54 protein-coding genes and 1 rRNA gene (1 of these 55 running past the window's edge) are annotated in these 56,069 nt (G+C 71.3%); 32 read left to right on the forward strand and 23 right to left on the reverse strand.

Annotated elements, in window-relative coordinates; genetic code table 11:
- Together rrf and VG296_RS23275 are read left to right on the forward strand one after the other, a co-directional pair.
- A 5S ribosomal RNA gene (gene rrf, locus VG296_RS23270) occupies nt 1–93 on the forward strand; the annotation flags it as partial.
- A gap of 70 nt (nt 94–163) precedes the next feature.
- Complete coding sequence (locus VG296_RS23275) at nt 164–817, forward strand: nucleotidyltransferase domain-containing protein (RefSeq protein ID WP_325569057.1); 654 nt, start codon at nt 164–166, stop codon at nt 815–817.
- Nucleotides 818–953: 136 nt separating this feature from the next.
- Here the strand turns inward: VG296_RS23275 and VG296_RS23280 are convergent, their stop codons facing one another.
- A complete protein-coding gene (locus tag VG296_RS23280) occupies nt 954–1,505 on the reverse strand; it encodes a transcriptional regulator (RefSeq protein WP_325569059.1) in 552 nt (183 codons plus the stop codon).
- Nucleotides 1,506–1,873: 368 nt separating this feature from the next.
- On the opposite strand from VG296_RS23280, the gene pyrR reads away from it, so the two are divergent.
- The 14 genes from pyrR to VG296_RS23350 all read left to right on the forward strand — a co-directional run bounded on the left by pyrR (nt 1,874) and on the right by VG296_RS23350 (nt 18,865).
- A complete protein-coding gene (gene pyrR / locus VG296_RS23285; protein ID WP_325569061.1) occupies nt 1,874–2,479 on the forward strand; it encodes a bifunctional pyr operon transcriptional regulator/uracil phosphoribosyltransferase PyrR in 606 nt (201 codons plus the stop codon).
- Nucleotides 2,476–3,432, forward strand: coding sequence for an aspartate carbamoyltransferase catalytic subunit (locus VG296_RS23290; RefSeq protein ID WP_325569063.1), 957 nt, complete (start codon nt 2,476–2,478; stop codon nt 3,430–3,432). The genes pyrR and VG296_RS23290 overlap by 4 nt, the downstream gene beginning before the upstream one ends.
- The gene (locus VG296_RS23295) at nt 3,429–4,715 is read left to right on the forward strand and encodes a dihydroorotase (RefSeq protein ID WP_325569065.1); all 1,287 of its coding nucleotides are present in this window, start codon (nt 3,429–3,431) and stop codon (nt 4,713–4,715) included. The genes VG296_RS23290 and VG296_RS23295 overlap by 4 nt, the downstream gene beginning before the upstream one ends.
- Nucleotides 4,712–5,287, forward strand: a complete 576-nt coding sequence (locus VG296_RS23300; RefSeq protein ID WP_325569067.1) for a hypothetical protein — start codon at nt 4,712–4,714, stop codon at nt 5,285–5,287. The genes VG296_RS23295 and VG296_RS23300 overlap by 4 nt, the downstream gene beginning before the upstream one ends.
- Nucleotides 5,284–6,447, forward strand: coding sequence for a glutamine-hydrolyzing carbamoyl-phosphate synthase small subunit (gene carA, locus VG296_RS23305; RefSeq protein WP_325569069.1), 1,164 nt, complete (start codon nt 5,284–5,286; stop codon nt 6,445–6,447). Before VG296_RS23300 ends, carA begins: the two co-directional genes overlap by 4 nt.
- Nucleotides 6,447–9,749, forward strand: a complete 3,303-nt coding sequence (carB, locus tag VG296_RS23310; protein WP_325569071.1) for a carbamoyl-phosphate synthase large subunit — start codon at nt 6,447–6,449, stop codon at nt 9,747–9,749. The genes carA and carB overlap by 1 nt, the downstream gene beginning before the upstream one ends.
- Before the next feature lie 94 nt (nt 9,750–9,843).
- On the forward strand, nt 9,844–10,920 hold the full coding sequence (locus tag VG296_RS23315) for a quinone-dependent dihydroorotate dehydrogenase (protein ID WP_325569073.1): 1,077 nt from the start codon (nt 9,844–9,846) through the stop codon (nt 10,918–10,920).
- A complete protein-coding gene (pyrF, locus tag VG296_RS23320) occupies nt 10,917–11,792 on the forward strand; it encodes an orotidine-5'-phosphate decarboxylase (RefSeq protein ID WP_325569075.1) in 876 nt (291 codons plus the stop codon). Before VG296_RS23315 ends, pyrF begins: the two co-directional genes overlap by 4 nt.
- Nucleotides 11,793–12,341: 549 nt before the next feature.
- Entirely contained in the window at nt 12,342–12,662 is a 321-nt protein-coding gene (gene mihF, locus VG296_RS23325; protein WP_034269753.1) for an integration host factor, actinobacterial type, read from the forward strand.
- Nucleotides 12,663–12,849: 187 nt separating this feature from the next.
- Nucleotides 12,850–13,449 carry a guanylate kinase gene (gene gmk / locus VG296_RS23330; protein ID WP_325569078.1) on the forward strand — a complete coding sequence of 200 codons (600 nt, stop codon included), beginning with the start codon at nt 12,850–12,852 and terminating at the stop codon, nt 13,447–13,449.
- A 61-nt stretch (nt 13,450–13,510) separates the two neighbouring features.
- Nucleotides 13,511–13,792: a DNA-directed RNA polymerase subunit omega gene (gene rpoZ, locus VG296_RS23335; protein WP_325569080.1), complete on the forward strand. Its 282-nt coding sequence runs from the start codon at nt 13,511–13,513 to the stop codon at nt 13,790–13,792.
- 26 nt (nt 13,793–13,818) lie between these two features.
- Nucleotides 13,819–15,075, forward strand: coding sequence for a bifunctional phosphopantothenoylcysteine decarboxylase/phosphopantothenate--cysteine ligase CoaBC (coaBC, locus tag VG296_RS23340; RefSeq protein WP_325569082.1), 1,257 nt, complete (start codon nt 13,819–13,821; stop codon nt 15,073–15,075).
- Between the two features lie 128 nt (nt 15,076–15,203).
- Nucleotides 15,204–16,409: a methionine adenosyltransferase gene (gene metK, locus VG296_RS23345; protein WP_349259672.1), complete on the forward strand. Its 1,206-nt coding sequence runs from the start codon at nt 15,204–15,206 to the stop codon at nt 16,407–16,409.
- Nucleotides 16,410–16,834: 425 nt separating this feature from the next.
- Complete coding sequence (locus VG296_RS23350) at nt 16,835–18,865, forward strand: primosomal protein N' (protein WP_325569084.1); 2,031 nt, start codon at nt 16,835–16,837, stop codon at nt 18,863–18,865.
- Nucleotides 18,866–18,877: 12 nt separating this feature from the next.
- Here VG296_RS23350 and VG296_RS23355 read toward each other — a convergent pair whose 3' ends face one another.
- On the reverse strand, nt 18,878–19,231 hold the full coding sequence (locus VG296_RS23355) for a VOC family protein (protein ID WP_325569086.1): 354 nt from the start codon (nt 19,229–19,231) through the stop codon (nt 18,878–18,880).
- Nucleotides 19,232–19,376: 145 nt separating this feature from the next.
- Between VG296_RS23355 and def the strand changes: the two genes are divergently transcribed.
- The 4 genes from def to rpe are packed head-to-tail and all read left to right on the forward strand — an operon-like array spanning nt 19,377 to nt 22,935.
- Nucleotides 19,377–19,919: a peptide deformylase gene (gene def, locus VG296_RS23360; RefSeq protein WP_325569088.1), complete on the forward strand. Its 543-nt coding sequence runs from the start codon at nt 19,377–19,379 to the stop codon at nt 19,917–19,919.
- A complete protein-coding gene (fmt, locus tag VG296_RS23365; protein ID WP_325569090.1) occupies nt 19,919–20,854 on the forward strand; it encodes a methionyl-tRNA formyltransferase in 936 nt (311 codons plus the stop codon). Before def ends, fmt begins: the two co-directional genes overlap by 1 nt.
- A gap of 9 nt (nt 20,855–20,863) precedes the next feature.
- On the forward strand, nt 20,864–22,240 hold the full coding sequence (locus tag VG296_RS23370; RefSeq protein ID WP_325569092.1) for an RsmB/NOP family class I SAM-dependent RNA methyltransferase: 1,377 nt from the start codon (nt 20,864–20,866) through the stop codon (nt 22,238–22,240).
- A 5-nt stretch (nt 22,241–22,245) separates the two neighbouring features.
- The gene (gene rpe / locus VG296_RS23375; RefSeq protein ID WP_325569096.1) at nt 22,246–22,935 is read left to right on the forward strand and encodes a ribulose-phosphate 3-epimerase; all 690 of its coding nucleotides are present in this window, start codon (nt 22,246–22,248) and stop codon (nt 22,933–22,935) included.
- Between the two features lie 175 nt (nt 22,936–23,110).
- Here the strand turns inward: rpe and VG296_RS23380 are convergent, their stop codons facing one another.
- Nucleotides 23,111–23,320, reverse strand: a complete 210-nt coding sequence (locus VG296_RS23380) for a DUF397 domain-containing protein (RefSeq protein WP_325569098.1) — start codon at nt 23,318–23,320, stop codon at nt 23,111–23,113.
- 144 nt (nt 23,321–23,464) lie between these two features.
- Nucleotides 23,465–24,337 (reverse strand): helix-turn-helix transcriptional regulator, encoded by an 873-nt coding sequence (locus VG296_RS23385; RefSeq protein WP_325569100.1) that lies wholly within the window; start codon nt 24,335–24,337, stop codon nt 23,465–23,467.
- Nucleotides 24,338–24,471: 134 nt separating this feature from the next.
- Here VG296_RS23385 and VG296_RS23390 point away from each other — a divergent pair, with 134 nt between their 5' ends.
- Complete coding sequence (locus VG296_RS23390; RefSeq protein WP_325569102.1) at nt 24,472–25,314, forward strand: SAM-dependent methyltransferase; 843 nt, start codon at nt 24,472–24,474, stop codon at nt 25,312–25,314.
- Nucleotides 25,315–25,361: 47 nt separating this feature from the next.
- Here the strand turns inward: VG296_RS23390 and VG296_RS23395 are convergent, their stop codons facing one another.
- The 9 genes from VG296_RS23395 to VG296_RS23435 all read right to left on the reverse strand — a co-directional run bounded on the left by VG296_RS23395 (nt 25,362) and on the right by VG296_RS23435 (nt 35,498).
- Nucleotides 25,362–28,241 carry a helix-turn-helix transcriptional regulator gene (locus tag VG296_RS23395; protein WP_325569104.1) on the reverse strand — a complete coding sequence of 960 codons (2,880 nt, stop codon included), beginning with the start codon at nt 28,239–28,241 and terminating at the stop codon, nt 25,362–25,364.
- An 83-nt stretch (nt 28,242–28,324) separates the two neighbouring features.
- Nucleotides 28,325–28,522: a hypothetical protein gene (locus tag VG296_RS23400; RefSeq protein ID WP_325569106.1), complete on the reverse strand. Its 198-nt coding sequence runs from the start codon at nt 28,520–28,522 to the stop codon at nt 28,325–28,327.
- 191 nt (nt 28,523–28,713) lie between these two features.
- Nucleotides 28,714–29,277, reverse strand: a complete 564-nt coding sequence (locus VG296_RS23405; RefSeq protein ID WP_325569108.1) for a hypothetical protein — start codon at nt 29,275–29,277, stop codon at nt 28,714–28,716.
- Nucleotides 29,274–30,596 carry a DUF58 domain-containing protein gene (locus VG296_RS23410; protein ID WP_325569110.1) on the reverse strand — a complete coding sequence of 441 codons (1,323 nt, stop codon included), beginning with the start codon at nt 30,594–30,596 and terminating at the stop codon, nt 29,274–29,276. The genes VG296_RS23405 and VG296_RS23410 overlap by 4 nt, the downstream gene beginning before the upstream one ends.
- On the reverse strand, nt 30,593–31,621 hold the full coding sequence (locus tag VG296_RS23415; RefSeq protein WP_325569112.1) for a MoxR family ATPase: 1,029 nt from the start codon (nt 31,619–31,621) through the stop codon (nt 30,593–30,595). The genes VG296_RS23410 and VG296_RS23415 overlap by 4 nt, the downstream gene beginning before the upstream one ends.
- Before the next feature lie 41 nt (nt 31,622–31,662).
- Entirely contained in the window at nt 31,663–32,220 is a 558-nt protein-coding gene (locus VG296_RS23420) for a hypothetical protein (protein WP_325569114.1), read from the reverse strand.
- Entirely contained in the window at nt 32,217–33,191 is a 975-nt protein-coding gene (locus tag VG296_RS23425; protein ID WP_325569116.1) for a DUF4129 domain-containing protein, read from the reverse strand. Before VG296_RS23425 ends, VG296_RS23420 begins: the two co-directional genes overlap by 4 nt.
- 107 nt (nt 33,192–33,298) lie before the next feature.
- The gene (locus tag VG296_RS23430) at nt 33,299–34,312 is read right to left on the reverse strand and encodes a hypothetical protein (protein ID WP_325569118.1); all 1,014 of its coding nucleotides are present in this window, start codon (nt 34,310–34,312) and stop codon (nt 33,299–33,301) included.
- A 418-nt stretch (nt 34,313–34,730) separates the two neighbouring features.
- Nucleotides 34,731–35,498: a VOC family protein gene (locus VG296_RS23435; RefSeq protein ID WP_325569120.1), complete on the reverse strand. Its 768-nt coding sequence runs from the start codon at nt 35,496–35,498 to the stop codon at nt 34,731–34,733.
- Nucleotides 35,499–35,677: 179 nt separating this feature from the next.
- Between VG296_RS23435 and VG296_RS23440 the strand changes: the two genes are divergently transcribed.
- Entirely contained in the window at nt 35,678–36,490 is an 813-nt protein-coding gene (locus VG296_RS23440; RefSeq protein WP_325569122.1) for a hypothetical protein, read from the forward strand.
- 23 nt (nt 36,491–36,513) lie between these two features.
- Here VG296_RS23440 and VG296_RS23445 read toward each other — a convergent pair whose 3' ends face one another.
- A complete protein-coding gene (locus VG296_RS23445; protein ID WP_325569124.1) occupies nt 36,514–37,566 on the reverse strand; it encodes a S66 peptidase family protein in 1,053 nt (350 codons plus the stop codon).
- 90 nt (nt 37,567–37,656) lie between these two features.
- Complete coding sequence (locus VG296_RS23450) at nt 37,657–38,037, reverse strand: metalloregulator ArsR/SmtB family transcription factor (RefSeq protein WP_325569126.1); 381 nt, start codon at nt 38,035–38,037, stop codon at nt 37,657–37,659.
- 97 nt (nt 38,038–38,134) lie between these two features.
- Between VG296_RS23450 and VG296_RS23455 the strand changes: the two genes are divergently transcribed.
- Nucleotides 38,135–38,980, forward strand: coding sequence for a hypothetical protein (locus tag VG296_RS23455; RefSeq protein ID WP_325569128.1), 846 nt, complete (start codon nt 38,135–38,137; stop codon nt 38,978–38,980).
- Here VG296_RS23455 and VG296_RS23460 read toward each other — a convergent pair.
- Together VG296_RS23460 and VG296_RS23465 are read right to left on the reverse strand one after the other, a co-directional pair.
- On the reverse strand, nt 38,977–39,480 hold the full coding sequence (locus tag VG296_RS23460) for a GNAT family N-acetyltransferase (protein ID WP_325569130.1): 504 nt from the start codon (nt 39,478–39,480) through the stop codon (nt 38,977–38,979). The genes VG296_RS23455 and VG296_RS23460 overlap by 4 nt on opposite strands.
- Before the next feature lie 24 nt (nt 39,481–39,504).
- A complete protein-coding gene (locus tag VG296_RS23465; protein WP_325569132.1) occupies nt 39,505–39,822 on the reverse strand; it encodes a hypothetical protein in 318 nt (105 codons plus the stop codon).
- 16 nt (nt 39,823–39,838) lie between these two features.
- Here VG296_RS23465 and VG296_RS23470 point away from each other — a divergent pair, with 16 nt between their 5' ends.
- Together VG296_RS23470 and coaA are read left to right on the forward strand one after the other, a co-directional pair.
- A complete protein-coding gene (locus tag VG296_RS23470; protein WP_325569134.1) occupies nt 39,839–40,609 on the forward strand; it encodes a DUF4349 domain-containing protein in 771 nt (256 codons plus the stop codon).
- A gap of 4 nt (nt 40,610–40,613) precedes the next feature.
- Nucleotides 40,614–41,597, forward strand: coding sequence for a type I pantothenate kinase (coaA, locus tag VG296_RS23475; RefSeq protein ID WP_325569136.1), 984 nt, complete (start codon nt 40,614–40,616; stop codon nt 41,595–41,597).
- Between the two features lie 52 nt (nt 41,598–41,649).
- Here coaA and VG296_RS23480 read toward each other — a convergent pair whose 3' ends face one another.
- From VG296_RS23480 to VG296_RS23495, 4 genes are all read right to left on the reverse strand, one after another.
- A complete protein-coding gene (locus VG296_RS23480) occupies nt 41,650–42,636 on the reverse strand; it encodes a hypothetical protein (protein WP_325569138.1) in 987 nt (328 codons plus the stop codon).
- A gap of 98 nt (nt 42,637–42,734) precedes the next feature.
- Nucleotides 42,735–43,556 carry an MOSC domain-containing protein gene (locus VG296_RS23485; protein WP_325569140.1) on the reverse strand — a complete coding sequence of 274 codons (822 nt, stop codon included), beginning with the start codon at nt 43,554–43,556 and terminating at the stop codon, nt 42,735–42,737.
- A gap of 7 nt (nt 43,557–43,563) precedes the next feature.
- Nucleotides 43,564–45,735: a RecQ family ATP-dependent DNA helicase gene (locus VG296_RS23490; protein ID WP_325569144.1), complete on the reverse strand. Its 2,172-nt coding sequence runs from the start codon at nt 45,733–45,735 to the stop codon at nt 43,564–43,566.
- An 83-nt stretch (nt 45,736–45,818) separates the two neighbouring features.
- Entirely contained in the window at nt 45,819–46,361 is a 543-nt protein-coding gene (locus VG296_RS23495) for a YbaK/EbsC family protein (protein WP_325569145.1), read from the reverse strand.
- Between the two features lie 169 nt (nt 46,362–46,530).
- Here VG296_RS23495 and VG296_RS23500 point away from each other — a divergent pair, with 169 nt between their 5' ends.
- Nucleotides 46,531–48,141 (forward strand): sigma-70 family RNA polymerase sigma factor, encoded by a 1,611-nt coding sequence (locus VG296_RS23500; RefSeq protein ID WP_325569147.1) that lies wholly within the window; start codon nt 46,531–46,533, stop codon nt 48,139–48,141.
- Between the two features lie 19 nt (nt 48,142–48,160).
- Here the strand turns inward: VG296_RS23500 and VG296_RS23505 are convergent, their stop codons facing one another.
- Both VG296_RS23505 and VG296_RS23510 read right to left on the reverse strand, forming a co-directional pair.
- Nucleotides 48,161–48,943 (reverse strand): hypothetical protein, encoded by a 783-nt coding sequence (locus tag VG296_RS23505; protein ID WP_325569149.1) that lies wholly within the window; start codon nt 48,941–48,943, stop codon nt 48,161–48,163.
- Nucleotides 48,940–49,953 carry a helix-turn-helix transcriptional regulator gene (locus VG296_RS23510; RefSeq protein ID WP_325569151.1) on the reverse strand — a complete coding sequence of 338 codons (1,014 nt, stop codon included), beginning with the start codon at nt 49,951–49,953 and terminating at the stop codon, nt 48,940–48,942. The genes VG296_RS23505 and VG296_RS23510 overlap by 4 nt, the downstream gene beginning before the upstream one ends.
- A 392-nt stretch (nt 49,954–50,345) precedes the next feature.
- Here VG296_RS23510 and VG296_RS23515 point away from each other — a divergent pair, with 392 nt between their 5' ends.
- The 6 genes from VG296_RS23515 to VG296_RS23540 all read left to right on the forward strand — a co-directional run.
- Entirely contained in the window at nt 50,346–51,146 is an 801-nt protein-coding gene (locus VG296_RS23515; RefSeq protein ID WP_325569153.1) for a G1 family glutamic endopeptidase, read from the forward strand.
- A 177-nt stretch (nt 51,147–51,323) separates the two neighbouring features.
- Complete coding sequence (locus VG296_RS23520) at nt 51,324–52,538, forward strand: glycosyltransferase (protein ID WP_325569155.1); 1,215 nt, start codon at nt 51,324–51,326, stop codon at nt 52,536–52,538.
- 14 nt (nt 52,539–52,552) lie between these two features.
- Complete coding sequence (locus tag VG296_RS23525; RefSeq protein WP_325569157.1) at nt 52,553–53,068, forward strand: isochorismatase family protein; 516 nt, start codon at nt 52,553–52,555, stop codon at nt 53,066–53,068.
- A 180-nt stretch (nt 53,069–53,248) separates the two neighbouring features.
- Nucleotides 53,249–54,172 carry an NADP-dependent oxidoreductase gene (locus VG296_RS23530; RefSeq protein ID WP_325569159.1) on the forward strand — a complete coding sequence of 308 codons (924 nt, stop codon included), beginning with the start codon at nt 53,249–53,251 and terminating at the stop codon, nt 54,170–54,172.
- 45 nt (nt 54,173–54,217) lie between these two features.
- The gene (locus VG296_RS23535) at nt 54,218–55,168 is read left to right on the forward strand and encodes an AraC family transcriptional regulator (RefSeq protein WP_325569161.1); all 951 of its coding nucleotides are present in this window, start codon (nt 54,218–54,220) and stop codon (nt 55,166–55,168) included.
- 117 nt (nt 55,169–55,285) lie between these two features.
- A protein-coding gene (locus VG296_RS23540) for a carbohydrate binding domain-containing protein (protein WP_325569163.1) crosses the window boundary here: on the forward strand, nt 55,286–56,069 show its 5' portion. The gene runs 758 nt beyond the window's last position; 784 of the gene's 1,542 nt are visible here — the first part of the coding sequence; it begins with the start codon at nt 55,286–55,288; its stop codon lies beyond the right edge, outside the window.

Here is a 56,069-nt window from a genome sequence, read left to right on the forward strand (position 1 = left end):
ACGCCCGGTCCCATCCCGAACCCGGAAGCTAAGCCCGCCAGCGCCGATGGTACTGCCAGGGGGACCTGGTGGGAGAGTAGGACACCGCCGCACAACACTCCCAACACATGAGGCCCGAAACCACCACGGTTCCGGGCCTCACGCGTTCCGGTAGGCTCGCGCGATGAGCGAGCGACTGCCAGATGGGGGCGTGCAGGTGTCGCCCGCCGACATCGAAGCCCTCGAAGCACGATGGGCGTCCAGTTGGAATCCGAGCGAGGTCGCGGAACGACTGGCCGGAGTCGACGCGCCGTGGTGCGTGGCCGCCGGGTGGGCGCTGGATCTGTTCCGTGGCAGTCAGATCCGGGCGCACGGCGACATCGAGATCGCGGTGCCGGCGGCGCGGTTCACGGAGGTGCGTGAGCGCTTCACGGAGTACGTCTTCGACGCCGTGGGCGATCACCGCATCTGGGAGAACGCCACGTCGGAAGCGCTTGCCGCGACTCATCAAACATGGCTTCGCGATCCGTGTACTGACAACTATCTGCTCGACGTGTTCCGCGAGCCGCACGACGGTGACGTGTGGATCTGCCGTCGCGACGAGAGAATCCGTCTCCCATACCGAGACGTCATCCGACACTCCGCGGACGGGATCCCGTACCTGTCGCCCGAGTTCGTGCTGCTGTTCAAGGCCAAGGCCTGCCGGAGCAAGGACCAGGCCGATTTCGACGCCACCGTGCCGCTTATGACACGGCGTCAGCGCGGGACGCTGGCCTCGTTGCTCGAGAGGGTGCATCCGGGGCATCCGTGGCTCGCGGCGCTCTCACAGCCGTTCTAAGGGATCTGCCCGAGAACGCGAAATCCCCTCACGGCCCAACAGACGGCCGGAGGGGATTCGCTGTATACGGGGTTCGGCGGGCTGACGGCTGCCGGGAAGAGGTGCCGAGCGCTGCCGCGGTGGGGCGCCGGACCGCTCAGTCCTCGTCCTCCTCGAGGAGCTCTTCCTCGTCCAGCTCGTCGTCCGCGAAGTCGGCGTCGAAGTTGACGGCGCGGCGGGCGTCGGCGTCGAGGACGCCCCACTCGATGAGCAGGTCGACGAGCACCGAGGGCTGCAGGTCGAAGATGACCGAGAGCGTCCGCAGGTCGTCCTGGCGGATGGAGAGCACCCGGCCGTTGTAGTCGCCGCGCTGGCTCTGGATGGCGGCGACGTAGCGCATCAGCGGGGCGGCCTTGTCCTCGCCCAGGTTCTGCAACACCTCGAGGTTCAGCATCAGCTTCGGCGGCAGCTCGGCCGCGGCGTTCGGGCTGCCGCCGGGCAGCAGCTCGTGCACCGGCACGCCGTAGAAGTGCGCGAGCTCCGCCAGGCGCTGCACCGTCACGGCACGGTCGCCGCGCTCGTAGGACCCGACGACGACGGCCTTCCAGCGGCCCTGGGACTTCTGCTCGACGCCGTGCAGCGACAGACCCTGCTGCGTCCGGATCGCGCGGAGCCGGGCGCCCAGCGCCTTGGCGTACTCGGTAGACATAGGATCTCCCCATCGAAGGCTCTGTGTTTCACGGTCGACCATCCCGGCGACCTTGACGGATGTTACGCAGAGTAACCTACCTTCGTCAAGGCAGCAGGTCATGCGATGACCGGCGTTTCTACATCTGGCAGCCTATGTCACGACTGATGCCCAGTCGCACCCGGACCCCCAGGTGAGGGCCGGTAACTCCATGCTGCAGCAGGTCGGCCCGTTTACTGACGCAGCGCACCCCTTTTATCCGTTTCGGGCCAGCTCTTGACGCAGAATTGACCCTCACGCACGGTTGATCAGGCCGTCCTGATAGGGTGAGGGCGTCCGACGTCCTTTAAGTCCTGTCCCGTGAGGCAGGGAAGGAGGTCTGCTTCGGCATGACCGATGGCCACGAAGTAGCAGCTACGACCACCGCGCCCACCAGCGCGGCCGAACAGGCGATGCGCGCCGTACTCGACGCTTCCGCCGTTCACCGGGCACTGACCCGGATAGCGCATGAAATCCTCGAACGCACCCAGGGCGCGGACGACGCCGTGCTCCTCGGCATCCCCACCCGCGGCGCCCATCTGGCCACCCGGCTCGGCCGGCAGATCGCCGCGGTCGAGGGCCTCGAACTCCCGGTCGGCACGCTCGATGTGACCATGTACCGGGACGACCTGCGGCTGAAGCCGGCGCGGGCGCTCGGGCGGACCGAGATCCCCGGCGGCGGCGTCGACGGGAAGCTGGTCGTCCTGGTGGACGACGTGCTGTTCTCGGGGCGCACGATCCGGGCCGCGCTCGACGCGCTCGGAGACATCGGACGGCCGCGCGCGGTACAGCTCGCGGTGCTCGTCGACCGCGGGCACCGGGAACTGCCGATCCGCGCGGACTACGTCGGCAAGAACCTCCCGACCGCGCAGCGCGAGACCGTGCAGGTCCGGCTGGCGGAGACGGACGGGCAAGACGCGGTGCTACTGGGAGTGAAGGGGGCGCAAGCGCGATGAAGAGGCATCTGCTGTCCACGGCGGACCTGTCGGCGCAGGACGCGACGCTGATCCTGGACACGGCGGCCGAGCTGGCGCGGATCGCCGACCGGCCGATCAAGAAGCTGCCGACGCTGCGCGGCCGGACCGTGGTGAACCTCTTCTTCGAGGACTCGACGCGGACCCGGATCTCCTTCGAGACGGCGGCGAAGCGGCTCAGTGCGGACGTCATCAACTTCTCCGCCAAGGGTTCGAGCGTGTCGAAGGGGGAGTCGCTGAAGGACACGGCGCTCACCCTCGAGGCGATGGGCGCCGATGCCGTGGTCGTGCGGCACTGGGCCTCCGGCGGCGCGTACCGGCTGGCGCACGCGGGATGGATCCGCAGCGCCGTCGTCAACGCGGGCGACGGGACGCACGAGCACCCGACGCAGGCCCTGCTCGACGCGTACACGCTGCGCAGCAGGCTCGGCAGCCTGGAGGGGCGCCGGATCGGAATCGTCGGCGACGTGCTGCACAGCCGCGTGGCCCGGTCGAACGTGCACCTGCTGGCCACGCTGGGGGCCGAGGTGACGCTCGTCGCGCCGCCGACGCTGATGCCCTTCGCGGTCGAGACGTGGCCGTGTTCGTACTCGTATGAACTCGACCCGGTGCTGCCGAAGCTCGACGCCGTGATGATGCTGCGCGTGCAGCGGGAGCGGATGGACCAGGCGTTCTTCCCGACCGAGCGCGAGTACTCGCGGCGCTACGGGCTGCACGCCAAGCGGATGGCCGCTCTGCCCGAGCACGCCGTCGTCATGCATCCGGGCCCGATGAACCGCGGCCTGGAAATCTCGGCGGAAGTCGCCGATTCAGCTCGCTCCACCATCACCGAACAGGTCGCGAACGGCGTCTCGGTGCGGATGGCAGTGCTTTACCTGCTGCTCGGCGGCAGCGAACCGGCGATCGGCACCGAGAACGAGGGAGACGCCAAGTGAGCGACACGGGCTGGACGATTCGTGCGGCGCGGATCCTCGGCGGCGAGGTCGGGGATCTGCACGTCAGTGACGGCGTGTTCGTCGACGAGGCGCCGGCCGGCGCGAGGATCGTCGAGGCGGACGGTCTGATCGCGCTGCCCGGGCTCGTGGACCTGCACACGCACCTGCGTGAGCCGGGGCGCGAGGACGCCGAGACGGTGCTCACCGGAACGCGCGCCGCCGCGGCCGGCGGATACACGGCCGTGCACGCGATGGCGAACACGGATCCGGTCGCGGACACGGCCGGAGTCGTCGAGCAGGTCTGGCGGCTCGGGCGCGAGGCAGGGTACTGCGACGTGCAGCCGGTCGGAGCCGTGACCGTCGGCATCGCCGGAGAACGGCTCGCCGAGCTCGGCGCGATGGCCGACAGCGCGGCGCGGGTGCGGGTGTTCTCGGACGACGGGCACTGCGTGTCGGACGCGGCGCTGATGCGGCGGGCGCTCGAGTACGTGAAGGCCTTCGGCGGCGTGGTCGCGCAGCACGCGCAGGAGCCGCGGCTGACCGAGGGCGCGCAGATGAACGAGGGCGAGGTCTCCGGCGTCCTTGGCCTGCGCGGCTGGCCCGCGGTCGCCGAGGAGGCGATCATCGCGCGCGACGTGCTGCTCGCCGCGCACACCGGATCCCGGCTGCACGTCTGCCACCTGTCCACGGCCGGATCCGTCGAACTCGTGCGCTGGGCCAAGTCCAAGGGCTACCCGGTCACCGCCGAGGTGACGCCGCATCACCTGCTGCTCACCGACGAACTCGTCCGCGGCTACGACCCGGTCTACAAGGTCAACCCGCCGCTGCGCACCCAGGCCGATGTCGAGGCCGTGCGCGCGGGGCTGGCCGACGGGACGATCGACGTCGTCGCCACCGACCACGCGCCGCACCCGGTCGAGGCCAAGGACTGCGAGTGGGCGGTCGCCGCGATGGGGATGCTCGGCCTCGAAACGGCCTTGTCGGTGGTGCAGCACACAATGGTGGACACCGGGCTGCTTGACTGGTCCGGGGTCGCCGGCCGGATGTCGGTGCGCGCGGCGGAGATCGGATCGCTCGAGGGGCACGGCCGCCCGCTGGAGCCCGGCGAGCCCGCGAACCTGACGCTGGTCGACCCGGCCGCGAGCCGCACGATCGAGCCCGGTGCGCTGCACTCGCGGTCGCACAACACCCCGTACGCGGGGCTGAAGCTTCCCGGCACCGTCCACGCGACCTTCCTGCGCGGCACGGCGACGGTACTCGACGGAAAGGTGATCGACCGATGACGAAGGAGGCTGTGGGGACCACGATCCTGCTCGCGTCCGGTGAGCACAGCGCCCCGGTGACGCAGTGGGCGGCGCGGATCGGGCTGACGGTGCTGATACTGGCCGTGTTCGGCGGCCTGTGCTGGCTGATGTGGCGCGGTTATCAGCGCCGGGCCGCGCGGCAGGCCGACCTGCCCGCGCCCGCCACCGGGGCGCCGACCGCGGTTGACCAGGGCGAGGGCGTCGAGGGCGTCTACGCCTCGACGACCACGCACGGCGACTGGCTGGACCGGATCGCCGCGCACGGCCTCGGCGTGCGCAGCAACGCGAACGTCACGGTCACCGGCGAAGGCGTGCTCTTCGCCCGTGCGGCGGCGTCGGATCTGTTCATCCCGGCGGCGGACGTCGTCAGTGCCGAGCTCGCGCCCGGCATCGCGGGCAAGGTGACCGGCGGCGAGGGCGTGGTTCTGATCACCTGGCGGCTCGGCGAGTACACCCTGGACACCGGGTTCCACCCGCGTGCCAAGGCCGATCGCGAGCGCCTCGTCGAGGCCGTGAACGGGCTCGGGGAAAAGGAGCGGGCGAACGCATGAGCGCGTACATCGAGAAGGAAGCCGTGCTCGTGCTGGAAGACGGGCGCTCCTTCCGCGGCGAGGCCTACGGCGCGGTCGGCGAGACGTACGGCGAGGCCGTGTTCGCCACCGGAATGACCGGCTATCAGGAAACCCTCACCGACCCCTCGTACTGCGGTCAGGTCGTCGTGATGACCGCACCGCACATCGGCAACACCGGCGTCAACGACGAGGACCCGGAGTCGCGGCGGCCCACGACGCAGTCGGGCAGGATCTGGGTGTCCGGCTACGTGGTGCGCGACCCGGCTCGGCGCGCCTCCAACTGGCGCTCGCAGCGTTCCCTGGATGAGGAGCTGCGTACGCAGGGGGTCGTCGGGATCAGCGGCATCGACACGCGGGCCCTGACCCGCCACCTGCGTGAGCGCGGCGCGATGCGCGTGGGGATCTTCTCCGGCGCCTCAGCTCAGGCCGATCCGACCGCGCTGCTGCAGCGCGTGAAGGCCAGCCCGGAAATGGTCGGCGCCGACTTCACCGGTGAGGTGAGTACGCCGGAGAGCTATGTCATCGAGCCGATCGGCGAGCACCGCTTCACGATCGCCGCGCTGGATCTCGGCATCAAGTCCATGACGCCGCATCGGATGGCGGAGCGCGGAATCCGGACGCACGTGCTGCCGGGGAACGCCGCACTGGAGCAGATCCTCGCCGTGCGGCCGGACGGCGTGTTCCTCTCGAACGGCCCCGGCGACCCGGCCGCCCAGGACGAGGCGGTCGCCGTGGTGCGCGGGCTGCTGGAGCGCAGGATCCCCTTGTTCGGGATCTGCTTCGGCAACCAGATCCTCGGCCGCGCGCTCGGCTTCGGCACCTACAAGCTCAAGTACGGCCACCGCGGCATCAACCAGCCCGTGCAGGATCGCGGCACCGGCAAGGTCGAGATCACCGCGCACAACCACGGGTTCGCCGTGGACGCGCCGACCGACCGCGTCTCCGAGACCCCCTTCGGACGCGTCGAGGTCAGCCACGTGAACCTGAACGACAACGTCGTGGAGGGCCTCGCCTGCCTGGACGCGCCGGCCTTCTCCGTGCAGTACCACCCCGAAGCGGCGGCCGGGCCGCACGACGCGGCGTACCTGTTCGACAGGTTCGTCGATCTGATGGCTGACCAGCGGAAGGGCGGGGCCTGATGCCCAGGCGGGAAGACCTCAAGTCGGTGCTGGTCATCGGCTCCGGGCCGATCGTGATCGGCCAGGCCTGCGAATTCGACTACTCCGGCACCCAGGCCTGCCGTGTGCTCAAGGCCGAGGGGCTGCGGGTGGTGCTGGTCAACTCGAACCCGGCCACCATCATGACGGACCCGGAGTTCGCCGACGCCACGTACGTCGAGCCGATCACCCCCGAGTTCGTCGAGAAGATCATCGCGAAGGAGCGGCCGGACGCGCTGCTGCCCACGCTGGGCGGCCAGACCGCGCTGAACACGGCCGTCTCGCTGGCCAAGTCGGGCGTGCTCGCCAAGTACGACGTCGAACTCATCGGTGCCGACATCGAGGCGATCGAGCGCGGCGAGGACCGGGACAAGTTCAAGCGGATCGTCGCCCAGATCGGCGCCGAGTCCGCCAGCTCGGTGATCTGCCACTCGATGGAGGACTGCCTGGCCGGCGTCGAGGAGCTCGGCGGCTACCCGGTCGTGGTCCGGCCCTCGTTCACCATGGGCGGCGCGGGTTCCGGCTTCGCGCACAACGAGGCGGACCTGCGGCGCATCGCGGGCACCGGCCTGCAGCTCTCGCCGACCACCGAGGTGCTCCTGGAGGAGTCCATCCTCGGCTGGAAGGAGTACGAGCTCGAGCTGATGCGCGACCGCAAGGACAACGTCGTGGTCGTCTGCTCGATCGAGAACTTCGACCCGATGGGCGTGCACACCGGCGACTCGATCACCGTCGCCCCGGCGATGACGCTGACCGACCGCGAGTACCAGAAGCTGCGCGACATCGGCATCGACATCATCCGGGCCGTCGGCGTGGACACCGGCGGCTGCAACATCCAGTTCGCGGTGAACCCGGACGACGGCCGGATCATCGTCATCGAGATGAACCCGCGCGTCTCCCGCTCTTCGGCGCTCGCCTCCAAGGCCACGGGCTTCCCGATCGCGAAGATCGCGGCGCGGCTGGCGGTCGGCTACACGCTGGACGAGATCCCGAACGACATCACCCGCGAGACGCCCGCATCGTTCGAGCCGACGCTGGACTACGTCGTCGTCAAGGTGCCGCGCTTCGCCTTCGAGAAGTTCCCGCACGCCGACGCCACGCTGACCACGACCATGAAGTCGGTCGGCGAGGCGATGGCGATCGGGCGCAACTTCCCCGAGGCGCTGCAGAAGGCGCTGCGCTCGCTGGAGAAGAAGGGCTCCGAGTTCTCCTTCGCGGGCACGCCGGGAGACAAGGCGGAGCTGCTCGCGAAGGCCGCCATCCCGACCGACGGCCGGATCAACACCGTCATGGACGCACTGCGCGCGGGCGCGAGCCTCGAAGAGGCCTTCGACGCCACGAAGATCGACCCCTGGTTCATCGACCAGCTGCAACTGATCCACGAGGTCGCCGAGGAGGTCGCGGCTGCCACGGACCTCTCGCCCGCGCTGCTGCGCCGCGCGAAGCGGTACGGCTTCTCCGACGCGCAGCTCGGCGAGATCCGCAGCATGAACGAGGCCGTCGTCCGCGAGGTCCGGCACGCGCTCGGCATCCGGCCGGTGTACAAGACCGTCGACACCTGCGCCGCCGAGTTCGCCGCCTCGACCCCGTACCACTACTCGTCCTACGACGAGGAGACCGAGGTCGCGCCGCGCGAGAAGCCCGCGGTGCTGATCCTCGGGTCCGGGCCGAACCGGATCGGCCAGGGCGTCGAGTTCGACTACTCCTGCGTGCACGCCTCCTTCGCGCTGCGCGAGGCCGGGTACGAGACCGTGATGGTCAACTGCAACCCGGAGACCGTCTCCACCGACTACGACACCTCGGACCGGCTCTACTTCGAGCCGCTCACGCTCGAGGACGTGCTCGAGGTCTTCCACGCCGAGTCGCAGGCCGGGCCGATCGCCGGCGTTATCGTGCAGCTCGGCGGGCAGACCCCGCTCGGCCTCGCGCAGCGGCTCAAGGACGCGGGCGTGCCGATCGTCGGCACCAGCCCGGAGGCCATCCACCTCGCCGAGGAGCGCGGCGCCTTCGGCCGGGTGCTCGAGGAGGCCGGGCTCAACGCGCCCAAGCACGGCACCGCGTTCTCCTTCCACGAGGCCAAGGCCATCGCCGACGAGATCGGCTACCCGGTCCTGGTCCGCCCCTCCTACGTGCTCGGCGGCCGCGGCATGGAGATCGTCTACGACGAGCCCTCGCTCGCCGGGTACCTGACCCGGCACGCGGGCCTGATCTCCGAGCACCCGGTGCTGGTCGACCGCTTCCTCGACGACGCGATCGAGATCGACGTGGACGCGCTCTACGACGGCGAGGACCTCTACCTCGGCGGCGTGATGGAGCACATCGAGGAGGCCGGGATCCACTCCGGCGACTCGGCCTGCGCGCTGCCGCCGATCACCCTCGGCAGCGCCGACCTCAAGCGGCTGCGCACCTCCACCGAGGCCATCGCGCGCGGCGTCGGCGTGCGGGGCCTGATCAACATCCAGTTCGCGCTCGCCGGGGACATCCTCTACGTCCTCGAGGCCAACCCGCGCGCCTCGCGCACCGTCCCGTTCGTCTCCAAGGCCACGGCCGTTGCGCTGGCGAAGGCCGCCGCGCGGATCTCGCTCGGCGCCACGATCGCCGGGCTGCGCGCCGAGGGCATGCTCCCGGCGACCGGCGACGGCGGCACCCTGCCGCTGGACGCGCCGATCGCGGTCAAGGAGGCCGTGATGCCGTGGAGCCGCTTCCGCACCCCGGACGGCCAGGGCGTGGACGTGGTGCTCGGCCCGGAGATGAAGTCCACCGGCGAGGTCATGGGCATCGACGCCGACTTCGGCACCGCCTTCGCCAAGTCGCAGGCCGGGGCGTACGGCGCGCTGCCGACCAAGGGCCGGATCTTCGTCTCGGTGGCCAACCGGGACAAGCGCTCGATGATCTTCCCGGTGAAGGTGCTGGCCGACCTCGGCTTCGAGATCCTGGCCACCCAGGGCACCGCGGAAGTGCTGCGGCGCAACGGAATCCGCGCCGCGACCGTCCGCAAGCAGCACGAGGGCGTCGGGCCGACCGGGGAGCCCACGGTCGTCCAGCGCATCATGAACGGCGACGTGGACCTGATCATCAACACGCCGTACGGCGTCGGGCCGCGGCTGGACGGCTACGAGATCCGCACCGCCGCGGTCTCCACCGGCAAGCCCTGCATCACGACCGTGCAGGGCCTCGCGGCGGCGGTCCAGGGCATCGAGGCCCTGCTGCGCGGGGACATAGGCGTCGGATCGCTGCAGGAGCACGCCGAGCGGCTGCGCTCCCGCCGCGACGGAGCCGGCTGATGGCCCGTCCGGTCTATCGGGCCCTGTTCCGCCTCGTGCGCTGTCAGGGCATGGACCCGGAGTCGGCCGACGACCTGGGCTGCGGGGAGGGCTGATGTTCTATCGGCTGCTGTTCCGCACCGTGTTCCAGGGCATGGACCCGGAACGCGCGCACCACGTCGGCTTCGGCGCGATCCGCGCCGCGGCCGGGGTGCCCGGCGGGCCCGCCGCACTGCGCTCCGTCCTCGGGGTCGAGGATCCCGGGCCGCGGGTCAAGGCGCTGGGTCTGGAGTTCCCCGGGCCCTTCGGGCTCGCCGCGGGCTTCGACAAGAACGCGCTCGGCATCGACGCGCTGGCCGCGCTCGGCTTCGGCTTCGTCGAGATCGGCACCGTGACCGCGCGGCCGCAGCCGGGCAATCCGGCGCCGCGGATGTTCCGGCTGGTGCGCGACCGCTGCCTGATCAACCGGATGGGCTTCAACAACGACGGGGCCGACGTCGTGGCCGCCCGGCTCGCCCGCCGCGCCGCGCGTCTGAAGACAAACCCGCCGGGTTTCCCACCGGTGATCCTCGGCGTCAACATCGGCAAGACGAAGGTCGTGCCGGAGGACGAGGCCGTCGCCGACTACGTGTACTCGGCCGCGAAACTGGCCCCGTACGCGGACTACCTCACCGTCAACGTCTCCTCGCCCAACACGCCGGGACTGCGCGATCTGCAGGCCGCCGAGGTGCTCAGGCCACTGCTTCTCGCCGTGCGCGAGGCGGCCGACGCGGCGGCGGAGCGGCATGTGCCGCTGCTCGTGAAGATCGCGCCGGATCTCGCGAACGAGGACGTGGACGCCGTCGCCGACCTGGCCGTGGAGATCGGCCTCGACGGCATCATCGCCACCAACACGACGATCTCCCGGCACGGGCTGCTCACCCCGGAGGCCGAGGTCGAGTCCTGCGGCGCCGGCGGGCTCTCCGGGCCGGTGCTGCGGCCGCGCGCACTCGACGTCGTGGCACGCCTGCGCGCGCGCGTCGGCCCGGAGATGACGCTCATCGGCGTCGGCGGCATCACGACGGCCGCGGACGCCCGGCAGTTCCTCGACGCCGGGGCGACCCTGCTGCAGGGCTTCACCGGATTCATCTACGAGGGTCCGTTCTGGGCCCGCCGCATCCACCGCGGACTGAAGGGTGAGACTACGCGATGACGGAGACCGAGACTGAGAGCGCGGAGCCCTTCGGCGCGCGGCTGCGCAAGGCGCTCGACACGCGCGGGCCGCTGTGCGTGGGCGTGGATCCGCACCCGGCGCTGCTCGGTGCCTGGAGCCTGCCCGACTCGGTCGCCGGGCTCGAACGCTTCGCGCTGACCGCGGTGGAGGCGCTGGCCGAACGGGTCGCGGTACTCAAGCCGCAGTCCTCGTTCTTCGAGCGCTTCGGCTCGGCCGGGATCGCCGTGCTCGAGCGGACCATCGCCGAGGCGCGCGCGGCCGGCGCGCTGGTGATCGTGGACGCCAAGCGCGGGGACATCGGCTCCACGGTCGAGGCGTACGCCGACGCCTACCTGAGCCCGTCCTCGTCCCTGTTCACGGACGCCGTGACCGTCTCGCCGTACCTGGGCTTCGGCTCGCTGGAGCCGTTCTTCGAGCGGGCCGAGCGGTACGGCTGCGGCGTCTTCGTGCTGGCGTTCACCTCGAACCCGGAGGGCGCGGCGGTCCAGCGCGCGGTGGCCGAGGGCGGCGAGACCGTCGGCGCCTCGATCCTGGCCCAGGCGGCGGCCCGCAACGGCGAGGCCGTCCCGATGGGCCCGATCGGCGCGGTCGTCGGCGCCACGCTCACCGACCCGATCCCCTTCGACCTGGCCACGCTCAACGGCGCGGTGCTCGCGCCCGGGCTCGGCGCCCAGGGCGGCACCCCGGAGGGCCTGCGCGGCCTGTTCGGCGCAACGACGGCCAACGTCCTGCCCTCGATGTCCCGCGAAGTGCTGCGGCACGGCCCGGACGCGGCCGTACTGCGCCGCGCGGCGCGCCGGGCGGTCGAGGAGTTTCGCACCGCGCTCGGCTACCCGGCGGCCGCGTCCTGAGACCCGAATAGTCCCATTCGGCGGTACCCGTTAAATCCGTGAAATTGTGAAAAGAAAAACAAATTCCCGTGCAATTCCCTTTCGGTGTCCGGCGTGCCCGGACGCGGGTGGTCAACGGTTGGACCTTGAGTCAGCCACATGATCGACGGCGCGAATCCGCTTGTCGGGCGGCGGGTTCCGGGACGCCGCCTGTGCCGGTTCCAGGACGCGGCGGAGGTCCGTCGGGGGCGGGTGCGGACGCTTTGTCGGAATAATCTGGTCACGAATAATTCGGACATAGAACCCTAATTCCGGTCGTATTCCCGCTGTTCTCGGCGCGAATAGCGGGATCCGGCGCACACAGCACGCCAGACTCGGGTACGCTCCGGTTTAATCGCAGACCAGCGGGGGTGTCACCTTGCAACCCCAGCTAGAAGCGACTAGGTTCCGGCAACGGACCACCGAGCCGACCGGCCGGGCGAAACGTCACACCCGAGCATTCGGGAGTGTCGTTCCGGCGGGCCGACTCAACCCCCACAATCCATTTCGACGTCATTGAGGTGAATTGGCGTGGCTCTCCCGCCCCTCACTCCCGAACAGCGCCAGGCTGCCCTCGAAAAGGCTGCTGCGGCCCGCCGCGAGCGTGCCGAGGTGAAGAACCGCCTCAAGCACTCCGGCGCCTCCCTGTCCGAGGTCGTTCAGGAAGGCCAGAAGAACCCGGTCATCGGCAAGATGCGGGTCTCGGCTCTCCTCGAGTCCCTGCCCGGCGTGGGCAAGGTCCGCGCCAAGCAGATCATGGAGCGGCTCTCGATCTCCGAGAACCGTCGCGTCGGCGGCCTCGGTGCCAACCAGATCGCCGCGCTCGAGCGCGAGTTCGGCTCGGCGAAGTAGTCACCGGCGGAAGTGAATTCCGCCGGGTAGGGCAAAAGCACGACCGGCGGGGCCTGCATGCGCGCAACCGCGCGCTCAGACCCCGCGGGTCACGGGGCACGGGGCAGTGACTCCAAGTCCCGGCGGTGGCGTGTCGGCCGGTCCGCTGTTCCGACGGCGTACCGGCGATACGCTAGGCTCAGGTCGCGTGACGACCTCGAACGATAGCGCGCGCCCCGAAGCCGGCAACGGCGCGAACCGCCCCCGCCTTGTGGTGCTCTCCGGGCCCTCGGCGGTAGGCAAGAGCACGGTGGTCGCGCACATGCGCGCCCAGCACCCCGAGGTCTGGCTCTCCGTCTCGGCCACCACCCGGCACGCCCGTCCCGGGGAGATCGACGGCAGGCACTACCGCTTCGTCGACCAGGTCGGCTTCGACAAGCTGATCGCGAACGGCGAACTGCTGGAGTGGGCCGAGTTCGCGGGCAACCGCTACGGCACCCCGCGTCGGCCGCTGCTCGACAAGCTCGCCACCGGCGAGCCCACCCTGCTCGAGATCGACGTGCAGGGGGCCCGGCAGGTGCGCAAGGCGATGCCCGACGCGCTGCTCGTCTTCCTCGCCCCGCCGAGCTGGGAGGAACTGGTCCGCCGCCTCGTCGGCCGCGGCACCGAGACCGAAGAGGTGCGCGAGCGCCGGCTCGCCGCCGCCCGCGAGGAGCTCGCCTCCGAGAGCGAGTTCGACGTCACCCTGGTGAACACCTCGGTCGAGGACGTGGCGCGCGAACTGTTAACCTTGATGGGTGTCGGTTGAGCGCGGCGGCCCGCGTCTCCCGGCCCTGAAGCCCCTAGAGCCTAAGAGGTAACGCGTGTCCATGAGTGAGCCGGAAGGCATCATCAACCCGCCGATCGACGAGCTGCTCGAGGCGACGGACTCCAAGTACAGCCTGGTGATCTACGCGGCCAAGCGCGCCCGGCAGATCAACGCCTACTACTCGCAGCTCGGCGAGGGCCTGCTCGAGTACGTCGGCCCGCTGGTCGACACGCACGTGCACGAGAAGCCGCTGTCCATCGCGCTGCGCGAGATCAACGCCGGCCTGCTGACGGCCGAGCCGATCGAGCCGACCACCCCGGTCCCGCCGAACCAGCAGCTGTAAGCACGGACAGCCCAGCCGAGCCGAAGATGGCAGCCGAAGCGCGTTCCGCGTCCGCGCCCCGCGTGGTGCTCGGCGTGGGCGGCGGCATCGCCGCGTACAAGGCCTGCGAGCTGCTGCGCCGGCTCACCGAGTCGGGCCACGACGTGACCGTGGTGCCCACCGCGAGCGCGCTGCGCTTCGTGGGCGCGCCCACCTGGGAGGCGCTGTCCGGGCATCCGGTCACCGCCGAGGTGTGGGAGTCGGTCTCCGAGGTGCCGCACGTGCGGCTCGGCCAACAGGCCGACCTGGTCGTCGTCGCACCGGCCACCGCCGACCTGCTCGCCCGCGCCGCGCACGGCCTGGCCGACGACCTGCTCACGAACACCCTGCTCACCGCGCGCTGCCCGGTGCTGTTCGCGCCCGCGATGCACACCGAGATGTGGCAGCACCCGGCGACCCGGGAGAACGTGGCCACGCTGCGCCGCCGCGGCGCCGTGGTGCTCGACCCGGCCGTGGGCCGGCTCACCGGCGCCGACTCCGGTCCCGGCCGGCTGCCCGAGCCCGGGGAGATCTTCGAGGCCGCTCTGTGCCTCCTCAACCGTAGCCTGCTGCGCCGCGGATCCGCCGCCCCCGACCTCGCGGGGCTGCGCGTGCTGATCACCGCGGGCGGCACCCGCGAACCGCTGGATCCGGTGCGCTACCTGGGCAACCGCTCCTCCGGGCTGCAGGGCTACGCGCTGGCCCGGGCGGCCGTGGCCCGCGGCGCCGAGGTGACCCTGATCGCGGCGAACGTCGCACTGCCCGACCCGGCCGGCGTCAAGCTGCTGCGCGCGGGCACCGCCCTGGAGTTGCGCGACGAGGTGCGCGCCGCCGCCGCGGACGCCGACGTGGTGGTGATGAGCGCCGCTGTGGCCGACTTCCGCCCCGCGGACTACGCCGAAGCGAAGATCAAGAAGACCGACGACTCCTCCGCGCCGGAGCTGACGCTCGTTCAGAACCCGCACATCCTCAGGGAACTCGGCCACGAACGGCTGCGCGCGGGCCAGACCGTCGTCGGATTCGCCGCCGAGACCGGGGACGCCGAGCACTCCGCGCTTGAGCTCGGCCGCCGCAAGCTGGCCGACTACGGGGTCGATCTGCTGGTGGTCAACGAGGTCGGCGTGGACAAGGTCTTCGGCCGCCCGGAGACCGAAGCGGTGATCCTGGACGCGGCGGGCAGCGAGGCCCCGGTGCCGCCCGGGCCGAAATCCGCGCTGGCCGAAGAGGTCTGGGACCGGGTCGCGGCCTGGCGTGCCCGCGGCTGACAAAGCCTTGCGGCGCCGGGCCGAACCGACGCCGGCTCACAGGGCGATACCGCTAGGCACGGCCGGGGTGACGGCGGTTAGACTGGCACCCGTCGAGTCAGCAGCCGCTGCATGAAGGAGTAGTCCCCGTGGTCCGTCCCTACACAGATCGCCGCCTGTTCACCTCGGAGTCCGTGACCGAGGGGCACCCGGACAAGATCGCTGACCAGATCAGCGACACGATCCTGGACGCGCTGCTCACCCAGGACCCGTCGTCCCGGGTGGCCGTCGAGACGCTGATCACCACCGGCCAGGTGCACGTGGCCGGCGAGGTCACCACCTCCGGCTGGGCGGACATCCCGGGGCTGGTGCGCGAGCGGATCCTGGAGATCGGCTACGACTCCTCGAAGAAGGGCTTCGACGGCGCCTCCTGCGGCGTGTCGATCTCCATCGGCGCGCAGTCCCCGGACATCGCGCAGGGTGTGGACGCCGCCTACGAGACCCGGGTCGAGGGCGAGCTGGACGAGCTGGACCGGCAGGGCGCCGGCGACCAGGGCCTGATGTTCGGCTACGCCTGCTCCGACACCCCGGAGCTGATGCCGCTGCCGATCGCCCTCGCGCACCGGCTGGCGCGCCGGCTGGCCCAGGTGCGCAAGGACGGCCAGGTCGCCTACCTGCGCCCGGACGGCAAGACGCAGGTCACCATCGAGTACGACGGCGACAAGCCGGTCCGGCTCGACACCGTCGTCGTCTCCACGCAGCACGCCTCGGACATCGACCTGGAGACGCTGCTCGCCCCGGACATCAAGGAGTACGTGGTCGACCCCGAGCTCGCCGAGCTGGAGATCGACACCGAGGGCTACCGGCTGCTGGTCAACCCGACCGGCCGCTTCGAGATCGGCGGCCCGATGGGCGACGCGGGTCTGACCGGCCGCAAGATCATCGTGGACACCTACGGCGGCATGGCCAGGCACGGCGGCGGTGCCTTCTCCGGCAAGGACCCGTCCAAGGTGGACCGTTCGGCCGCCTACGCGATGCGCTGGGTCGCCAAGAACGTGGTCGCCGCGGGCCTGGCCACGCGCTGCGAGGTGCAGGTCGCGTACGCGATCGGCAAGGCCGAGCCGGTGGGCCTGTTCGTGGAGACCTTCGGCACCGAGACAGTCGCGGTGGACCAGATCCAGGCCGCCGTGGGCAAGGTCTTCGACCTGCGCCCGGCCGCTATCATCCGCGACCTGGACCTCAAGCGCCCGATCTACGCGGAGACCGCGCGCTACGGCCACTTCGGCCGCGAGCTGCCCGAGTTCACCTGGGAGCGCACCGACCGAGTCGAGGCGCTCAAGGCCGCGGTCGCGTAACCCGACCCCCGCCTACGCACGCCGGCCGTACTACTGTCTCGGAAGCTGAGCACAGCCCGCTGCGCCGCCAATCGCGCAGCGGGCCCGCGAAAGCTCAAGCACCGTGCTGCGGTCGCGTAACCGACCCCCGGCTTACGCACGCCGTAACCCGACCCCCGCCTACGCAGGCTGACCGTACTACTGTCTCGGAAGCTGAGCACAGCCCGCTGCGCCAATCGCGCAGCGGGCCCGCGAAAGCTCAAGCACCGTGCTGCGGTCGCGTAACCCGACCCCCGTCCTATGCAGCACGCCGTAACCCGACTCCCGGCTTACGCACGCCGACCGTACTACTGTCTCGGAAGCTGAGCACAGCCCGCTGCGCCAATCGCGCAGCGGGCCTGCGAAAGCTAAGTCACTGTCGGCGGTCGGCTGTTTAATGGGGATTTGTGGAGCAGGGCACCGTGCACGAGCAGCTGGCGCTGGTGCGTGCCCGCGTGTCCGCGCCGCCGAAGCCGGTGCTCCCGGCCGCGGACCGGCCCGTCGCCCGGATCGCGGTGGATCTCGAGCCGCCGCACCTCGACCGCTACTTCGACTACGCGGTGCCCGCGAAGCTGGCCGACGCGGCGCAGCCGGGCGTGCGGGTGCGCGTCAAGTTCGCCGGCCGCCTCGTCGACGGCTTCCTGATCGAACGCCGCGAGAGTTCCGACTTCACCGGTTCGCTCGTGCCGATCGCGCGCGTCGTCTCGCCCGAGCCCGTGCTGAGCCCCGAACTGGTCGCGCTCTCCTGCCAGGTCGCCGAGGCCTACGGCGGCACGCTGGCGGACGTGCTGCGGCTCGTCATTCCGCCGCGACACGCCGCCGCCGAGGCCGAAACCGCGCACCCGCGGCCGCTCGGACCGCTGCCGCTGCCCGATCCGGCACCGTGGGCCGCGTACCCCGGCGGCGCCGAGTACCTCGACGCGCTCGCGCAGGGGCAGGCGCCGCGCGCGGTGTGGACCGTGCTGCCGAACTCCGATGCCTACGGCGCGCTCGCCGCCGCCGTGCAGGCCACGCTCGCCGGAGGCCGGGGCGCGGTGGTCATCGCCGCCACCGGACGCGACGTGGCGCGGATCGATCTCGCGCTGGCCAAGACCCTGGGTGCGGGGCGGCACGTGGCGCTCACCGCCGACCTCGGCCAGGCAGAACGGTACCGGCGCTGGCTCGCGCTGAGCCGCGGTCAGGTGCGGGCCGTCGTCGGCACGGCCGCCGCGCAGTTCGCGCCGATCGAGAATCTCGGGCTCGTCGCGATCTGGGACGACGCGGACTCCGGCCACGCCGTGCGCCTCGCGCCGTATCCGCATGCGCGCGAGGTGCTGCTCATGCGCGCGCATCAGGCGAAGGCGGGGGCGCTGATCGGCGGGTACACGGCGACGGCCGAGGCGGCGCACCTTGTGCAGCGGCATTGGGCGCGGCCGCTCGTGGCTCCGCGTACGGCCGTGCGGGACCATGCGCCGCGAGTCTTCGCACTGAACGAGGAGCGCGGCCGGGATCGCGAACTGCATCCGGGGGCCAGCGCCGGCCATCTGCCGCCGCAGGCCATTCGGCTCGCGCGGGAGGCGCTGACGCAAGGCCCCGTCCTGGTCCAGGTGCCGCGCTCGGGATATCGGCCACGGCTGGCATGCGCGCAGTGCCGCGAGACGGCGCGCTGCGGGCACTGCAACGGACCGCTGTCGCAGCCGGGTCCCCGGCAGGACCCGAAGTGCGGATGGTGCGGACGCCCCGCGGCGCCGTGGAGTTGCCGGAACTGCGGCGGCGTCAGATTTCGCAGCCGGGCGACCGGCGTGCATCGCAGCGCGGAGGAGTTGGGGCGGGCGTTCCCCGGCGTGCTCGTGCGCGAGAGCAACGCGGCGCGCGGCGTGATCGACGCCGTCCCCGGCGAGCCCGCCCTCGTCCTCGCGACGCCGGGCGCCGAACCGTTGGCGGACGGCGGGTACGCGGCCGCCCTGCTGCTCGACGCGCCGGAGATCCTGAACCTGCCCACCCTGCGCGCGGCCGAGCAGGCCGTGCGCAGGTGGCTCGGCGCCGCGGCCCTGGTCCGCCCGGCCGCCCGCGGCGGAGCCGTGCTGCTCTGCGCCGACGGAGCGCTGCCGGCCGCCCAGGCGCTGCTGCGCTGGGACCCGGCCGGCTTCGCCCGCCGCGAGCTCGCCGACCGCACCGAGCTCGGCTATCCGCCGAGCGCGCGCATCGCCGAGCTCACCGGCGCGTACCCGGCGCTGCGCGAAATACTGGACCTCGCCGAACTCCCCGACGGAGCCCAGCTGCTCGGCCCCGTCCCCGTCCAGCGCGCCGGCGAGCAGACCGAACGGATGCTCGTCCGCTGCGATCGTGCCGACGGCGCGCGGCTCACCAAGGCGCTCAAGACCGCCCTCGGCGTGCGCACGGCCAAGCACGGCAACGACCCGGTCTGGATCCGCATCGACCCGGTGGACCTGGCCTGAGCGCGGTTCGTCCTATCCCTCGGGCGTGAAGACGCAGAACTCGTTGCCCTCCGGGTCGGCCAGCACGTCCCACCGGATCTCCTCGTCGCGGGCGCGGACGAGGGTCGCGCCGAGGGCGAGGAGTTCCCGGACGTCGCCGTAGACGTCGTGGTGCATCCGGTTCTTCAGCGACTTCGTCTCCGGAACGAGATTGATCCAGATCAGCGGGCCACGGCCGGCGGGGTCCTCGATGGCGCCGACCCATTCGCCGGCGTTCTCGCCCTCGGCGGCGAAGCTGAGCCGGTAGCCCATCGCGGTGCACCACCATTCGGCGAGGGCACGGTCGTCGGCGGCGTCGAGGCAGAGGTCCTTGAAGCTGGCGGGCACGATGCACTCCTTCTCGCGGGGACGGACGCGACATTCGTACTCTGCCACCCTGGAACGCGGTCCGCTGCGTCGCGGAACGAAGGGCGTCGACGCGCCGGTAAACTTGAGCGGAACAACGACCAGCACGGCTTAAGGGGCTTGAACCGTGGCGATCCGACCGATCCGGCTCTTCGGCGATCCGGTGTTGCGCACCCCGGCCGAGCCCGTGGTGGACTTCGACAGGGAACTGCGGGTTCTGGTCCGCGACCTGACCGAGACGATGGTGGAGGCGCCGGGTTCCGGGCTCGCCGCGCCGCAGCTCGGGGTGTCGCTGCGCGTCTTCACGTACAACGTGGAGGGCGCGCTCGGGCACCTGGTCAACCCGACGCTCGACCTGTCCGACGAGACGCAGGACGGGGACGAGGGCTGCCTGTCCATCCCGGACCTCCGGTTCCCGTGCACGCGGGCGCTGCGGGTGGTGGCGAAGGGCTTCAACGAATACGGCGATCCGGTCGTGGTCGAGGGCAGCGAGATGCTGGCGCGCTGCGTGCAGCACGAGACCGACCACCTGGACGGCATCCTGTTCGTGGACCGGCTCGACCGGGAGCAGCGGAAGGCGGCGCTGCGCGCGATCCGGCAGGCCGAGTGGGCCGGGCAGACGGTGCGCGTCAAGCAGTCCCCGCACCCGACCTTCGGCGGAGCCCGCTGATGCGCGTTCTCTTCGCGGGCACCCCGCAGCCGGCCGTCCCCTCGCTCGAAGCGCTGTTCGCCTCCCCGCGGCACGAGGTCGTGGCCGTGCTGACCAGGCCCGACGCGCCGACCGGGCGAGGGCGGCGGATGGAGCGGTCGCCGGTGCGCAAGATCGCCGAGGAGCACGGAACCGAGGTGCTCACGCCGCGGCGGCCGCGTGATCCGGAGTTCCTGGAGCGGCTCGCCGAACTCGCGCCGGACGTCTGCCCGGTGGTCGCGTACGGCGGGCTGATTCCGCCGGCGGCGCTGTCGATTCCGCCGCGCGGCTGGGTGAACCTGCACTTCTCGCTGCTGCCCGCGTGGCGCGGTGCCGCTCCCGTGCAGCACGCGCTGCTCGCCGGGGACGAGATCACCGGCGCGTGCACCTTCCAGCTCGAGGAGGGGCTGGACACCGGGCCGGTCTACGGGACCGTCACAGAAGAGATCCGGCGCACCGACACCAGCGGCGACCTGCTGGAACGGCTCTCCGGCGACGGCGCGCGGCTGCTCGTGGCCACGCTCGACGGCATCGAGGACGGCACGTTGCACGCCGTGCCGCAGCCGAAGGACGGCGTGACGCTCGCTCCGAAGATCACCGTCGAGGACGCCCACGTCGACTGGAAGACGCCCGCTCAGCACATCGACCGGCAGGTGCGCGCGTGCACCCCGGCGCCCGGCGCGTGGACCACGCTCGGCGGTGAGCGGGTCAAGCTCTTCCCGCTCACCCCGCTGCCCGGCGCCTCGGAGGTCGAGCCCGGCCGGATCGTGCTGGACAAGCGCGGGATGACGGTCGGCACCGGCTCCGGGCACGTCGTGCGGCTCGGCGACGTGCAGCCGCAGGGCCGGAAGCGGATGAGCGCCGCCGACTGGGCGCGCGGCCTGCGGTTGGCCGACGGCGACGCGCGGTTCGAATAAGATCATCTGATGGCTACCTACGATCCGGCGCGGCGAACCGCGTACGACACGCTGCGAGCGGTCTCCGGGCGCGACGCGTACGCGAACCTCGTGCTGCCCGGCCTGCTGGCCGAGCGCCGCGTCGACGCGCGCGACGCGGCGCTCGCCACCGAGCTCGCGTACGGCACGCTGCGCGCCCAGGGCACGTACGACGCGATCCTGTCGGAGTGCGTGGACCGGCCGCTCGGCCAGCTCGACCCGGAACTGCTCGACGTGCTGCGGCTCGGCGCGCATCAGCTGCTCGCCACGCGCATCCCGCCGCACGCCGCCGTCGCCGCGACCGTGGACCTGGCCCGCGAGGTGCTGCACGAGGGCGCCGCGCGGATGTGCAACGCCGTGCTGCGCCGCGTCGGGCAGCTCGGCTTCGACGAGTGGATCGAGCGCATCGCGCCCAACGCGAGCGACGACCCGGAGGGCTACCTCGCGCTCTACCGCGCGCACCCGCGCTGGATCGTCTCAGCCCTCTGGGACAGCCTCGCCGCGCATCGGGGCAGCAAGGTCGCGCACGACGAGATCGACGACCTGCTCAAGGCGGACAACGAGCGGCCGGGAGTCACGCTCGTGGCCCGGCCCGGGCTCGCCACCATCGAAGACCTGCTGGACGAGGGCGCCGAACCCGGCCGCTACGCGCCGACCGCCGCCTACCTGCCGCACGGCGATCCCGGCCGCCTCGAAACGGTCCGGCGCGGCCGCGCGGGCGTGCAGGACGAGGGCAGTCAACTCGTCGCGCTCGCCGTAGCCGAGGTGCCGCTCGACGGCGACGACGAGCTCTGGCTCGACCTGTGCGCGGGTCCCGGCGGAAAGGCGGCGCTGTTGGCCGCCACCGTCGCCGGGCGCGGCGGGCGACTGGTCGCGGTGGAGCTCGCTCCGCATCGGGCCCGGCTGGTCAAGCGCGCGCTGCAGCCGATTCCCGGGCTGCACAAGGTGATCACCGCCGACGGGAATCAGCCGGCCTGGCGGGCCGGGCTGTTCGACCGGGTGATCGCGGACGTGCCGTGCACCGGGCTCGGCGCGCTGCGGCGTCGGCCCGAGTCCCGCTGGCGGCGCGCGGCCACGGACGTGGCCCTGCTCGCCGAGACGCAGAAGAAGCTGCTCGGCGCGGCGCTCGATTCGGCTCGACCCGGCGGCATCGTCGGCTATGTCACCTGTTCGCCGCATCTCGCCGAGACCCGGATCGTGGTCCAGGACGTGCTGCGCGCGCGGGACGACGTGCGCCAAATCGACGCGCGCCCCTACCTGCCGGGCGTTCCCGAGCTGGGTGACGGGCCGGACGTGCAGCTCTGGCCGCACGTGCACAACACCGACGCGATGTATCTCGCACTGCTCCAGCGCACTGAGGAAGAATAGGGCACATGGCCGTACAGATCTCGCCCTCGATCCTGAACAGCGACTTCGCCCGCCTCGCGGACGAGGTGGCCGCCATCTCCCCGGCGGCCGACTGGGTGCACGTGGACGTGATGGACAATCACTTCGTGCCGAACCTGACCCTCGGGCTGCCGGTCGTCGAGTCGCTGCTCAAGGTCTCCGAGCTGCCGCTGGACTGCCACCTGATGATCCAGGACCCGGACCGCTGGGCCCCCGCGTACGCCGAGGCGGGCGCCAAGTCGGTCACCTTCCACATCGAGGCGGCCGCCGCGCCGATCAGGCTGGCCAGGAACCTGCGGGCCGCCGGCGCGCGGGCCGGGATGGCGCTCAAGCCCGCGACCGCGATCGAGCCGTACGAGGACCTGCTGCCGGAGCTCGACATGGTGCTGATCATGTCGGTGGAGCCGGGCTTCGGCGGCCAGAAGTTCCTCGAGTCGGTACTGCCGAAGGTGCGGCGCACCCGAGAGGCGATCGCGCGGCACGGCGGCCAGATCTGGCTGCAGATGGACGGCGGCGTCTCGGCGGAGACGATCGAGCGCTGCGCGGACGCCGGGGCCGACGTGTTCGTCGCGGGCTCCGCCGTATACGCCGCCGAGGACCGCGATCGCGCGGTGCGGGAGCTGCGCGCGATGGCCGAGAAGGCGACGTCCGACGCGTCCTGGGCCTGCGCGCACTGACTTCGCGCACTGAATTCGAATACTGATGCGTATAGGTGCTGCCGCGGGCAGCGCGGCGTGCGAACATGAAGGAGGCCGTGCCCTCCGCGTCGTCGGGTGACGCGGAGAGCCCGGCCCTTCACTCACTCGCGCAGAGATGTATCGCGGGGGTGTAGGTGGGGTGGGGGAGACGGCCTCAGCCGAGGTTGTCGAGCTCGCCGCTCTTGACGGCGGCCAGGAACGCGCCCATCTCGACGCGGTCGAAGAAGAGCACCGCGCCCTCGGGGTCGCGGGAGTTGCGGACCGCGACGGCGTCCGCGCCGAAGGGCGCGAACTCGACGCAGTTGCCCTGAGACCCGCTGTAGGAGCTCTTCCGCCAATTGGTGATCTTCGTGTTCTTGCTCATGTCAGCAGCCTTTCGATGGATCCCATGCACCGTTGTTCTGCAATTGCATGTGCCTCGTGCACGAACGCTAGCATGCAGGCAGGGATCAGCAAACGGTGATCCATCGAAATCACACGTCTCAGTGATGCACAAATATGTTCGGCGCTAGAGGTCCAGCCGGATCTTCTCAAGGAGCTGACGGCTGCCGCGCGGGGTTTCCGCGTCCACGACCAGCCGGTCGAATGCACGGCCGTAGACTTCGATCTCGTCAGGGCGCTCCAGATACAGCGCACCGGTCAAGTGTTCGATGTATGTGATGTCCGGCAGCTCGGCCTCGGCGAAGCGGAGGATGGAGAACGCGCCCTCGGCCACGTAGCCGCTGCGGGAGAACGGGATCACCTGCAGCGACACGTGCGAGTGCTGCGTCGCCTCGAGCAGCCGCTCGATCTGCTTCTTCAGCATCGCGACGCTGCCGAGCGTGCGGTGCAGCACCGACTCGTCGATGACCGTCCACAGCCGCGGCGGATTCGTGCCGCCCAGGATCTTCTGACGGCGCATCCGGAGATCGACCTGGCTCTCGATCGTCTCCTCGGACGCCTGCGGCTGTCCGTGCGCGATCACGGCCCGCGCGTAGTCCTCCGTCTGCAGCAGGCCGGGGATGAACTGCAGCTCCCAGCTCTGGATGCGCGCCGCGGCCTCCTCGAGGCCCACGAAGTCCTCGAACCACTTGGGCATCCGCTCGTTGTAGCGGTGCCACCAGCCGGTCTGCTTGGACGCCGCGACCAGCGAGAGCAGCTGCTTGCGCTCCTCCTCGTCGATCAGCCCGTAGAGGGTGAGCAGGTCCTCGACGTCCCGCTCCTTGAAGCTGATCCGCCCGGTCTCCATCCGGCTGATCTTCGAGGCCGAACCGCGGATGCTGTAACCGGCCTCGGCGCAGCTGATGCTCGACTTCTCGCGAAGCCGCCGTAGCTGGCTGCCCAGAATCAGCCTGCGTACCGAAGGTCCGGCCCGTCCGGTGTTGCTTTCAGCGGCCGTCATCCTCGATCCTTCCTCGGTGCGAATCAGGATTCGCTGATTTGCGAACGTGGTACGGGGTTCTACGCTAAGTTACGTTGCGCCCGAACGCCAGTGCCGAGCCGTGGAAACCATAGCCGGTTAAGGAGATCGAACATATGACGGATAGTCCAGCCCCCTCCGTTTCAGGTCAGCGTGCGCCGGTGGGGGTGGACCCCACGAGGGCTAGCATCGCGCGGGTCTATGACGCCTTCCTCAACGGGAAGGACAACTACGAGATCGACCGGGCGGTGCTCAAGCAGGTCCAGGAGCACATGCCCTCCGCCCAGGAGCTGGCCTTCGAGAACCGCGGGTTCCTGATCCGGGTCTGCCGCTTCCTGGCCACCCAGACGGACATCGACCAGTTCCTCGACCTCGGCTCCGGCCTGCCGACGGCGGAGAACGTGCACCAGGTGGTGCAGCGGGTGCGGCCGGACGCCCGGGTGAACTACGTGGACAACGACCCGGTGGTGCTGGCCCACGGCCGCGCGCTGCTGGAGGAGAACGAGAACTGCCGCTTCGTCGCCGCGGACATCTTCGACCCGAAGGCGATCCTGGAGAACGAGGAGATCCGGCACTTCATCGACTTCAACAAGCCGCTCGGGCTGTTCCAGATGGGCACCCTGCACCACTACAACGGCCCGCGCGACGCGCCGAAGGAGATGATGCGGACCCTCATCGACGCGCTGCCCTCCGGCTCGTTCGTCGCGCTCTCGCACTTCCTCGACCCGCAGAACGAGCACAGCACGACCGCTCGCGACGCGGAGGAGGCGTTCCTGCACAGCCCGATGGGCTCGGGCACCTTCCGCACGCACGACGAGCTGCTCGAGCTCTTCCCCGGACTCGAACTCGTCGAGCCCGGCCTGGTGCGCTGCGCCGACTGGTGGCCGGACGGACCGCAGCTCAGGCCGCTCACCTCGGCCCAGCGCTGCATCGCGGGAGCCGTGGGCCGCAAGCCGTGAGGTAGCGGCACACTGATTTCCCCGGGACCGCCCGCTCGCTGCCGTGATCAGGCGACGTCATCGAGCAGGTGGTCCCGGTGCGCGACGGCGGCGGCCTCGGTGCGCGAGGAGACGCCCAGCTTGGCCAGGATGTTCGACACGTGCACGGACACGGTCTTCGTGCTGATGTAGAGCCGCGCGCCGACCTGGCCGTTCGACAGACCCTCGGCGACCAGCCGCAGCACGTCCGTCTCCCGGACCGTCAGCTGCGGCGCCGTCTGCGCCTTCGGGCTCTGCACGGCGGGGACGACGCTCATCAGCCGCGCGCTGCGGGCCAGCTCGTCGATTTCGGCCAGCAGCGCGGTCGCACCGAGCCGTACGGCCGCCTCCCGAGCCTCCCGCGCCGCCTCAGCGGCCTCCTGCCGCCTCCCGGGCGTCCCAAGGCCCACGGCCGCCTGACGGAGCCTCAGCTGCGCCCTGAGGTACACCGGAGCCCCGATCAGCTCAGCCCGCTCGGCGAGCCCGGCCCAGTCCGCCGCCGCACGGTCGAGTTCCGCCTCGACCAGAGCCGCGTACAGCTCGTGGATCGGCGCGCGCCGCGGCAGCTTCTCGGCCGCCTCGCGCAGCAGGCCGACCGTCGACCCGGGGCCTTCGTCGCCCAGCTCCGCCTCGGCGACGGCTGCCGCGCGCAGCAGATCCCAGCACCACCACTCGAAGCCCTCGCCGACCCCCGCGTCCAGCACCGCGTGCACCGAGGCGCGCGCCTCGTCGATCCGTCCGCGCGCGGTGGCGAGCAGCACCAGCGCGGTGTGGTCCGGGATCCGGTGCTGCAGCTCCTCGTCGGCGCCCTGGGCGTGCCGCCGCTGCACGACGTTGCGCAGCGACCGCTCCGCCGCGTCCAGCTCGCCGCGGGCGATCTGCAGCAGCGCGCGCAGCCGCAGCAGGCTCGGGTCCTGGATGCCCGGCAGGCTGTGGTCGAGGTCCGCGTCGATCTGCTGCTCGGCCTCCTGCCAGCAGCCCGCCGCGATCAGCGGCTCGGCGATGTTGTTGCGCAGCAGGCCGCGCTGCGAGCGGTTGGAGGCGGAGACCGTGCCGAGCGCGCTCTCCGCGATGCCCGCGGCCTCGGCGTACCGCCCGACCTTGTAGAGCTCGTCGGAGATGAAGATATCGGTGCGCGAGAGCAGCGTCGGCGTCTTGCCTATGGCCCGCGCCTCGTTCCGCGCGGCGTGCTGCAGCGCCAGGCCCTGCTCCCAGTCGCCCGCGTGGAACAGCGCCGACGCGTACGCGGACAGGGCCAGCACCCGGTCCTCCTGATCCGCGAACCGCACGCTCAGATCGCGCGCCTCGGTGGCCACGGCCAGCGCCTCGCTCATCCGGCCGTTGATGCACAGCTTCGACGCCAGCCGGGCGAGCACGAAGGCGCGCTTGGCCGGGTAGCGGTCGGCCGGCAGCAGTTCGACGGCGCGGTACCAGTCCTCGTATTCGATGTGCCCGAGGTGGGCGCGGTGCATCGCGCGCTGGTCGTAGAGATGCGCGGCGAGCGTCGGACGCTCCCGCTGGTCGATCGCCGCCAGCCCGGCCTCGGCGAAGGACAGGCCGCGCTCCGACGCGCCGGCCCGGCCGGCCGCCAGCGACGCCCGGTACATCCAGTAGATCTCGTCGGCCGGATTCCCCGGGTCGTGCGGCACCGCCGACCACAGCTCGAGGGCCCGCTCGAGCATCGCGAGCTCGTCCGCGAAGGCGAAGCGCGCGTTCGCGACCTTGGCCGCGCGCAGCGACGCGGCCAGCGCCTTGTCCGGCTGGTTCGCCCGGTACCAGTAGTGCGCCGACTGCACCTCGCGGGCGTCGTCGCCGACCAGCTCGGGCGCCTCCTCCAGGATCTCGCCGAGCCTGCGGCAGATCCGGGCGCGCTCGCCGGGCAGCAGGTCCTCGCGCAGCACGGCGCGCATCAGCGCGTGCCGGAAGCGGAAGGCGTCCTCGACGCAGTCGCCGGTCAGGATGTGCGCGTCGAAGGCGGGCCGCAGCCGCTCGGCGAGCTCGGACTCGTCGAGCCCGGCCAGCCGCGCGATCAGCGGCGTGTGGGTGGGCTGATAGGCGCAGCAGATCAGCCGGAGCAGCGCCGTGGTCGGCTCGGGCAGCCGCTCCACCCTGGCCAGGAACAGGTCGTGCAGGGTCCAGGACAGCTCGTCCTCGTCCCCGGATTCCAGGCTGCAGGCCAGCTCCTCGGTGAAGAAGGCATTGCCCTCGGCGCGGCAGTAGATGTCCTCGAGCACCTCCTCGGTCACCGGCGTGCTCAGCAGCGCCGCGAGGTGCAGCGTGCTCTCCTGGCGGTTGAACCGGCACAGGTCGATCCGCTCCACGTCGCGGACCCGGGCGAGCTCGGCGACCAGCGGGCGCAGCGGGTGCCCGCGGTGCAGCTCGTCGTCCCGGTAGGTGCCGATCAGCAGCACGCGGTCGTTGCGCAGCACCCTGGCGAGGTAGCCGAACAGGTCGCGGGTCGCCCGGTCGGCCCAGTGCAGGTCGTCGAGCAGCAGGATCAGCGGCTGCTCGGCCGCGGCACCGACCAGCACCGCGCGCACCGCCTCGAACAGCCGGGCGCGGGCGAACTGGTCGTCGATCCGGGCCGGCGGCGCGGCGCCGAACTCGGGCAGCAGCCGGGCGAGCTCGTCCCGTTCCCAGCCGTCGCAGGTGATCAGGTGCGCCTCGTCGAGCGAGCGCAGCGCGCCGGTGAACGCGGCGTACGGCACGCCGTCCCCGCCGACCTCGATGCAGGAGCCGATCGCGAGACGCGCCCCGCTGCGCCGCGCGAACTCCTCGATCAGCCGGGACTTGCCGACCCCGGCCTCGCCGCCGAGCAGTACGGTCTGCGGGGCCCCGGCCGCGGACCGCTCCAGGGCGGCCCGCAGCCTGGACAGCTCGCTCTCGCGACCGATGAACTCCCTACTCACTGACCTCGCCACAGCTGTGAGTCTGCCATGCGGTTCCGACAGGGGGAGCTGGATTATTCGGGCCGTGTGCGGGGCCGCGCCGCTCATCCGACGTCCGCGGCGCACTGTGCGGCGCCGCGCTGCCGTGGAATCCCGGGTGAGCCGGCGCCGTCCGTGCGCCTGGCCTCGCGCCTGGCGAGCTTGGCGGCGCGCACCAGGGTGTGGCGCCGCGCGGCGGCCTCGAACTCGGCCTGCCGCTGGGCGGCGAGGGCGTAAGCGAAGTTGATGGGCTGCTGGGTCATCGGGATCTCCTCGAGTCCTGCTCCGGGGGATCTCCCCGGTGACTCAAGACTCCCGTGCCAGGTAGCCCCGGCGGATCGGTCGAACTCCCGAATTCGCCGCCGTCCGCGGGCCCGTCGGCTACCTTAGGCGGCGCCCCGGGCTACCTCAGACGGTCGAAGATCGACTAGGTACCTTAGGTCCCGGCGAGGCCCTAGTGCCGCCGCGCGGCCTGGGTCGCGCCGCTCTCCCGGTAGCCCGCCGTGTACCGCAGCCGCAGGGTGGCGAGCAGCAGGCCGAGCGTGCCGAGCACGGCGATCCCGGCCACGATCCGGCCCCAGCCGCCGCCGCTCACCGGGGCGAGCGCCGCGAGGAGTACGAGGGCTGACGCGGCGTACGCGTATCCGGCGTGGCTGAGCTGCTGACCTGCGGGCCTACCGGGAGCGGTGCCCGCGTCGACGAACATGAGGTAGGTCAGCAGCAGCGCCGGTTCGACGGCCGTCAGCCACACCGGCGGGCCCTGGAACGCGGCGAGCAGCGCGGCCGCGGCGACGAGCAGGGTGTTGCGATACCGCAGCAGCTGATGCCGGAGCCGGTGCGACCGCATCTCCGGCCGGTCCACGATCGGCGCGGCCGCCCAGAGCCCGACGACGAGCGCCGCGCCGCCGAGGAACCACTGCGGGCTGAGGTAGTCCGGCCAGCGCGCCGGATCGAGCGCGCCGACGAGCAGCAGCGCGCCGAGGATCCGTATCGGCAGCGACTCGAGAATCGTGTTCACCGCGTCCTCCCGTGCACCGGGCGGCGCAGCAGCGGAGCGAGCACCAGATCGAGCGTGTTCTCGCCCTCCCAGGCCACGACCGGCATGCCGCGTTCGGTCAGGCTGAAGCGCAGCGCCTCGCGGTCGAGCCGCCACAGCCGCAGCGCGAGCGGCGCGCCCGGGTCCTCGGGATCCGGCCTCGGCTCGCCGGCCGGGATCTCCACGACCACGGCCGGGTTCCCGCGCAGCGCGAGATCCTGCAGCGCGTCCACGAAGCGGTCGTCGGCCAGCGGGGTCACGGCGTAGACCAGGGCGCCGTTCGGCAGCGCGGGCGGCGGCACGCGGTCCAGGTCGGGGGTCTGGAAGCCCAGGTCCCGGCGGACGTCGAGCACTGATTCGACGATCCGCAGCAGGTGCGTGGAGCCGGTGCCGGGCGTGAGCCAGCGCAGCCGGCCGCCGAGCGAGACGATTCCGACGCGGTCGTGGCTGCGCAGATAGGCCCGCGCGATCCCGGCGGCCACCCGGACCGAGTCGTCCAGCGTGCTGCCGCCGCGGGTGCCGACCACGTCGCCGAACGCGTCGAGCAGCACGACCGCGTCGGTCGCCTGCTCCGCCGCGAACTCGCTGATCTGCACCGAGCCGCGGCGGGTGGTCGCGGCCCAGTGGATCCGCCGCTGCCGGTCGCCCCAGCGGTACGGCCGCACGCCGACGAACTCCAGGCCCTCGCCGTGCTGCCGCGCTGCGTGCTCGCCGAGCCGGTTCGGCAGCCGGGTCGGGATCGGGGTCAGGGAGCTGTCGTCGGGCAGCGGGAAGATCTCGCACTCGCCCAGGTCGGCGCGCACGGTCTGGCGCGCCAGACCGCCCCGGTCGTAGACGTCGACGTCCACGGTGCCCAGGCTCCAGCGGCCCCAGCGCCGCGCGGTGAATTCGAGGTCGAGCACGGCGCCGTGCTGCTCGAGCCGGACCAGCTCGACGCCCGGGCCAGGGTAGACGGCCGGGTCGAAGCCGCCCGCGGAACCCGCGTAGGACAGCTCGATCCGCGTCGTCATCGGCTCGCCCTCGAAGCAGCGCCGCACCGGGACGGTGGTGAGCGCCGCGACTCGGTCGGGACGCGAGCCGGGCGTCACGGCCAGCAGCAGCCACACGACCGGTCCGGCGGCGAGCGCGAAGGCCCAGGCGTGCCCGCTGATCAGCGCGCCGACCAGGGCGCAGGCCGCGACGAGCGCCAGCCGGTGCGCGCGTTCGGACAGCCGCCAGCCGTCCGGCCGCGCCGTCGGCGGCTCCAGCGGTTCGGACGGTTCGTCCGCGCGGCCGAGCGCCCGGCGCAGACTCGGATTCATGCGCTCTTCGCCGCGCTGGGCGTTTTTGGCGTGTTGGCAGCCTTGGGTGCGCCGGCCGCGTTGGGTGTGGTGCGCGGCGTGGGCACGGACTTGACGAGCCCCGCGACGATGTCGTCCGAGTTGATGCGGCGCACCCACAGCTCGGGCCGCAGCGTGATCCGGTGCGCGAGCGCGGGCACCGCGACCGCCTTCACGTCCTCGGGCACCACGTAGTCCCGGTCACGCAGCACGGCGTGCGCGCGGGCCAGCTGAACCAGCGCGAGACCGCCCCGCGGCGACGCGCCGACCTGCACCTGCGCGTGCTCGCGGGTCGCGGTGATCAGGGCGATGACGTAGCCGAGCAGATCCTCGTCCACCTCGACCTGCTCCAGGCTGGAGCGCATCGCGAGCACCTCGGCCGGATCGGTGCGCGCCTCGAGCACGGCCTCCGGCGCGGCCCGCTCGATCCGCCGCTTGAGCATCGCGGTCTCGTCCGCGGCGGGCAGGTAGCCCATCCGCGTGCGCAGCAGGAAGCGGTCGAGCTGCGCCTCGGGCAGCGTGTACGTGCCCTCGTACTCGATCGGGTTCTCGGTCGCGATGACGACGAAGGGCTGCGGCAGCGGCCGGGTCACGCCGTCCACCGTCGCCTGCCCCTCGGCCATCGCCTCCAGCAAGGCCGCCTGCGTCTTCGGCGGCGTCCGGTTGATCTCGTCGGCGAGCAGCACCTGGGTGAAGATCGGTCCGGGCCTGAAGACCATCTCGGCCGAGCGCTGGTCGTAGAACGGCGCTCCGGTCACGTCCGAGGGCAGCAGGTCCGGGGTGAACTGGATGCGGGTGAAGTCCATGCCGAGCGCGGTGGCGAACGAGCGGGCCAGCAGGGTCTTGCCGAGGCCGGGCAGGTCCTCGATGAGCACGTGGCCGCCGGCGAGCACGCCCATCATCACCAGTTCGAGCGCGTGGCGCTTGCCGACCACGGCGCGCTCCACCTCGTCGAGCACGGTCCGGGCGCGCTGCCCCGCCTGCTGGGGCGTCAGTTCGTCGGTCATCAGTGCTCGATTCCTCGGTCGTGGTCGTCGTTCGAACGATGTCAGAGCTGTTCCAGCCGGTCCACCAGCGCACGCAGCACGGTGTCGGGCGGCGGCGCGGGCGGCGCCGCGCTGCGCCGGTCCAGCGCCTGCCGCGGCCCCTTGACCGGCGGCGGCGTCGGCGGGCGCCGCGGATCGATCCACGGCCAGAGCTCGGGGCCGATCAGGGCGGCGGCCCGCTCGGGTTCGGCGTGCAGGCTGATGCCGTGCTTGTCCGCCAGCCGCACGGCGTAGAGGCGCTCCAGTTCGGGCTTCACGGCGTGCTGGAAGTTGCCGGAGGACGAGCGTGCCGCGGCCACCAGCGAGGTCCAGCCGAGCATGCTCAGATTGCGCTGCCTGACCAGGCGCATCGGCCGACGGAACTGACCGTCCATCACCTCGGCGCCGGAGACGTAGCAGGCCAGCCCGACGCCGAGCGCCGCCAGCAGCCCGAGGCCCACACCGGCCGCGAGCCAGCCGCCGACCAGCGCGAGCGCGGCCTCGACCGCGAGCGCCGCCGCGCAGAGCATCGACAGCAGCACGCGCGGGCGCGGGACGGGCGGACGTTCGAAGACGGTCACGTACTCGCTCCAGCCGCCGCGCTCTGCGACTCCGCCTCCTGGCGGGCCGTCAGCTGCTCGGTGATCGCGTCCAGCGCGCCGCGAGCCTCGTCGAGGTGCCGCGCGTCCATCGGGTGCGTGGAGAAGCGCGCCTCCCGGAACAGCTTCGCCAGCAGCCGGGGCGCCGGTCCGTCCACCACGCCGCGCCGCGTCGCCCTGGCGAGCAGGTCGGAGGGGCTGTCGGATTCGAGGCGCGGCACGCCGGCCATGGCCAGCGAGTCCTCCATCGCCGCGTAGCAGGCGATGATCGCCGCGCGCGCCTCACCTTCGAGGGCGCTGCGACCGGCCAGCATCGCGGCGGCGAGCGCCGACTCGTCCTCCGCCTCCTCGGCGAGCGCGGGCGGCGGAGCGCCGGTGATCCCCGATTGCCTGGCCATGTCGCGCATCCTGATGATGAGCGCGACGACGGCCGTGACGACCAGGATCGCCAGCGCGATGCCGATAATCGTCAGGATCAGGCCGAGCGGCAGCTTGAAGCCGTCGTGCTGGGTGGTCGTGTTCCCCGAGGAGTGCGGCGGCGTGGGCTGATCCGTCGCCCCGCCGGTCGACAGGATATTGATGCACTGCGTCACGCACGCGGACTGGGTGGACGGCGCCTGCGTCCGCACGAGGAAAAGCGCGACGGGCACAGCGGCGGTCAGCACCGCGACGACGGCGAGTACTCCGCGGTTGAGCCGGGCCCGCGCCGTCGAGTCTGGATCCGTGGCCGAGATGCGCTCACGCAGCTTGACCAGCGTCATGATCCCGACGGCCAGCGCGGCGGCGGCGAACAGCCACCACTGCCGGCCGAGCGGACCGGAGCCGTGCGTGGCCGAGCCGTCGGCCGAGGCCATCGCGGCGGCGCCGAGCGCGAGCAGAACGACGGCGGTGAGCACGAGCAGGGGCCGGGGCACGCGTATTCGTCCGCTTTGCCCCAGGGTGCCCTTGTTCACGCGCTCGTTCCCCACGTCATGCCCCGTCGTCCTCGTCGCGACGGAGAGTGTACTGGCTGCCACCCTGCCATAGGCCGTACCCCGCTGTCAGCAGAAACCCGGCGCCGCTACAGCCGGAGCGTGGTCGAGGCCTCCAACAGTTCGGAGCTGAGCAGCTTGAGTTCGGAGCGCAGGTCGGTGGGGATCTCCCGCACACGCTCGGGCAACTGCCGGGTGGACTGGTAGAGCGAGAGTTCGGGCAGCGAGTCGGCCAGTTCGGTGTGCCGGTCCATCAGCCGGGCCAGACCGTGCCGCCGCATCCGCGCCAGGCTGTCCGCGAGCCGCAGCGACACCAGCCAGACGCCGAGCTGCCAGAGCGGGATCAGCACGAGCCAGATGGTGACGTACACGTGCGTGGCCGACGCGAGCGTGACGGTGATGTGCTTGAGCGAGCCGACCGTCCGCAGCACCTTCGGCTCGTAGCGCGTCTCCAGCTTCGAGGGCAGCCAGTAGAGCGCGAGCGACAGGGAGCTGAGCAAGAACGGGATCGAGACGTAGATCGTCCAGCGCAGCCAGGTGGCCGGCGCCTGGAAGCGGCAGCTCAGCCGCATGAACGGCGTGGGCACGAGCACCGAGGTGATGTTGCCGATCGCGATCGGCGCCAGCGGCAGCACGGCGAGCTGCGGCAGCGCGCGCGGGATCCACGCGTCCGAGTGGCCGAGCCGGGCGACGATCGCGACGACCGTGCAGACGAAGAAGAGCTCGCAGACGAAGAGCATGAGGTTGCGCACGCGCAGGATCCGCGCCGGGTCCTCGCCGCCGCGCAACAGGTCGGCGGCCCAGGTCGGCTCGGCGGCGAGCTGATTGGTCAGCGAACCGTCCGCGATGGCGCTCAGCACGACGAGCACGACCGTCGGCTTCGGATCGTGCGTGAGGTCCGGATGGGTGAACAGGACGATGTACGCGAGGAAGCCGTATCCGAAGCCCCAGCTGCAGAGCAGTCCGTAGAGCCAGTCCGGCCGGGTGCGCACCACGCGGAGGAACTCGCCGTGCAGTGTGGGTCTTTTAGGCGTCGGACTCTTCGGTGGATCCAGCGGCTCCGCTTCCGTTCCCGTCGCCGTCGTCGTTTCCTGCGCGTCCATGCCCGCCCTCCCGCGGCAGTGCTCGCAACTGACGACGGCTCAGATTACCCACACCGCACCGTACGTGGCCAGCCGCCCCCTGAATCCCGTTTTTGATCACGGAGAGTGATTATCAACGCTCATGGGGTGGCGTGGTTGCGCCACGGCAGGTTTCCGCCACGGCGAAGGTCTCCCATGGCGGCCGGTCGCCCGGCATGCTTGACCGGTGCACGGGCGGCGACGGAGGGGCGCCGGCCGCGTTCGCACCTGCCCGGGGCCGGGAGACCCCGCATGGTGGCGCCGGGGGGCAGCTGTGCGACGGGCCGGAACCGGTCATTCCGGCCGAACGACCCCTCGGGTGGATGGCCCGGCCCGTCGCGCCACGCTCGCCGGACTCTTCGTCACTCTTCGGCCGGCGCTCCTCGTCCAGCCGAGTCGTCTACATCCCGGGCGGCGGCACCACCAGCTTGATCTCGACGCCGCTCGGGTCCGTCAGCCCGGCCATCCGGCCGAAGGGCGTGTCCGCCACCGGCTCGGTCACATGCGCACCGGCCCCCAGCGCCGCCGCTACGGTGATGTCCACGTCCGCGACCTGGAAGTACGGCCGCCAGTGCGGCTTCTCCACCTCGTCCACGCGGAAGATCCCGGCCCGCGGCTCGCCGCCGATGTGCAGCGTCCAGTACGAGTCCGGCATCTCCTCCATCGCCTGCACCTCGGCGCCGAACAGCGCGCCGTAGAAGTCGGCCGAGGCCTTGCCCTCGGTGGTCACCAGCTCGAGCCAGGCCAGGCAGCCGGGCTCGCCGTAGACCTGGAAGCCGGCGAACGACAGCGCCTGCCACATGCCGAAGGCCGCGCCGCCCGGGTCGATCCCGTGCGCGAAGCGGCCCATGTCGCCGGCGTTCATCGCCTCGCAGATCACCGTGCCGCCGAGCTCCGGGATCCGAGCCACGGTGGCCTCGGCGTCCCGCACCGAGAAATACCCCGTCCAGGGCATCATCGGGTGCTCCTCGGCCATGTGGCCGATCCCGGCGACCGGCTTGCCGTGCACCTGCTGAACCGCGTAGCGCGTCTCCGTGTCGGCCGGGTCCGCCTCGCCGGTCCAGCCGAACAGCGGCTGATAGAACTGCAGGTAGTCCTGCTCCGTCGCGAGCAGCGTGTCGAGCCAGGCTACGGAACCCTCGGGGTGCGGGAGCTTGCAATCGGGCATCGTTCTCGGCCTCCTTGTGTAGATCGCCGAATTTCGGGATGTTTCGCTTCTACCGAGTCACTCTGCCACCGGCCTCCGACAAAATCTCGCCGTTCGGCATCCCGCCGTTCGGTCGGTTCGCACCGGTCCGAACGGGGGACGCGCGGTGTCCCCGGGACGCGGTCGGGTAGCGGCCGGATGTGATCATTCGTCATATATTCACCATCGCCCTCACCGGCTCCATAGCCCTGGCCTGCGGCGGCGGTACGTGCATCAGCACCGCGGCTGCCGACGCAGGCGCGTCCGGATTCCCCGTCTACGACAACACCTTCTACTCGAACGTGAACCTGGAGCGCGTCGGCGCGGTCAAGTCGAACGTCATCTACGAGGCGCCGATCGCGCAGCTCGCCGGTCAGAACCCGGAGAACTTCCGCGGCACGCGGCCGCGCGGGGCCGAGCTCGCACTGCCCGCGAAGTCCGCATACGAGGCGTACGTCCAGCGCACGTCGAGCCACCCAGGCCCCGTCGTCCTGGACTTCGAGACGCTGTATCTCAAGGGCGCGCGTTCCGTCGCCGAGCGGCACTACCAGAAACTGCGGAAGCTGCTGGAGTGGGCGCACGAGGCCGTACCCGGGCGCACGGTCGGTTACTACGGCGTGCTCGGCAACACCAACCCGCACTACTACAAGCTGGAGCGGCGGCTCGCCGAGCGCGAGGACGCCCTGTTCCCGAGCCTCTACACGTTCAGCGACAATCGCCCGGCGTGGCGCACCCGCTTCCGCCAGATCATGGCCGAGGCCGCCACCGTCGCCCCCGGCAAGCCCGTCGACGCCTACCTCTGGCCCCAGTACCACGGCGGGACCAAGCTGGCCGGGCGCTATCTGACGCCGGATCACTGGCGCTACGAGCTGGAGACCGCGCACCAGCTCTGCTCGGGCGTGGTCATCTGGAGCCCGTGGGCCAGCGATCCGGACCAGCGCTGGGTGGACGAGACCGCCGCGTTTCTCGGCTAGTGCGTTCAGCACGTCCAGCGCGGCTAGTACGTGACAGTGATCCGGCGGGCCGGGCCGTCCACCCGGATCAGGCCGCCGTAGGGGAGTACGACCTGCGGCTCGGTGTGCCCGATCTCGAGGTCGAACACGAGCAGCGCGCCCGGGTTGTACTCGTCGAACGCGCGCTCCACCGCCGTGCGCTGGTCGCCTCGGTACCGCGCCGAGTCCTCGGCGCTCAGCTGCCGATCGAACGCCCACGCCTTGGGCCGGCCGATCAGCGCCGCGTCGAACTGCCGGAGCAGCCCGCGTTCGCCGAGGTTGCGCAGGATCCGGTACACCTCGACGTGGCTCGGCAGCTCCTCGCTGGTCTCCAGGACCAGCACGCCGCCCGCGTACCGCGCCGGGTCGCCGACATTGCGGTCGGCCATGGCAAGCCAGGACAGGATCTCCAGGTTCCCGCCCCAGCTCGGCCCCTCGACGACGCGGTCGGCGCGCAGCCAGCTCCAGCCCGCCGACTCGGTCATCCGGTACTCCGCGGCATGCTGCTCGAACGCGGCCGCGTCGTCCCAGGGCACGTCGATGTCGCCGAACTCCTTGTTCTCGACGAGGTCGAACGGCCCCGACGTGAACAACGCGGCGCGCACCGAGTCGGCGGTGATCGGGTGCATCGCCCCGGCGCGACCGAACTGCGTCATGATCGCGCCGCCGTGGTACGCCACGATCCCGAGCGTGTGCAGGTAGGTCAGCAGGTTCGTCGCGTCGCTGTATCCGAAGAACGGCTTCGGGTTCGCGCGCAGCACGTCGGCGTCGAGGTGCGGCAGCACGGTGATCTGGCTGTCGCCGCCGATACTGCAGATCACGGCCTTGATGTCGGGATCGGCGAACGCGGCGTGCAGGTCCGCGGCGCGGTCCGCCGGCGAGGAGCCCAGCACGCGGGTGGTGGGGAACTCGACGGGGATCAGACCGAAATCCTCGCGCAGCCGGCGCAGCCCGAGCTCGTAGGGGAGCGGGAAGAGCTCGGGCAGACCGCCGGAGGGGGAGACGATCGCGACCCGGTCGCCCGGCTTCGGCTTCGGGGGATAGTGCAGCGGATCCATGCGAGCGAGGCTAGCCGTACCGCGCCGGATGGTGCACTCGAGTTAACGGGAATCGGCGGGTAACGCAGTAGGCCGCTACGAATTCGGCGGCTACGAAGTCGGCGTGTGCGGGATGCCCTCGACCTCGTGCTCGGCTTGGCCGAGCGCCTCGTCCAGCAGTCGCTTGATGTGGTCGCCGCGCAGTCGGTAGTACCGCGCCCGGCCCTCGGCACGCTGGTCGACGAGTCCGGCGAGGCGCAGCTTGGCCAGGTGCTGGCTGGCCGCGGTGGGCGTGCAGCGGGCCGTCTCCGCCAGGGTGCTGACGCCGAGCTCGCCCTCGCGCAGCGCCCAGAGCAGCCGCAGCCGGGTCGGTTCGGCGAGCATGTCCAGGTGGGCGACAGCGGTCTGCACGTGAGCGTCGGGCAGTGTCCGGCCGAGCGCGGATCTGTGGTGCTCCTTGGGTTGCTCGCCGGGGACTGCTGGGTGGGCCATGCCCCATCTTCTCACTTGCGAACTTCTCGCAGGAAGCAGGAGTGCGCATTTACCTTCTCATCTTCACTGATGCGAAGGTGAGCGGTAGTCTGGCGGTGTGAACTCCGCATCCGCGCTCGTCCTCGCCGCGGCCGGGGTCGGCTTCGGCCACGCCGTGCTGCCCGACCACTGGGCTCCGCTGGCCGTCCTCAGCCGTGCCAGGAAGGACCCGGTGCAGCGCGTGGTGCGCCGCTCGCTGGCGGCCGCGGGCACGCACGTGGTGCTTTCGCTGCTGCTCGGCGCGCTGCTGATCGGGGTCGGGCTGAGCTTCCGCGCGACGGTCGTCCGGTACGAGGACTACGTCGTCGGCGGTCTGCTGCTGGCGACGGGCGCGGTGTTCCTCGCGCTCGAACTGACAGGCCGTGGGCACGGCCATGCGCACGACAACGGTCATGACCACGGCCACGAACACGGTCATGCGCATGACCCCGGCCATGACCACGGCCATGACGATGACCATGCGCACGATCATGGCCACGCTCGCGATCACGCGCACGACAGTCACCACGGCAACCACAATCTCGGCAACGACGATCGCAGCCATCGCGATCGCAGCCATCACGATCTCGGCCGCCACGATCACAGCCACCACAGTCATCCATCCCGCGGCGGGGGCCGGATCCGCGCCGCCGTCGCGCTCGCGGTCCCCTTCGGCGCGGCCGCCTCGCCCGATCTGACGATACTTCCGGTGTTCCTCGCGGCCAGCGCGCTCGGCGGTGCGACGGCGGTCGGGGCGCTGCTCGTGTTCGCGGGCGTCACGGTGGCGACGATCGTCGGGCTCACGGTCGCCGCGACGCTCGGCGTGGCTCGGCTTACCGCACCGTGGATGGAGCGCCGCGCGAACCTGCTGACCGCCGCGACTCTGCTCGTCTTCGGCTGCCTGATCGCCGCCGGGCTCGTCTAGGACACGTTCCGGCTGCGGCGCTCCAGCCGGACGACGTCGCGCCAACCGCGCACGCCGTGCTTGCCGATCTTCTCCTGCACGCCGAGCGTCCGGAAACCCGCCCGCTCGTGTAGCGCGAGTGAGGCCGTGTTCTCCGGGAAGATCCCCGCCTGCAGCGTCCAGATGCCCGCCGCCTCGGTCGACTCGATGAGCCTGTCCAGCAGCGCCCGGCCCACTCCGCCGCCCCGCGCGCCGGAGCTCACATAGACCGATTCTTCAAGGACACCCGCGTAGACCGGACGGCTGGAGACCCGCGACGCGGCGACCCAGCCCAGCACCGTGCCGTCGTTCGGCGCGACCGCGACGAAACGGTGCTCGGGCAGTTTCCCCGCGTCGAACGCCGGCCAGTCGGGGGCCTCGGCCTGGAAGGAGGCGTCCCCGGTTTCCAGGCCCGCCTGGTAGATCGCCAGCACCGCGTCGGCGTGCCCGTCGGTCATCGGGACGATGTCGAACTCGAACATGCTCCGCACGCTAGCGGAACCAACTCAAGAGCATTCGCATCCAAGCTCCGCCGAACACGCAGGAGAGGGATGGGGATCTCGGATGTCGAGCATACGTAGACGTGTCACGCGCACGGTCGGATTGATCGTTCTGGCGACGTTGGGAGTGGCGGGAGTCGGGCTGGTCGCGGGATGCAGCGATAACAGCTCGTCAAGCGGCTCGAATTCCTCGGCCGGCGGGGCGGCCGCCGCGCAGGGGCAGGCCAGGGTGCCGAGCGGCAGCGGCTCCAATAAACTGAACAACTCGAATAACTCAAACGGTTCCAGCAATTCCACCAGTAAGACCACGAATGTCGCGAACACCGGCAACCTGATAGTCATGGCGGCATTGCAACTCTCGGTCAAGAACCCCGAGCAGGCCGCCGACCACGCGGAACAGGTCGTCATCTCGGCGGGCGGCTACGTCGCGTCCGCGGCGGAAGGCGTCGGTGCGCAGAACCTGCCAACCCCGAGCACGAGTGCCGACGCCACGGAGAGCTCCGAAACCGGCGTCAGCCCGCTGACTCTGCCGATGGCGTCCGCCGCGGTGAACACCGACCAGGCGCTGCTGCTCCTGCGCGTTCCGCCGTCGAAGCTCGACTCGGTGCTCGCGGCGCTGGCCGGGACCGGCAGCGTCAGTTTCCGCACCCAGTCCGAGACGGACGTGACCGGCCAGGTCGCCGACGTGAACAGCCGGATCGCGTCCGCGCAGGCCTCGCTCACCGAGCTGCGCGGGATGATCGACAAGGCCGCGTCGATGAACGACCTGATCTCGCTGGAACAGGCCCTGGCCGGCCGCGAGTCAGACCTCGAATCCCTCGAGGCCCAGCAGCGCGCGCTCTCCGACCAGACCGGCTACGCGACCGTGACCGTCGGCTACTACGAGCCCGCCGCGGCCGCCGTGCCGACCACGCCGGCCGCTCATCACAACGCCTTCGTCACGGCGCTGGACGACGGCTGGCACGCGCTCGTCGCCACGTTCCGGGTGATCCTGGTCGTGCTCGGCTGGCTGCTGCCGTTCGCGGTGGTCGTCGCGCTGCTGTGGTGGCCGGTGCGCAGGCTGTCGCGGCGGACCTGGTGGCGCCCGCGTCCGGGGGATCGGACAGAATAGGTGCGTGCCGATCTTGCCGGAGGCCGGGGAACTCGCCCCGGCGAGCAGCCCGTACGTGGACCTGGACCGCGAAACCTGGAGCGGCCTGCGCGAACGCACCCCGCTGCCGCTCACGGCCGCGGAGGTCGAGGACCTGCGCGGGCTCGGTGACGAGATCGACCTCGACGAGGTGCGCGCCATGTACCTGCCGATCTCGCGGCTGCTGAACCTCTACGTCGGCGCGGTGCACGGCCTGCGCGGCGCGCTCGGCACCTTCCTCGGCGACTCGCCGGGGGCCGGGCGCGCCCGGGGCACCCCGTTCGTCATCGGGATCGCGGGCAGCGTCGCGGTCGGCAAGTCGACCACGGCGCGGCTGCTGCGGGCGCTGCTCGCGCGCTGGCCGGAGCACCCGCGCGTCGAACTCGTCACCACCGACGGCTTCCTGCTGCCGAACGCCGAGCTGGAGCGACGCGGCCTGATGCAGCGCAAGGGCTTCCCCGAGTCCTACGACCGGCGCGCGCTCACCCGCTTCGTCGCGGACATCAAGTCGGGCCGGGACGAGGTGCAGGCGCCGGTCTACTCGCACCTCGTGTACGACATCGTGCCCGGCGAGCGGGCCGTCGTGCACCGGCCGGACATCCTGATCGTCGAGGGGCTCAACGTGCTGCAGCCCGCCCTGCCCGGCCAGGACGGGCGCACCAGGATGGCGCTGGCCGACTACTTCGACTTCAGCATCTACGTGGACGCGCGCGAGTCGGACATCGAGCAGTGGTACCTGGCCCGGTTCCGCAAGCTGCGGGACACCGCGTTCACCGATCCGAACTCGTACTTCGCCCGCTTCACCGAGGTCTCCGAACCCGAGGCTATGGAGTTCGCGCGCGGCGCTTGGGCCCGGATCAACCGGGTGAACCTGATCGAGAACGTGCTGCCCACCCGCGGCCGGGCCACGCTGGTGCTGCGCAAGGGGGCCGACCACCGCATCGAACGCGTCCGGCTGCGCAAGCTCTAGGAGCTCACGCAGCCGGGCGCGATGGTGGCGAGAGGCGCGGCGGACCAGGGAATCAGGCTCCGGCGGCGCTCGAGTCGGTGATGGCGGAGATGACCTGCGAGTTGACGGTGGCCAGGCTCGGCGCCTGCGAGGACTGGTCCACGCCGATGTCGATCAGCGTGAAGTACCCGGACTGGCCCGGCACCGGCAGTGCGATCACTTCGACGGTGCCGCTGGGGCCGGAGTAGTTCGGCGTGACGCTCCAGGTGACCTGGTAGCCGGAGCGCCCGGCCACGGTGACGGCGCCCTGGCTGGACACCGTGTGCGCGGAGAGCGTGCCGTAGTTGCCCTTGGCCATGGTCGCGATGTCCCCGGTGGCGACGCCCTGCGCGGACGAGCCGCTGGTCGTGGTGAAGTTGACGCCGCCTCGGGTGCACTCGGGGGTGGAGCTCGAGCTCGTGCCGTTCTGCGAGGCCAGCGCGCTCGGGCAGGTGTACGGTCCGGTGCTCAGCGCCGGCCAGCTGCCGTTGCCGCTGGTCGAGCCGGCGGTGCCGGTCCAGCCGCTGGGCACCGGGATGGTCAGCGCGTCGATCGGGTCGGCAACGGTCTTGCCGCTGCCGCCGGTCACCGTCGGCTGCGGCGAGGCCGAGCTCGTGCCGCCGCCGCCCAGGCCGCCGGTCCCGCCGTTCCCGGTTCCGCCGCCCAATCCGCCGTTCCCGCCGCCGAACCCGCCGTTGCCGGTCGGGGCGGTGGTCGGCTGGCTGCCGGTGGAGGCCGTCGGGCTGGACGAGTTGTTGCCGCTCACCGCGAAGTAGGCGCCGACGCCGATGCCGGCGAGCACGACGACGACCGCCGCGGCGACCAGGCCCTTGAAGGCCGAACTGCGCTTGCCGCGGGCGCCCGGCGCGCCCGCGTCTCCCCCGCCGAGGGGCCGGACCATCGCGCTCCACGTGGCGCCGTCCCACCACCGCTCCACGGGCAGGCCGTCGGGACCGGTCTCTCCGGTCGGATACCAGCCGGAGGGGGCTGAGGAGGGTTGCGTGGGGTCCGGTATCGACATGCCTGGAGGATATCCGCGCGTCCCCGGCAGACGATCGTGACCCGGCTAAGAATTCCCCGAACAACTCCTGTGGGAAATTCAGACTCGCCGCATCGCTCTCAGATAAGAATCTCGAAGTCGGCGCCGACATCGAGCGGCCCGACCGTGTCCGGGATCAGGTTCACCGCGAAGTACACGTCCCTGTCCTCGCGGCGGTGCTTGCGCAGCGCCTTGAGCGGCTGCTGGCCCGCGAACCGGCCGAACTCCGGGTCGACCGTCGTCATCACGCACCGGCCGCACCGCTTGACCACGCGAAAGGCCTGCTCGCCGATGCGCACCCGCTTCCAGTCGTCCTCGGCCCACGGCTCGGCGCCGTCGACGACCACGTTCGGCCGGAAGCGCGTCATCGGGACGGGGTCGCCGCCCATCTCGACGATCCAGTCGCCGAGCGCGGACAGCGACGTGGTCGAGGCGAGCAGCAGCGGATAGCCGTCCGCGAAGGAGACGCGGTCCTCCGCCCGCGAGTACTCGGGATTGGTCGGACGCGCCGAGGTGTCATCCATCCGGACCAGCCGCGAGGCCACGCCGAGAAACGAACTCACCCATTCGTCCGCCTCGCGGCCGGCGCTCGCGGCCTGCCCGGTGAAGCGCCACACGGTCACGGTCGCCCCCACGGCTCCTCGCGCGCGGGCCACGGGAGGCAGGTCGAGGTCCGGCATGCCGGGCGCGGTGAGCCGGAGGCCGCCGCCCTCGGTATACGCCGGACGGATCAGGGCCATTCGGGGCTGCACGCGCTGGGTGCGCATCTGCCCCTCCTCGTCGGTGACGAGCCAGCGCCGATCCCCGGCCAGGCCCCAGGGCTCGAGCTCGGCGCGGTCCAGGTCCACCCGGTGGCAGGACTTCACCGGGTAGATGTGCAGGGACTTGAGATAGGGCTTCATGATCGGATCAGCCTGCCACGGCGAGCGCGAGCGGGAGGACGGCGGGGGCCCCGGCCCGGCGCAGCAGCCGCGCGGCGACGGTCATGGTCCAGCCGGAATCCACCAGGTCGTCGAGGAGCAGCACGGGTCCCGGGCAGTCGGCCAGCCGGGCGCGGAGCTCGGCGGAGATATCGAAGGCCTCGTGCACGGACCGCAGCCGCCAGGCGCTGTTGCTCGGACCCGCGTGCGCGTCCTCCCGCACGCGGTGTACGGAGCCTGCGATCGGCAGCTTCCCGATCTCCGAGACGCCCTCGGCGAGCGAGGCCAGCAGCCGCGGTCTGCTGCGCGACTCCATCGTGACGATTCCGACCGGCCTGCCCACACCGCTCCACGCGGCGCCCGGCCCGCCGGCCGCGTCCGTCGCCGCCCACTCCTTGAGCACGTTGACGATGGCGCCGAGCAGTTGCGCTTGGACCGGCTGGTCCGGCGCCCCGGTGCCGAGCATTTCGCGCAGCGCCGAGCCCCAGCCGAGGTCCGTCAGCCGGGCCAGGGCCCTGCCTTCGGAGGCGAGTTCGCCGGGCGGGATCTTGCCCTTCAGTTCGACGCCCACGGCCTGCATCCCCGTCGGCCACTGCCGCCGCGGTTCGATCGCGACCCAGGCCCGCTTCGCGTGCGATCCGGCAGCCTGCACGACGCTCTCGGTGACCGTTGCCTCCAGCCTGCGGCCGGTGCAGTTGTCACAGCGCCCGCACGGCGTGGCCTCGGTGTCGTCGAGCTGCCGGCGCAGGAATTCCATCCGGCATTCCGTGGTCTGCGCGTATTCGAGCATCGCCCGCTGCTCCGCCTCGCGCGCCGCCGTGATGCGCGCGTAACGCTCGGCATCGTAGAACCACGGCTGGCCTGTCGAGATCCAGCCGCCCTGCACCCGCTTGACCGCGCCGTCCGCATCGAGCACCTTCAGCAGCAGCTCCAGCCGCGAGCGCTTGAGGTCCACCAACGGTTCGAGCGCCATCGTCGACAACGGCTTCGACGCCGCACCCAACGCGCCGAGAACCCGCTCGACGGTGGCCTGCGGCGGGAAGGCGAGCGAGGTGAAATAGCGCCAGATCTCCCTGTCCTCCACGCCGGGGAGCAGCACCACCTCGGCCCGCTCCACGCCGCGCCCGGCCCGCCCGACCTGCTGGTAGTAGGCGATCGGCGACGAGGGCGCGCCGAGATGGACGACGAACCCGAGGTCCGGCTTGTCGAAGCCCATCCCCAAGGCCGAGGTCGCCACCAGCGCCTTGATCTTGTTGTCCAGCAGGTCCCGCTCGGCCTGCCGACGGTCCTCGTCCTCGGTGCGCCCGGAGTACGCGGCCACCGGGTACCCCCGCGATCGCAGGAAGTCGGCCGTCTCCGCGGCCGCCGAGACCGTGAGCGTGTAGATGATGCCGGACCCCGGCAGCTCGCCCAGTTGCTCGGCGAGCCAGGCCAGGCGGCTCGCACTGTCCCGCAGCGAAAGCACGGACAGCCGCAGCGACTCGCGATCCAGCGACCCGCGCAGCACCAGCGCCGACCCGCTCCCGGTGCCCAGTTGCTCGGCCACGTCGTCCGTCACCCGCGCGTTCGCCGTCGCCGTGGTCGCCAACACCGGCAGCCCCGGCGCGAGCGAACCGATCAGATCACGCAGCCGCCGGTAGTCCGGGCGGAAGTCGTGGCCCCAGTCGGAGATCGAATGCGCCTCGTCCACGACCAGCAGCCCGACCGTCGCGGCCAGCCGCGGCAGCACCTCGTCGCGGAAGGACGGATTGTTCAGCCGCTCCGGCGAGATCAGCAGCACGTCCACCGAGCCCTCGGCGATCAGCGCCTGAATCTCCTCCCACTCGTGCAGGTTCGCCGAGTTGATCGTGCGGGCCCTGATACCGGCGCGCCCGGCCGCCTCGACCTGGTTGCGCATCAGCGCGAGCAGCGGCGAGACGATCACCGTGGGCCCGGCGCCGCGGGCGCGGAGCAGCGCCGTGGCCACGAAGTAGACCGCCGACTTGCCCCAGCCGGTCCGCTGCACGACCAGCGCCCGCCGCCCCTCGACGGCCAGCGCCCGGATCGCGGTCCACTGATCCTCGCGCAGTCGCGCGGCATCCCCGGCGAGGCTGCGCAGCACGGCCTCGGCCTCCTCGCGGGTCGGCGGCGCGCTCGAAGCGGTGGACGGTGTATTGCTCATGCCGTCTTTTGTACAGGTTCGTTCCGGCGCCGGGCGAATTTCCCCGAGGCAGCTGGGAAGATCCGACCCACTCGGGCCTCCGGTCAGGCGGGCACCGGCACGCCGAGCCCGTCGAGCAGCTCCGCGTTCGGCAGCTCGGCCAGCACCCCGCCGGGCAGCCAGAGCTTCGAGCCGCGGATGCCCGAGCCGATGACCACGCGCGCGGACTCGGCGACCGCGCGGTCGACGAGGATCGGCCAATCGGCGGGCAGCCCGATCGGCGTGATCCCGCCGTACTCCATCCCGGTCAGGCCCACCGCGTCGTCCATCGGGGCGAACGACAATTTCCGGGCACCCAGGTGGCGGCGTGCCAGACCATTGACGTCCGCTCGAGTGGTCGCGAGCACCATGCAGGCCGCGTAGAAGACCTCGCCGGCCTTCTTGGCCGCGAGGACCACGCAGTTCGCGGACTCCTCGGGGGCGACGCCGTACTCCGCGCAGAACGCCGCGGTGTCCGCGAGCGTCGGGTCGATCGCGGCCACCTCGACCCGGTCCGCGAGACCGAGCTTGGTCAGCGCGTCGAGGGTTGGTTGTGACAGCAATTCCGGCCGGTCGAGCGCTGGTTCGTGTGTGAGCTTCCCAGACATGGAGTCCAGCTTGCCATGCCTTTACTAACGCCGTGGTGAGATGAGCCCGTCGGGAACTTCCGAGATTTCCGTGATTCGCCCGGTCCGGGAACGTCTCCGATAGCGAAGGGCTAGCGAAGGACGGCGGATCCGCGCGGTACGCGTGCGAAGCGATGGGAGTGGTTCGGGCGTGTCCCTACAGATGGATACGGCATGGGTGCGCGCCGCGCGGGAAGGCGATCCGGCGGCGCTCGACGCGGTGGTCGCCGAGTACCTGCCGCTCGTGTACAACATCGTGCGCCGCTCGCTGCGGCACAGCGCCGACGTGGACGACGTCGCCCAGGAGACGATGCTCCAGCTCGTGCGCGGCGTCGGTTCGCTGCGCGATCCCGAGCGGCTGCGCTCGTGGGTGGTCGCGATCACGGTCAACCAGATCCGGGACCATCAGCGCTCGGCCGTGAAGGCTCCGACCTCGTTCGACGAGCGCCTCGACATCCCCGATCCCGGCGGCGAGTTCGTCGAGCACACGCTCATCCAGCTCGATGTGTCCGGGCAGCGCCGCGAGACCCAGCAGGCCGTGCAGTGGCTCGATCCGGATCACCAGGAGCTGCTGGCGCTGTGGTGGCAGGAGGCGTCCGGGCATCTGACGCGCCCCGAGCTCGTCGATGCGCTGCAGGCCGACTCGCACCACGTGGCCGTGCGCGTGGGCAGGATGAAGGAGCAGTTGGACGCCGCGCGGTGCATCGTGCGGGTCCTCGCGCGTACGCCGCGCTGCCCCGGCCTCAATGACGTCGCCTATGACTGGGACGGCGATACGTCCTCGGTCTGGCGCAAGCGTTTCACCCGGCATATCCGCGAATGTCCGAACTGTGATGCATGGGTCCGCGATCTGATCCCGCCGGAACGCCTCCTCGTCGGGATGGCGCTGCTGCCGATTCCGGCCGCGTACGCCGGGTTCCGCGCCTCGACCGTCTTTATAGAGGTGGAACCCAAGGCAACGCGCCGCCGTGGCGCCCATCGCGGCGGCAAGACGACGGGGATGGCCGCGGCGAAGCCGATCGGCATAGCCTTCGCGGCGATCGCGGTCGTCGCGGCGGGTGCCGTGGCCGTGGAGGGGCTCCACTCGAAGCAGAACACCGTCGCGATAACGACGACCTCGACCGGCTCGGCGCTCGCCTCCACCGCGAAGGCGACGCCGAGTTCGCTGACCATCCCGACGATATCCGTCTCCGCGTCGCCGAGCGCGTCGCGCACCTCAGGCAAGCCGACCGTCGCGCCGTCCACGGCCGCCGTCCGGACGACCAGCGCCGCCCCGCGTACGAGTGCCGCACCCGTCGTCGCGACCACCACCACGAGCGGGGGTTCGAACTCGGAGACGGCCGCGCAGCAGGTCCTCGACGTGATCAACCAGGCGCGCAAGCAGAACGGGCTCAAGCCGTACACGATGAGCTCGAACCTGATCAACAGCGCGTCCGCGCACAACACGCGGATGGAGAACGGCTGCGGCCTGTCGCACCAGTGCTCCGGCGAGGCCGCGCTCGGCGACCGGGAGACCGCCGCCGGGGTGCAGTGGACCTCGGCGGGCGAGAACATCGGCGAGGGCGGCCCGGTCAGCGACACGCAGTCCGCGATCGCGAGCATGGCCGTCGGGCTGACCAACAGCATGCTCGCCGAGCAGCCGCCGGACGACGGCCACCGGCTCAACATCCTGAGCAGCTCGTACACCGAGGTCGGAATCGCCGTGACCCGGGACAGCTCCGGCACGGTCTGGATGACGCAGGACTTCGCCGGCGACGGCTGAGACGGCTGACGGTCTGCGCTCAGTCGTTCTCCGGCTGCTCGGCCTCGGCCTCGGCCCGCAGCGCGGCTTCGGACTCCTCGAGCTCGTGCTGCGCGTCGGCGATCCGGGCCGGCAGCAGGCCCTCGGCGCGGGCGAGTTCGACGGCGCGCCGCAGCAGCAGGACCGCGCGCCGCGGGTTGCCGTTCTCCCGTTCGGCCCAGCCGAGCGCGACCAGGCCGCTGGGGATCCGGCGCGGCTCACCCTGCTCCTCGCGCAGGTCGAGCGAGATCTGCAGGTGCTGCACGGCGACGCCGAACTGCTTGTCGACGACCAGGTGGTAGAAGCCGAGGTGCCGGTGTATCTCCGAGCGCGTGTACAGATCGCCGGCCGCCTCCAGCGCGGGGATCAGCGACTCGGAGCGCCGGTAGTGCACCATCGCCGCATCCCAGTCCTGGTGCAGCACCTGCTCGAACAGGCCGAGGCCGAACGCCGCGGCCGCGATCCCCGCCCCGGCGCGCAGCTTCTCGTAACCGGCCAGCGCCAGCGAGAACCGCTCCCGCTCGAGCTCTACGTCGGCGGGCTCCGGCTGCCCGCCGCTCATCAGGGCCGTGATGTTGCGGTAGTGCAGCAGGTAGCCGTGCAGGTTCGCCGCCGCGGCCGCGCCCGCCGCGTCCCGGTCCTGCTCGGCGCTCTGCGCGGCGGCGCGGACCAGCCGTTCTGCCTCCGCGAACTCCCCGGTCCTGAACCCCGCCTCGATCAGGGCCTCGTCCGCCGCGGCGAGCAGTCCGGCCGTCGTGGTCTCAGTGCTCTGTCCTGAAGTCATGGACCCACTGTAAGGGGTGCCGTGTCACCCCAGTCCCAACGAATTCCCAAACGACAGGGACCGGCGGACAACGCGACGGCCAGCACCGAGCCGATCGCGTCCGGCTTGAGCAGCCGTTCCTGCGGCCGCGCGTCCGCGTCCAGCTCGGCGGTGCGGAAGTAGTGGCAGGACTCCGGCAGCGCCGACGGGTCGAAGCGCACCTCCATCAGGTACTCGCGCACCGGCACGTGCAAGGCCGTCTGCATGATCGTCGAGTACGGGCGCGGGGTGCGGTTCTCGTGCGTGTACTCGAGGATGATGATGTCGCCCCGGTTGAGCGGCCGGTCGAACAGGATCTCGGCGACGACGAGTCCGATATGAGGGTTCTCGATCACCTTGCCGATCCGGTGCGGCGGCTCCACGCGCAGCTTCGCGGGCGGTCCCGGATCGTCGCGCTGGAAGCCGGAGATCCACCGGTCCGGGCCGTCCACCTCGGCGCGCAGCAGCAGCCGGCTGTACATCCCGCGTTCCCGGCCGCGCGCGTCCAACTCGAGCCGGCAGTGCGTGCTCAGCCGCGTCAGCGCCTCGTCCCACTGCATGTCCACCTGACGCAGCGCGGATGCCATGTCGGCCAAGGGGGTGTCGCTGAACGCGGCCAAGCCCCGGTTGTCGGTCAGCGAGGCAAGCCGGCGACCGCGCGGTCGCGGCGGACCTATCAGGGCGGACAGCGACTTCGACGGCACGCCGAGGACTTCCTCGAGCTCGGCGAGCACCAGCAGCGAGGCCGGACGCTCCGGGCGGTAGCGCCCGGACTGCCAGGAACTGAGCGTGGCCACCGAGATCCGCGAACCGCGCCGCTTGAGCCGGTCCTGGATCCGGTCCAGGCTCAGGCCGCTCGCCGCGACCGCCGCGCGCAGGGCGTCGTCGAACGGACCGGTGTTGAGCAAGTGCGCCAGCCGCAACTCGGCCCGCTCCCCGCCGTCGGCCGAACCGCCGCGCGGTGCCGCGGGATCCGCCGGACTCGGGTACATCGCGGATGTCCTCCCGGCTGGTCGAGCGGCGTCGCCTATATGAGAGAACGTACCGGTCACGGCCCCCGGAATGGTGAGGGCTTTCCTCAGGTGTTTTCCGAATCGTGACCTTACGTTGATCTTCGCGTCCCCGCCCGGAAACGGTACGGACTCCGGACCGAATCCCTCTTCGTGCCCTGCTATGTCCGGAATTGTTGGGGCGGTAAGGGAATTCGCTCAAGACTAAACGCCCTCGGAACCCTTGTCGGCCCCCGTGCCCCACCCGCAAGCTGAGCAACGGCCGCACCGATTGCCCACACACGTCGGTGCGGTTCACACGGCGTGCCGGGCGGACCCCCGCGTTCCCGCCGCCCGGCCGCGTCCCTTTAGCCCACGAGAGGGAGAAGCTCCGCATGTCCCACAGGTCATTCGTCCGTATGGCCGCGCTCGGCGCGGCCGCCGCCACCGCCTTGTTCGCCGCCCCGGCCGCCTTCGCCGCCGCCCCGGCCGGCACGGCCGCCCCGCTGCAGATCAGCTCCGCCCTGGCCCACCAGGAGAGCCACGGCCTGCATGCGCTGAGCCACCGCGGCAGCAACACCACTGTCTCCTCGAGCAACTGGTCCGGCTACGCCGCCACCGGCAACAGCGGCGCGTTCACCTCCGTCTCCTCCTCGTGGGTCCAGCCCACCCTCACCTGCACGTCGAAGACCACGTACTCGTCGTACTGGGTCGGTCTCGACGGATACAACAACTCCGCGCTGGAGCAGACCGGCACGGAGGCCGACTGCATCGGCGGCCAGGCCGAGTACGGCGCCTGGTGGGAGGTGCTCCCGGCCTCCGAGAGCGCGTACTCGGTGACCGTGAAGGCGGGCGACTCGCTCAGCGCCAGCGTCGTGGACAACGGCAACGGCACCTTCACGATGAAGCTCACCGACTCGACCGAGGGCTGGTCCAAGACCACCACGGCGAACGGCTCCTCCGGCTACCAGGACTCCTCCGCCGAGGTCATCGCCGAGGCGACCGAGGTCAACGGCTCCATCGCCAACCTCTCGAACTTCGGCACGGTGAACTTCAGCGGTGCCGAGGCCGACGGGAACTCGCTGAGCAGCTACTCGCCGAACGAGATCGTGATGACCGGCGGCTCCGACACCAAGGCGCAGCCGGGCTCCATCTCCGGCGGCTCGTTCAGCGTCACCTGGAAGAACTACAGCTGATCACGGCTGTTCCCAAGCTAGGAGCGTGGTCGCTGACCCCCGCGCATCCCGCCTCCTAGGCGTGTGACCCACGCCGCCGGCCTCGCCCCGCCGCCACCTTACGGCAGGGCGGGGCCGTCCTTCGTGCCGCCGCAAACGGCCGGGAGATCGCGGACGCGCCGACCTAGACTCGGCCGAATGAGGATCCTGTTCAGCTCGACGTCCCTGGCCGGCCACTACGGCCCGCTGCTGCCGATAGCCCGCGCGTTCGTCGCCCAGGGCCACGAGGTGCTGTTCCTGGTGCCGCCCGCGGCCCGGACCGCCGTGGAGGACTCCGGGTTCGCCGTGCACGAGGGCGCGCCACCGGATCCGGTCGAGTACCAGCGGATCCAGGACACGATCGCCCGGGATCCGGGTGCGGCGAAGGTGCTGATGAACCGCGACTACTTCGGCCGCCTGTGCACGGAGGCGACGCTGCCCGTCGCCGAGGAGCTGTGCGCGAGCTGGCAGCCGGACCTGGTCGTGCACGAGGCGTGCGAGTACGCGTCCCCGATCGCCGCCCACCACGCCGGAATCCCGCACGTGCAGGTCGCGATCGGCCTCGCCTGGATCGAATGGGGCTGCCTGCACGGGTTCGCGGCTGAGGTGTTGCCCGCCTTCGAGCCGGACGCCGTGCGCATCATCGCGGAGGCGCCGTACGTGACACGGCTTCCCGAGGGCCTGGACCCGAGCGAGTACCCGCAGACGGTTCGGTATCAGGTGGCTGATGAGCCGTCCGCCGAGGATTTCGACGGCGAGCTCGCGCCGGAGGGAACCACTCTCGTGTACGCGACGCTCGGCAGCATGGCCGGCGACTCGCAATGGTCGCCCGGCGCGTACCGCGTGCTGCTGGATGCCTGCGCACTGCTGCGGCGCTCGCATCCTGCGGTCAGGGTGCTGATGACCACCGGCCACTCGCTCGCCCCGGAGACGCTCGGCGCCGTCCCCGGCAACGTGCGCGTCGAGCCGTGGGTGCCCCAGGACCGCGCGTTCGCCGGCGCGAGGGCCGTGCTGAGCCATGGCGGCTCCGGCACCGCGTACGGCGCCCTGTCGGCCGGTCTGCCGTCCGTCTTCTTCCCGCTGTTCTCCGACCAGCCGCACAACGCGAAGCTGATCGCCGGAGCGGGCGCGGGCATCCAGATCGACACGGAGGATCTCCGGAAGTACGGCATGCCGGTGGCCGCGGAGCCCGCCGACCGGGCCAGGCTCGCCGCGCTGGCCGAGGAAGTCGCGCGGGCCGTCGTCGCCGTGCTCGACGACCCCTCGTACGCGGCGAGGGCCCGGGAGCTGGGCGAGCAGCTGAACGCCCGGCCGAGCCTCGAAACAGTCGTCGGCGTATGGTCGGCGAATCGCACGCTTCGTTCGAACATTTGAGCTAAAGTGGAGTCATGGCAACCACACTCCTCCTGATCGACCTGCAGCGGAACATGCTGGAGCCACCCGAACAGGTGCCCGCGGCCCACCAGCTGATCGTCCTGGTGCACGGGCTTCTCGAACGGGCGCGGGCCGTCGGCGCCTCGGTCGTGCACGTGCGGAACAACGGCGCCGAGGGCGAGTCCGACTTTCCCGGGACACCGGGCTGGGAGCTCTACCACGTGCCGGTGGAGGGCGAGGCGATCGTGGACAAGTTCGGGATGGACGCCTTCGCGGACACCCCGCTCGGCGAGCTGCTCCCGGCCGGCTCGACGATCCTGATGGCCGGGCTGGCGAGCGACTACTGCGTGCGCGCGACGGCGCTCAGCGCGCGGCGGCTCGGCTACGACGTGCGGCTGATCCACGGCGCGCACGGCACGTACGACGCGGGCGGCCGGTCCGCGGAGACGATAGAGAAGGAGATCGAGCACGAGCTGCGCGAGGCCGGGGTGCGCGTCGTCGAACCGGGCAGCCCGATCTTCCGAAGCTGAGCCGAAGCTCGTCGAACCGGGCAGCCCGATGCGGTTCGGTCTTCTGCAGCTGATCCGCGGGAGCACCTCTCCGCGGACGTTGAGACATGGAACTGAGACTGGAAGCCATTCTGCGTCTCGATCGGCCCTCGTAGCGTTGGGGCGTCGGCAGTATTCGAAGACGTGAAGGAGCAAGAACCCATGCGTACCGTGACTCAACGGCGGTTCGGCGGTCCCGAGGTGCTCGAGGTCGTCGAGGTGGCCAAGCCGAGCCCGCGCTCCGGCGAGGTGCTCGTCCGGGTGCACGCCGTGTCCCTCAATCCGGTGGACGCGCACGTGCGCAACGGCGGGTTCCCACTGCTCGGCGAGCCGCCTTTCCGGGTCGGCTGGGACGTCTCCGGCGTGGTCGAGGCGGCGGGGCCGGGGGCCAGGTTCGCGGTCGGCGACGAGGTGTACGGCTTGCCCGGCTTCCCGTTCGCCGAGGTCGGATATTCGGAGTACGTCACCTCGCCCTCGCGGCAGTTGGCGCGCAAGCCCGCGTCCGTCTCGCACGTCGAGGCGGCGGCGATCCCGCTGGCCGGGCTGACCGCCTGGCAGGGGCTCGTGCAGGCGGCGGACGTGCGGCCTGGCCAGCGGGTGCTGATCTCGCGCGCGGCCGGCGGCGTCGGCCACCTGGCGGTGCAGATCGCCAAGGCCCGCGGCGCGCACGTGACCGCGCTGGCGAGTGCGGCCAAGCACGAGTTCGTCCGCTCGCTCGGCGCCGACGAGGTCGTCGACTACCGGGCCGTCGACTTCACCGAGGTGCTGAGCGACCTGGACGTGGTGCTCGACGCGAACGCGGACGGCGAGCGGTCGCTGCGGGTGCTGCGGCCCGGTGGCGTGCTCATCAGCATCCTGCAGCACGGTGACGCCGAGTTCGCGAAGCGGGTGGCGGAGGCCGGCTACCGCTTCGCCGGAGTCTCGGTGGAGCCGGACTACGCGTCCCTGGAGGCGATCGCGGAACTGGTCGACGCCGGGAGGATCCGGCCGCACGTCTCCACGCGACTGCCGCTCGAAGAGGTTGTGAAGGCGCACGAATTGCTCGACGAGGGAACGTCTGTCGGCAAGATCGTGCTCACTGTTTAACCAAATGTGCGAATCCGGTTCCGGGATCGGGGGAAGGGCAAGATCGTGGACGTCTTGACGGAGGCGCTGGCCTCGATGCGCACCGACCGCCCCGCGTCGGTGCGCACGAACGGCCGCGCGCCGTGGGGCCTGCGCATGCCGCCGACCGCCGGAGCCGGATTCCACGTCGTGCTTTGCGGCGGATGCTGGCTGATCCCGAAGCTGAGCACGGGGCCGGCCGATCCGGTGCGGCTGGAGGCGGGCGACGTCATCTTCCTGCGCGCCGGCCCCGAGCACGTGCTGACCGACGAGCCGGGCACCCCGGCCGGGGTCGCGGGCGCCGAGTACTTCCAGGACGACGAACTGGTCGGCGCGTACAACATCGGGGGCAGCGGCGAGCTGACCAGCCTGCTGTGCGGCAACTACCACCTGGACCGGGCCCGGCCGCACCCGCTGGTCAGCCAACTGCCCGAGCTGATCCACCTGCGTACCCGCGACGGCCGCCATCCGCAGCTGACCTCGGCCGTCCAACTGCTGCGCACGGAGCTCGACGGCCCGCGCATCGGCTCGAGCGGCATCGTGCCCGCGCTGATCGACTCGCTGCTGCTCTACATCCTGCGCGCGTGGATGGACGAGTGCCCGACCCGGTCCGCGGGCTGGGCGACGGCGCTGAAGGACCCTGCGATAGCCCCCGCGCTCGCCGCCATGCACGCCGACCCGGCGAACTCGTGGACCGTGGAGTCGCTGGCCGGACGCGCGGGTCTGTCCAGGGCCGCCTTCGCGAAGAAGTTCAACACGATGGTCGGCGAGCCGCCGCTGACCTATCTGACGCGCTGGCGGATGACGACCGCGGCCCGTCTGCTGCGCGAGTCCGACGCACCGCTGGCGGCGGTCGCGGCGCGGACCGGCTACGGCTCCGAGTTCGCGTTCGCCAAGGCCTTCAAGCGGGAGTACGGTCAGGCGCCCGGCGGATACCGGCGCGCGCACGCCATGCCGGTCGAGGCCGTCGCGGCCTAGCTCCGGATGCCCGGTTTCGGCCGCGGCCGCCGGGCTTAACCTCATGCTCAACTCACCTTGAGTCGAACTTTGGTCTAGACCCTTGACACCTTCATTGGTCTGGACCACATTCTCGGCATGCGCCCTTCACCCACGCCATCAGCGCCTGCCTCGCGCAAGCGCCTCGCGATACTCGCGTCCGCCGCCCTCGTGCTGGGCGGCGCCGCGACGGTCAGCGTGCTGTCCACCGCGGCAGGCGCCGCGACCGTCAACCTGCTGACGAATCCCGGCTTCGAGACCGGCAGCCTCAGCGGCTGGACCTGTGACGCGGGCACCGGCTCCGTCGTCAGCAGTCCCGTCCACTCCGGCACGCACGCACTCGCCGGCGCGGCCACCTCGTCCGACGATGCGCAGTGCGCGCAGACCGTCTCCGTCCAGCCGAACACGGCCTACACGCTCTCCGGCTACGTCCAGGGCGCCTACGTCTACCTCGGCGTCACCGGTGGCACCGACACGTGGACTCCCTCGGCGACCAGCTGGCAGCAGCTGTCGACGACGTTCACGACCGGAGCGTCGCAGACCTCGATCCAGATCTACGTGCACGGCTGGTACGCCGAGGGCACCTACTACGCGGACGACGTGGCCCTCTCCGGTCCGGCCGGCCCGACCCCGTCCGCCTCCGCGACGTCGTCGTCCACGCCGTCGCCGACCCCGACCGCGTCGAACTCGCCGACCTCGTCGCCGACGCCGACCAGTACCGGCACCTCTGCCGGCGGCTCCGGTCCGTGGACGCACCCCGTCTACTGGATGCCGCTGGACAACTCCCCGCAGTCGATCTCCTCGATCGTCTCCGGCTCGGGTGAGAAGGAGTTCAACCTCTCCTTCGTACTCGACTCCGGCGGCTGCACGCCGGCCTGGGACG

This window comes from Actinospica sp., from assembly GCF_035552695.1.
Lineage (GTDB): Bacteria > Actinomycetota > Actinomycetes > Streptomycetales > Catenulisporaceae > Actinospica.

What these genes read in the sequence shown, in the direction of transcription:
- VG296_RS23435 (WP_325569120.1), bottom strand. Translation starts at nt 35,498, where the DNA reads ATGCCCGATTGCAAGCTCCCGCACCCCGAGGGTTCCGTAGCCTGGCTC.
- VG296_RS23290 (WP_325569063.1), top strand. Translation starts at nt 2,476, where the DNA reads ATGAAGAGGCATCTGCTGTCCACGGCGGACCTGTCGGCGCAGGACGCG.
- VG296_RS23525 (WP_325569157.1), top strand. Translation starts at nt 52,553, where the DNA reads ATGGCAACCACACTCCTCCTGATCGACCTGCAGCGGAACATGCTGGAG.
- pyrF (WP_325569075.1), top strand. Translation starts at nt 10,917, where the DNA reads ATGACGGAGACCGAGACTGAGAGCGCGGAGCCCTTCGGCGCGCGGCTG.
- VG296_RS23460 (WP_325569130.1), bottom strand. Translation starts at nt 39,480, where the DNA reads ATGTTCGAGTTCGACATCGTCCCGATGACCGACGGGCACGCCGACGCG.
- VG296_RS23505 (WP_325569149.1), bottom strand. Translation starts at nt 48,943, where the DNA reads ATGACTTCAGGACAGAGCACTGAGACCACGACGGCCGGACTGCTCGCC.
- VG296_RS23370 (WP_325569092.1), top strand. Translation starts at nt 20,864, where the DNA reads ATGGCTACCTACGATCCGGCGCGGCGAACCGCGTACGACACGCTGCGA.
- VG296_RS23480 (WP_325569138.1), bottom strand. Translation starts at nt 42,636, where the DNA reads ATGTCGATACCGGACCCCACGCAACCCTCCTCAGCCCCCTCCGGCTGG.
- VG296_RS23380 (WP_325569098.1), bottom strand. Translation starts at nt 23,320, where the DNA reads ATGAGCAAGAACACGAAGATCACCAATTGGCGGAAGAGCTCCTACAGC.
- VG296_RS23530 (WP_325569159.1), top strand. Translation starts at nt 53,249, where the DNA reads ATGCGTACCGTGACTCAACGGCGGTTCGGCGGTCCCGAGGTGCTCGAG.
- fmt (WP_325569090.1), top strand. Translation starts at nt 19,919, where the DNA reads ATGCGCGTTCTCTTCGCGGGCACCCCGCAGCCGGCCGTCCCCTCGCTC.
- coaBC (WP_325569082.1), top strand. Translation starts at nt 13,819, where the DNA reads ATGGCAGCCGAAGCGCGTTCCGCGTCCGCGCCCCGCGTGGTGCTCGGC.
- VG296_RS23400 (WP_325569106.1), bottom strand. Translation starts at nt 28,522, where the DNA reads ATGACCCAGCAGCCCATCAACTTCGCTTACGCCCTCGCCGCCCAGCGG.
- VG296_RS23315 (WP_325569073.1), top strand. Translation starts at nt 9,844, where the DNA reads ATGTTCTATCGGCTGCTGTTCCGCACCGTGTTCCAGGGCATGGACCCG.
- rpoZ (WP_325569080.1), top strand. Translation starts at nt 13,511, where the DNA reads ATGAGTGAGCCGGAAGGCATCATCAACCCGCCGATCGACGAGCTGCTC.
- carA (WP_325569069.1), top strand. Translation starts at nt 5,284, where the DNA reads ATGAGCGCGTACATCGAGAAGGAAGCCGTGCTCGTGCTGGAAGACGGG.
- pyrR (WP_325569061.1), top strand. Translation starts at nt 1,874, where the DNA reads ATGACCGATGGCCACGAAGTAGCAGCTACGACCACCGCGCCCACCAGC.
- VG296_RS23515 (WP_325569153.1), top strand. Translation starts at nt 50,346, where the DNA reads ATGTCCCACAGGTCATTCGTCCGTATGGCCGCGCTCGGCGCGGCCGCC.
- VG296_RS23275 (WP_325569057.1), top strand. Translation starts at nt 164, where the DNA reads ATGAGCGAGCGACTGCCAGATGGGGGCGTGCAGGTGTCGCCCGCCGAC.
- VG296_RS23410 (WP_325569110.1), bottom strand. Translation starts at nt 30,596, where the DNA reads ATGAATCCGAGTCTGCGCCGGGCGCTCGGCCGCGCGGACGAACCGTCC.
- VG296_RS23385 (WP_325569100.1), bottom strand. Translation starts at nt 24,337, where the DNA reads ATGACGGCCGCTGAAAGCAACACCGGACGGGCCGGACCTTCGGTACGC.
- VG296_RS23300 (WP_325569067.1), top strand. Translation starts at nt 4,712, where the DNA reads ATGACGAAGGAGGCTGTGGGGACCACGATCCTGCTCGCGTCCGGTGAG.
- VG296_RS23520 (WP_325569155.1), top strand. Translation starts at nt 51,324, where the DNA reads ATGAGGATCCTGTTCAGCTCGACGTCCCTGGCCGGCCACTACGGCCCG.
- VG296_RS23450 (WP_325569126.1), bottom strand. Translation starts at nt 38,037, where the DNA reads ATGGCCCACCCAGCAGTCCCCGGCGAGCAACCCAAGGAGCACCACAGA.
- VG296_RS23390 (WP_325569102.1), top strand. Translation starts at nt 24,472, where the DNA reads ATGACGGATAGTCCAGCCCCCTCCGTTTCAGGTCAGCGTGCGCCGGTG.
- VG296_RS23415 (WP_325569112.1), bottom strand. Translation starts at nt 31,621, where the DNA reads ATGACCGACGAACTGACGCCCCAGCAGGCGGGGCAGCGCGCCCGGACC.
- VG296_RS23470 (WP_325569134.1), top strand. Translation starts at nt 39,839, where the DNA reads ATGGCGGCATTGCAACTCTCGGTCAAGAACCCCGAGCAGGCCGCCGAC.
- VG296_RS23490 (WP_325569144.1), bottom strand. Translation starts at nt 45,735, where the DNA reads ATGAGCAATACACCGTCCACCGCTTCGAGCGCGCCGCCGACCCGCGAG.
- carB (WP_325569071.1), top strand. Translation starts at nt 6,447, where the DNA reads ATGCCCAGGCGGGAAGACCTCAAGTCGGTGCTGGTCATCGGCTCCGGG.
- VG296_RS23495 (WP_325569145.1), bottom strand. Translation starts at nt 46,361, where the DNA reads ATGTCTGGGAAGCTCACACACGAACCAGCGCTCGACCGGCCGGAATTG.
- VG296_RS23430 (WP_325569118.1), bottom strand. Translation starts at nt 34,312, where the DNA reads ATGGACGCGCAGGAAACGACGACGGCGACGGGAACGGAAGCGGAGCCG.
- rpe (WP_325569096.1), top strand. Translation starts at nt 22,246, where the DNA reads ATGGCCGTACAGATCTCGCCCTCGATCCTGAACAGCGACTTCGCCCGC.
- VG296_RS23485 (WP_325569140.1), bottom strand. Translation starts at nt 43,556, where the DNA reads ATGAAGCCCTATCTCAAGTCCCTGCACATCTACCCGGTGAAGTCCTGC.
- VG296_RS23510 (WP_325569151.1), bottom strand. Translation starts at nt 49,953, where the DNA reads ATGTACCCGAGTCCGGCGGATCCCGCGGCACCGCGCGGCGGTTCGGCC.
- VG296_RS23280 (WP_325569059.1), bottom strand. Translation starts at nt 1,505, where the DNA reads ATGTCTACCGAGTACGCCAAGGCGCTGGGCGCCCGGCTCCGCGCGATC.
- VG296_RS23445 (WP_325569124.1), bottom strand. Translation starts at nt 37,566, where the DNA reads ATGGATCCGCTGCACTATCCCCCGAAGCCGAAGCCGGGCGACCGGGTC.